General features: G+C 62.2%; 54 protein-coding genes and 1 pseudogene (1 of these 55 only partly in view). 21 read left to right on the plus strand and 34 right to left on the minus strand.

The window, feature by feature from the left end; translation table 11 throughout:
- Positions 1-473, plus strand: partial view of an MFS transporter gene (locus EH165_RS07775; RefSeq protein WP_124798966.1) — the 3' portion only. 829 nt of this gene lie to the left of the window's left edge; 473 of the gene's 1,302 nt are visible here — the last part of the coding sequence; the start codon falls outside the window, past its left edge; the stop codon is at positions 471-473.
- Positions 474-493: 20 nt separating this feature from the next.
- Here the strand turns inward: EH165_RS07775 and EH165_RS07780 are convergent, their stop codons facing one another.
- Together EH165_RS07780 and EH165_RS15775 are read right to left on the minus strand one after the other, a co-directional pair.
- Positions 494-2,173: a deoxyguanosinetriphosphate triphosphohydrolase family protein gene (locus tag EH165_RS07780; protein WP_239020476.1), complete on the minus strand. Its 1,680-nt coding sequence runs from the start codon at positions 2,171-2,173 to the stop codon at positions 494-496.
- A gap of 10 nt (positions 2,174-2,183) precedes the next feature.
- Positions 2,184-2,516 (minus strand): metal-sulfur cluster assembly factor, encoded by a 333-nt coding sequence (locus EH165_RS15775; protein ID WP_206426211.1) that lies wholly within the window; start codon positions 2,514-2,516, stop codon positions 2,184-2,186.
- 111 nt (positions 2,517-2,627) lie between these two features.
- Here EH165_RS15775 and EH165_RS16495 point away from each other — a divergent pair, with 111 nt between their 5' ends.
- Positions 2,628-2,756 carry a hypothetical protein gene (locus EH165_RS16495; RefSeq protein WP_277870486.1) on the plus strand — a complete coding sequence of 43 codons (129 nt, stop codon included), beginning with the start codon at positions 2,628-2,630 and terminating at the stop codon, positions 2,754-2,756.
- On the opposite strand, the gene sufU is transcribed toward EH165_RS16495, so the two are convergent.
- From sufU to EH165_RS07815, 6 genes are read right to left on the minus strand one after another with little or no spacing between them, the layout of a single operon-like run.
- Positions 2,750-3,271: a Fe-S cluster assembly sulfur transfer protein SufU gene (gene sufU, locus EH165_RS07790; RefSeq protein WP_124798968.1), complete on the minus strand. Its 522-nt coding sequence runs from the start codon at positions 3,269-3,271 to the stop codon at positions 2,750-2,752. The two genes, EH165_RS16495 and sufU, sit on opposite strands and share 7 nt — an antisense overlap.
- Positions 3,272-3,273: 2 nt before the next feature.
- The gene (locus EH165_RS07795; RefSeq protein ID WP_124800390.1) at positions 3,274-4,560 is read right to left on the minus strand and encodes a cysteine desulfurase; all 1,287 of its coding nucleotides are present in this window, start codon (positions 4,558-4,560) and stop codon (positions 3,274-3,276) included.
- Positions 4,561-4,598: 38 nt separating this feature from the next.
- On the minus strand, positions 4,599-5,378 hold the full coding sequence (gene sufC / locus EH165_RS07800) for a Fe-S cluster assembly ATPase SufC (protein WP_124798969.1): 780 nt from the start codon (positions 5,376-5,378) through the stop codon (positions 4,599-4,601).
- Between the two features lie 34 nt (positions 5,379-5,412).
- Positions 5,413-6,630, minus strand: a complete 1,218-nt coding sequence (gene sufD / locus EH165_RS07805; protein ID WP_239020478.1) for a Fe-S cluster assembly protein SufD — start codon at positions 6,628-6,630, stop codon at positions 5,413-5,415.
- Between the two features lie 2 nt (positions 6,631-6,632).
- A complete protein-coding gene (sufB, locus tag EH165_RS07810; protein WP_124798970.1) occupies positions 6,633-8,078 on the minus strand; it encodes a Fe-S cluster assembly protein SufB in 1,446 nt (481 codons plus the stop codon).
- Positions 8,075-8,851, minus strand: coding sequence for a helix-turn-helix transcriptional regulator (locus tag EH165_RS07815; protein WP_206425858.1), 777 nt, complete (start codon positions 8,849-8,851; stop codon positions 8,075-8,077). The genes sufB and EH165_RS07815 overlap by 4 nt, the downstream gene beginning before the upstream one ends.
- A 217-nt stretch (positions 8,852-9,068) precedes the next feature.
- Between EH165_RS07815 and mptB the strand changes: the two genes are divergently transcribed.
- The 4 genes from mptB to EH165_RS07835 all read left to right on the plus strand — a co-directional run bounded on the left by mptB (position 9,069) and on the right by EH165_RS07835 (position 13,582).
- A complete protein-coding gene (gene mptB, locus EH165_RS07820) occupies positions 9,069-10,691 on the plus strand; it encodes a polyprenol phosphomannose-dependent alpha 1,6 mannosyltransferase MptB (RefSeq protein WP_124798971.1) in 1,623 nt (540 codons plus the stop codon).
- Between the two features lie 83 nt (positions 10,692-10,774).
- Positions 10,775-11,728 (plus strand): ABC transporter ATP-binding protein, encoded by a 954-nt coding sequence (locus EH165_RS07825; protein ID WP_124798972.1) that lies wholly within the window; start codon positions 10,775-10,777, stop codon positions 11,726-11,728.
- Positions 11,725-12,507, plus strand: a complete 783-nt coding sequence (locus EH165_RS07830; RefSeq protein WP_206425859.1) for an ABC transporter permease — start codon at positions 11,725-11,727, stop codon at positions 12,505-12,507. Before EH165_RS07825 ends, EH165_RS07830 begins: the two co-directional genes overlap by 4 nt.
- A 55-nt stretch (positions 12,508-12,562) precedes the next feature.
- The gene (locus EH165_RS07835; RefSeq protein WP_164479158.1) at positions 12,563-13,582 is read left to right on the plus strand and encodes a COX15/CtaA family protein; all 1,020 of its coding nucleotides are present in this window, start codon (positions 12,563-12,565) and stop codon (positions 13,580-13,582) included.
- On the opposite strand, the gene EH165_RS07840 is transcribed toward EH165_RS07835, so the two are convergent.
- Together EH165_RS07840 and EH165_RS07845 are read right to left on the minus strand one after the other, a co-directional pair.
- Positions 13,579-13,938 carry a hypothetical protein gene (locus EH165_RS07840; RefSeq protein ID WP_124798974.1) on the minus strand — a complete coding sequence of 120 codons (360 nt, stop codon included), beginning with the start codon at positions 13,936-13,938 and terminating at the stop codon, positions 13,579-13,581. The genes EH165_RS07835 and EH165_RS07840 overlap by 4 nt on opposite strands.
- A gap of 24 nt (positions 13,939-13,962) precedes the next feature.
- Positions 13,963-14,904 (minus strand): heme o synthase, encoded by a 942-nt coding sequence (locus tag EH165_RS07845; RefSeq protein WP_124800393.1) that lies wholly within the window; start codon positions 14,902-14,904, stop codon positions 13,963-13,965.
- Positions 14,905-15,244: 340 nt separating this feature from the next.
- Between EH165_RS07845 and tkt the strand changes: the two genes are divergently transcribed.
- The 9 genes from tkt (at position 15,245) to EH165_RS07890 (ending at position 25,615) form a co-directional block, all read left to right on the plus strand.
- On the plus strand, positions 15,245-17,353 hold the full coding sequence (gene tkt / locus EH165_RS07850; RefSeq protein ID WP_124798975.1) for a transketolase: 2,109 nt from the start codon (positions 15,245-15,247) through the stop codon (positions 17,351-17,353).
- A 140-nt stretch (positions 17,354-17,493) separates the two neighbouring features.
- Positions 17,494-18,606, plus strand: coding sequence for a transaldolase (tal, locus tag EH165_RS07855; RefSeq protein ID WP_124798976.1), 1,113 nt, complete (start codon positions 17,494-17,496; stop codon positions 18,604-18,606).
- A 113-nt stretch (positions 18,607-18,719) separates the two neighbouring features.
- The gene (zwf, locus tag EH165_RS07860; protein WP_124798977.1) at positions 18,720-20,249 is read left to right on the plus strand and encodes a glucose-6-phosphate dehydrogenase; all 1,530 of its coding nucleotides are present in this window, start codon (positions 18,720-18,722) and stop codon (positions 20,247-20,249) included.
- A 55-nt stretch (positions 20,250-20,304) separates the two neighbouring features.
- A complete protein-coding gene (gene opcA / locus EH165_RS07865; RefSeq protein ID WP_124798978.1) occupies positions 20,305-21,525 on the plus strand; it encodes a glucose-6-phosphate dehydrogenase assembly protein OpcA in 1,221 nt (406 codons plus the stop codon).
- Positions 21,525-22,277: a 6-phosphogluconolactonase gene (gene pgl, locus EH165_RS07870; RefSeq protein ID WP_124800394.1), complete on the plus strand. Its 753-nt coding sequence runs from the start codon at positions 21,525-21,527 to the stop codon at positions 22,275-22,277. The genes opcA and pgl overlap by 1 nt, the downstream gene beginning before the upstream one ends.
- A 123-nt stretch (positions 22,278-22,400) precedes the next feature.
- Entirely contained in the window at positions 22,401-23,387 is a 987-nt protein-coding gene (locus EH165_RS07875; protein ID WP_124798979.1) for a malate dehydrogenase, read from the plus strand.
- Positions 23,388-23,475: 88 nt separating this feature from the next.
- A complete protein-coding gene (locus EH165_RS07880; RefSeq protein WP_124798980.1) occupies positions 23,476-24,738 on the plus strand; it encodes an SLC13 family permease in 1,263 nt (420 codons plus the stop codon).
- Positions 24,739-24,752: 14 nt separating this feature from the next.
- Entirely contained in the window at positions 24,753-25,190 is a 438-nt protein-coding gene (locus EH165_RS07885; protein WP_124798981.1) for an NUDIX domain-containing protein, read from the plus strand.
- Entirely contained in the window at positions 25,187-25,615 is a 429-nt protein-coding gene (locus EH165_RS07890) for a hypothetical protein (protein ID WP_124798982.1), read from the plus strand. The genes EH165_RS07885 and EH165_RS07890 overlap by 4 nt, the downstream gene beginning before the upstream one ends.
- A 9-nt stretch (positions 25,616-25,624) precedes the next feature.
- Here the strand turns inward: EH165_RS07890 and EH165_RS07895 are convergent, their stop codons facing one another.
- Positions 25,625-28,132, minus strand: a complete 2,508-nt coding sequence (locus EH165_RS07895) for a DNA translocase FtsK (protein ID WP_239020480.1) — start codon at positions 28,130-28,132, stop codon at positions 25,625-25,627.
- Between EH165_RS07895 and EH165_RS16155 the strand changes: the two genes are divergently transcribed.
- Positions 28,125-28,349, plus strand: coding sequence for a hypothetical protein (locus EH165_RS16155; protein ID WP_239020481.1), 225 nt, complete (start codon positions 28,125-28,127; stop codon positions 28,347-28,349). The two genes, EH165_RS07895 and EH165_RS16155, sit on opposite strands and share 8 nt — an antisense overlap.
- Positions 28,350-28,431: 82 nt before the next feature.
- Here EH165_RS16155 and EH165_RS07900 read toward each other — a convergent pair whose 3' ends face one another.
- From EH165_RS07900 to EH165_RS07920, 5 genes are all read right to left on the minus strand, one after another.
- Positions 28,432-28,758 (minus strand): DUF952 domain-containing protein, encoded by a 327-nt coding sequence (locus EH165_RS07900; RefSeq protein ID WP_239020482.1) that lies wholly within the window; start codon positions 28,756-28,758, stop codon positions 28,432-28,434.
- An 11-nt stretch (positions 28,759-28,769) separates the two neighbouring features.
- Complete coding sequence (locus tag EH165_RS07905) at positions 28,770-30,509, minus strand: ribonuclease J (protein ID WP_164479159.1); 1,740 nt, start codon at positions 30,507-30,509, stop codon at positions 28,770-28,772.
- A complete protein-coding gene (gene dapA / locus EH165_RS07910) occupies positions 30,506-31,429 on the minus strand; it encodes a 4-hydroxy-tetrahydrodipicolinate synthase (RefSeq protein ID WP_124798985.1) in 924 nt (307 codons plus the stop codon). The genes EH165_RS07905 and dapA overlap by 4 nt, the downstream gene beginning before the upstream one ends.
- 157 nt (positions 31,430-31,586) lie before the next feature.
- Entirely contained in the window at positions 31,587-32,234 is a 648-nt protein-coding gene (locus tag EH165_RS07915) for a TIGR03085 family metal-binding protein (protein ID WP_124798986.1), read from the minus strand.
- 15 nt (positions 32,235-32,249) lie between these two features.
- Positions 32,250-32,807: a ferritin gene (locus EH165_RS07920; protein WP_124798987.1), complete on the minus strand. Its 558-nt coding sequence runs from the start codon at positions 32,805-32,807 to the stop codon at positions 32,250-32,252.
- 154 nt (positions 32,808-32,961) lie between these two features.
- Between EH165_RS07920 and EH165_RS07925 the strand changes: the two genes are divergently transcribed.
- Both EH165_RS07925 and EH165_RS07930 read left to right on the plus strand, forming a co-directional pair.
- A complete protein-coding gene (locus EH165_RS07925; RefSeq protein WP_124798988.1) occupies positions 32,962-33,483 on the plus strand; it encodes a toxin-antitoxin system HicB family antitoxin in 522 nt (173 codons plus the stop codon).
- A 7-nt stretch (positions 33,484-33,490) separates the two neighbouring features.
- A complete protein-coding gene (locus tag EH165_RS07930; protein ID WP_124798989.1) occupies positions 33,491-34,441 on the plus strand; it encodes a DUF4097 family beta strand repeat-containing protein in 951 nt (316 codons plus the stop codon).
- A 21-nt stretch (positions 34,442-34,462) separates the two neighbouring features.
- On the opposite strand, the gene EH165_RS07935 is transcribed toward EH165_RS07930, so the two are convergent.
- A complete protein-coding gene (locus tag EH165_RS07935) occupies positions 34,463-35,875 on the minus strand; it encodes a gamma-glutamyltransferase (RefSeq protein WP_206425860.1) in 1,413 nt (470 codons plus the stop codon).
- Positions 35,876-36,068: 193 nt separating this feature from the next.
- On the opposite strand from EH165_RS07935, the gene EH165_RS07940 reads away from it, so the two are divergent.
- Positions 36,069-36,605: a GNAT family N-acetyltransferase gene (locus EH165_RS07940; protein WP_124798990.1), complete on the plus strand. Its 537-nt coding sequence runs from the start codon at positions 36,069-36,071 to the stop codon at positions 36,603-36,605.
- A gap of 32 nt (positions 36,606-36,637) precedes the next feature.
- Here EH165_RS07940 and EH165_RS07945 read toward each other — a convergent pair whose 3' ends face one another.
- The 15 genes from EH165_RS07945 to rimP all read right to left on the minus strand — a co-directional run bounded on the left by EH165_RS07945 (position 36,638) and on the right by rimP (position 52,712).
- Positions 36,638-37,090, minus strand: coding sequence for a tetratricopeptide repeat protein (locus EH165_RS07945; RefSeq protein ID WP_124798991.1), 453 nt, complete (start codon positions 37,088-37,090; stop codon positions 36,638-36,640).
- Between the two features lie 25 nt (positions 37,091-37,115).
- A complete protein-coding gene (gene dapB, locus EH165_RS07950; protein WP_124798992.1) occupies positions 37,116-37,874 on the minus strand; it encodes a 4-hydroxy-tetrahydrodipicolinate reductase in 759 nt (252 codons plus the stop codon).
- A gap of 111 nt (positions 37,875-37,985) precedes the next feature.
- Complete coding sequence (locus EH165_RS07955; RefSeq protein WP_124798993.1) at positions 37,986-39,323, minus strand: M16 family metallopeptidase; 1,338 nt, start codon at positions 39,321-39,323, stop codon at positions 37,986-37,988.
- A gap of 22 nt (positions 39,324-39,345) precedes the next feature.
- On the minus strand, positions 39,346-41,556 hold the full coding sequence (locus EH165_RS07960) for a polyribonucleotide nucleotidyltransferase (RefSeq protein WP_124798994.1): 2,211 nt from the start codon (positions 41,554-41,556) through the stop codon (positions 39,346-39,348).
- Between the two features lie 373 nt (positions 41,557-41,929).
- Positions 41,930-42,199, minus strand: coding sequence for a 30S ribosomal protein S15 (gene rpsO / locus EH165_RS07965; RefSeq protein WP_124798995.1), 270 nt, complete (start codon positions 42,197-42,199; stop codon positions 41,930-41,932).
- A 166-nt stretch (positions 42,200-42,365) separates the two neighbouring features.
- Positions 42,366-43,301, minus strand: coding sequence for a bifunctional riboflavin kinase/FAD synthetase (locus EH165_RS07970; protein ID WP_124798996.1), 936 nt, complete (start codon positions 43,299-43,301; stop codon positions 42,366-42,368).
- Positions 43,302-43,340: 39 nt separating this feature from the next.
- Complete coding sequence (locus tag EH165_RS16160; protein WP_422392108.1) at positions 43,341-43,823, minus strand: hypothetical protein; 483 nt, start codon at positions 43,821-43,823, stop codon at positions 43,341-43,343.
- Positions 43,721-44,338, minus strand: coding sequence for a tRNA pseudouridine(55) synthase TruB (gene truB, locus EH165_RS16165; protein ID WP_239020484.1), 618 nt, complete (start codon positions 44,336-44,338; stop codon positions 43,721-43,723). Before truB ends, EH165_RS16160 begins: the two co-directional genes overlap by 103 nt.
- A 6-nt stretch (positions 44,339-44,344) precedes the next feature.
- On the minus strand, positions 44,345-45,769 hold the full coding sequence (locus EH165_RS07980) for an MFS transporter (protein ID WP_206425861.1): 1,425 nt from the start codon (positions 45,767-45,769) through the stop codon (positions 44,345-44,347).
- A gap of 2 nt (positions 45,770-45,771) precedes the next feature.
- On the minus strand, positions 45,772-46,794 hold the full coding sequence (locus EH165_RS07985) for a DHH family phosphoesterase (RefSeq protein ID WP_164479160.1): 1,023 nt from the start codon (positions 46,792-46,794) through the stop codon (positions 45,772-45,774).
- A 21-nt stretch (positions 46,795-46,815) separates the two neighbouring features.
- Positions 46,816-47,403, minus strand: coding sequence for a 30S ribosome-binding factor RbfA (gene rbfA, locus EH165_RS07990; protein WP_124798998.1), 588 nt, complete (start codon positions 47,401-47,403; stop codon positions 46,816-46,818).
- An 84-nt stretch (positions 47,404-47,487) separates the two neighbouring features.
- Positions 47,488-50,334, minus strand: coding sequence for a translation initiation factor IF-2 (infB, locus tag EH165_RS07995; RefSeq protein WP_124798999.1), 2,847 nt, complete (start codon positions 50,332-50,334; stop codon positions 47,488-47,490).
- 87 nt (positions 50,335-50,421) lie between these two features.
- Complete coding sequence (locus tag EH165_RS16500) at positions 50,422-50,814, minus strand: YlxR family protein (protein ID WP_124799000.1); 393 nt, start codon at positions 50,812-50,814, stop codon at positions 50,422-50,424.
- 96 nt (positions 50,815-50,910) lie between these two features.
- Entirely contained in the window at positions 50,911-51,927 is a 1,017-nt protein-coding gene (gene nusA, locus EH165_RS08005; protein WP_124799001.1) for a transcription termination factor NusA, read from the minus strand.
- Positions 51,924-52,712 (minus strand): ribosome maturation factor RimP, encoded by a 789-nt coding sequence (gene rimP, locus EH165_RS08010; RefSeq protein ID WP_124799002.1) that lies wholly within the window; start codon positions 52,710-52,712, stop codon positions 51,924-51,926. Before rimP ends, nusA begins: the two co-directional genes overlap by 4 nt.
- A 172-nt stretch (positions 52,713-52,884) precedes the next feature.
- Here rimP and EH165_RS08015 point away from each other — a divergent pair, with 172 nt between their 5' ends.
- Together EH165_RS08015 and EH165_RS08020 are read left to right on the plus strand one after the other, a co-directional pair.
- Complete coding sequence (locus tag EH165_RS08015; RefSeq protein WP_124799003.1) at positions 52,885-53,490, plus strand: hypothetical protein; 606 nt, start codon at positions 52,885-52,887, stop codon at positions 53,488-53,490.
- Positions 53,487-54,053, plus strand: a complete 567-nt coding sequence (locus tag EH165_RS08020) for a ferritin-like domain-containing protein (RefSeq protein ID WP_124799004.1) — start codon at positions 53,487-53,489, stop codon at positions 54,051-54,053. The genes EH165_RS08015 and EH165_RS08020 overlap by 4 nt, the downstream gene beginning before the upstream one ends.
- A gap of 85 nt (positions 54,054-54,138) precedes the next feature.
- Here the strand turns inward: EH165_RS08020 and EH165_RS08025 are convergent.
- Together EH165_RS08025 and EH165_RS08030 are read right to left on the minus strand one after the other, a co-directional pair.
- Positions 54,139-55,916: pseudogene (locus EH165_RS08025) on the minus strand (proline--tRNA ligase).
- Positions 55,917-56,302: 386 nt separating this feature from the next.
- Positions 56,303-57,490, minus strand: coding sequence for a hypothetical protein (locus EH165_RS08030; RefSeq protein WP_124799005.1), 1,188 nt, complete (start codon positions 57,488-57,490; stop codon positions 56,303-56,305).
- Positions 57,491-57,671: the final 181 nt, after the last annotated feature.

Consider the following 57,671-nt stretch of genomic DNA (forward strand, 5'->3'; position numbering starts at 1 on the left):
CTGAGGCGATCGGCTCCATGATCGCTACCGTGACGAGCGGGTGGACCTCCAGGGTGTACCGGCACGGCCGAGCGGTCACCTGCGCGGCGATCGGGTGGGGCGCTTTCATCGGACTCGCCGGGTTAATGCCCAACGCGTGGTTGGTAATCGCCTGCCTGGCGGTGGCCGGCGGCTTCGACATGATCAGCGCAATTTTCCGCGGCGTCATTTGGCATCAAACAATTCCGGACGAGATGCGCGGCCGCTTAGCCGGTATCGAAATGCTGTCGTACTCGATCGGGCCTCTGGGGGGACAGCTGCGCTCGGGCGTCGTTGCGGACCTCACAACTGTGCGCGCCTCTATCGTTTCCGGCGGGATTTTATGTGTTGTGGGAGTATCTGCCACTGCCTCCGTTTTGAAGGAGTTCTGGAGCTACGATGCGCGCACCGACGAGCACGCAGTCCGCCAGCGCGCCCTGAGTGCGACTATCTGACGTGCAATGATGTCGGATTCTCAGAGTCCGCTGCCCGCGTCCCAGAGCTGGGATGAGGACCCGGTGACGAATGCTGCGGTGGCGACAGCGCGGTCGTCTGTCAACGACGCGACGTAGTCGATGATCCCGCGGCCCCGACCAAGGCGCAGAATGTCGTCTTCGGCGCGGAAGTCTTCACCGTTGGGCCCGCGCAGCAACTCGGGCGCCTCGAGTCGAAGGCGCCGGTAATCCTGTGTCGCCAACTCCACCAGATCCACCAATCGGCGCGGCGCGCGGTGGGCGTCGTCACTGTCGGCGAGCCAGGAATCGAGGGCGCTCACCAGCGTCGTGAGGATTTGTCCCTGCCCGCGCTGGTACATCGCCAAGTCCGGTCGGTCAAGGACGAACCGCTGGTGCACAAACTTCAGCACTCCCACCTCGTGCCATGCTTGCGCCCCCAACGCCACATGCGCCGACCGAACGTGCGGCCGCCGGACCACCTGCACCGAATCCTGGAAATGCGCGATCCAGCTGTTGGTGAAGACGCCGATGGCACGTTCGGAATCGATAGAGCCGTCGTACGGGACCGCCAACAGCCCATCGATCAGGTCGATACCGACGCGCTCGACCGCTTGCGCAAAGGCATCGTCATCGAAGATCCAGGCATCCTTGGCTCGCAGGCGTCTGCGCAGTAACTCGAGCGAATGACCGCGCCGGCGTTCCTTGGCCCGCAGCGTCGACAAGTCCATCGTGGTCAGCCCAGCGCGATCCTGCATCCAAGTTCGAAACTCCGCGGCAACCGATGCGTGCTGCAAGATCCCGGTCCGATGGAAGTCGTCCAGATCATGCAGCGAGTACGCGATGTCGTCAGCGACGTCCATCACGGCGCACTCGGGCGTTTGCTGCCAAGGGTCAATCTCGGGGTAGGCCTGTCTGACGTGGGCCATCTCCCCCGCGTCAACCAAGTAGCTGCTGTACTTAACCGACCCGGGAGCCTCCGCGTTGCCGCCAGCGCCCCTGGGAGGTATCGGCGCGTCATAGGGGTGCGGGTTCGGTGCGCCGACCCTGCACCACGGATATTTCAGCACCGCGGCCCGGACCGCAGCTGTCAGGTTCAACCCAGAGCCGCTCGTGCCGTGGACGCCGAGTTCGGTGAGAATGCGAAAAGTTTGCGCGTTGCCTTCGAAGCCGTCCACGAGGCCGAACCTGGAGCGCGCCACTCGGTCCAACATCCGTTCGCCCAAATGACCAAACGGCGGATGACCCAAGTCGTGGGCGCTGGCTGCCGCCTGCACGACCACGGGATCACACCCGCCGAGCGCATTGATGAGCTCGATTCCCGGTCCAATGTTGACGCCAATGGCGATGGCCCGGGCTACCGCCGTCACCTTGATGGTGTGCGTCAAACGATTGTGGACTACCTGGCCAGCGGCGCCCTGGGAAATAACCTGAGTCACGGCTGCCAGGCGAGAAAAATAGGGAGAGAAACGGATACGTTCCAAGTCGTCGCGGAACGCTCCATCCGATGCACCGCGGAGGGGATGATCCGCATTTGCAGGCGTCAACGCGGCTTGGACCGGCGGAGCGAATTTCTCGTCGACCGACGACATGGTCGCCAACCCGAACGCCAGCCTGTCCTCATCGAGTACCGGAACTGGGCCTGCCAGCCGGTACACGGCCTCGGGGCTCCGTCGCTCGAGCCTCGGATCACGATGCACCATGTGGGCCGGGTTAGATATTGAAGCCCAGGGCGCGAAGCTGTTCGCGACCATCGTCTGTGATCTTTTCCGGTCCCCACGGCGGAAGCCATACCCAGTTGATTTTGTACTCATCGACTAATGCCGCGGCGTCGCCGGAGCCGAGGGCCGCCGCGATCTGGTCTTCGATCATTTCAGTCAGGGGACACGCGGCGCTGGTGAGTGTCATGTCGATGGTGAGCATCTTGCCCGTCATCTGGAGGTCGTAGACCAGACCGAGGTCGACGATGTTGATCCCTAATTCTGGGTCGACCACATCGCGCAATGCCTCTTCGAGGTCATCGAGCACCTCGTCGGAAATGTCCATGGTCTTAGTCGCTACGCCGCCTAATTCGACATCCAGCGAGCCTGCGCTGCGCGCGTGACGATCCGCTGCAGGCACGTCTGCTACAGCGGGTGCGGCCTGCAAATCTCCCGCATGATCATGACCCGCATGATCATGACCGGTGTGATCGTGACCCGCGTGATCATGACCCGCATGATCGTGACCCGCATGATCATGGCCCGCGTGATCCGAGGCGGACTGTATTTCCGTGTCGCTCATTGAGATGCCTTTCCCGCACTGTAATTTTCTATTGATTCTGTTCCACCCCAGGCGGGGTCCGTCACCACTGCGCCGCTGGCAACCTGCGCGGCTGCATCCTTGAACGCCATCCAGCCGAGCAGCGCACACTTGACCCTTGCCGGGAATCTGGACACGCCAGCAAAGGCGATTCCATCACCCAAAACATCCTCGTTGCCAGCAATTCTCCCCCGGCTACCGACCATGGTGCTGAATTCGCTGAGTAGGTCGAATGCTGACGCCAAATCTTTGCCGATAACCAGGTCCGTCATCACCGAGGTGGAGGCCGAAGAAATGGAGCAGCCGATACCGTCATAGGAGATATCGACAACTATTGCACCCAGGCCCTCGCCGTCGAGAGTGATCCGTAGCGTGATTTCGTCGCCGCAGGTGGGATTGACATGGTGAACCTGGGCGTCGAAGGGAACGCGCAAACCTTGGTGGTGCGGGTTGCGATGGTGGTCCAAGATGATTTCTTGATAAAGCTGCTCCATCTGCATTGCTACTTCACCGCCCCAAAAAACTTCTGGGCCCTACGGACGGCAGCGGCTAAGGTAGCAACCTCGTCGAGGGTGTTGTAAAGCGCAAATGAGGCTCGAACGGTAGCCGCAATTCCAAACCTGCGGTGCAGGGGCCAGGCGCAGTGGTGTCCCACCCGGATGGCGACGCCCTCATCATCCATGATTTGGCCGACATCATGCGCGTGCACACCATCTACAACGAAAGACACTGCGCCGCCGCGGTTTTCAGTCGTCAGGGGGCCGATAATGCGCACGCCATCGATCTCCGAAAGCTGCTCGAGAGCTGCAGCTGTCAACTTCTCCTCATAAGCAGCCACGGCCTCCATACCGAGCGTCGACAAATAATCTACGGCTGCGCCGAGTCCCACTGCCTGACTTGTCATGGGGACGCCCGCCTCGAACCGTGCGGGCGGCGGCGCGTAGGTCGCATGGTCGATAAAAACCTCTTCGATCATCGAACCACCGGTCAGGAACGGAGGCATCTGCGAGAGCAGATCGAACCGACCGTAGAGCCCGCCGACACCAGAGGGCCCCAACATTTTGTGACCGGAGAAGGCAGCAAAATCAACACCGAGTTCGCCAAAATTTACCGGCATGTGCGGCACTGACTGGCACGCATCCAGAACGGTCAGTGCCCCCACCCGGCGAGCAGCTGCGACGAGCGGAGCCACCGGGTTGACCGTGCCCAACACGTTGGACTGGTGGGTAAAGCTGACCACCTTGGTGCGCTGCGTGATGACGGCGTCGATATCGGATAGATCGAGACGAAAGTCCGCGCCAACCTTGAAATACTTGAGCACCGCGCCGGTGCGCCGACACAGCTCTTGCCACGGGATCAGATTTGCATGGTGTTCCATCTCGGTCACCACGACCTCGTCGCCAGCCCGCACTGTGAATCTGGAATCGGGCAAGAAAGAGGCATTACTCAACGAGTACGCCACCAGATTGATGCTTTCGGTGGCGTTCTTCGTGAAGATCAACTCATCCGGATTCGACACTCCGACAAAGGCGGCGATCCGTTCCCGCGCGGATTCGTACTCGTCGGTGGCTTCCTCTGCCAGCTGGTGCGCGCCGCGATGGACCGCAGCATTGTGCGTGGTGAGGAATTCCTGTTCAGCATCGATCACTGGCACCGGTCGCTGCGAAGTCGCGCCAGAGTCCAGATACACCAACGGCTTCCCACCCCGGACAGTTCGTTCCAGGATTGGGAAGTCGGCTCGGATCGCGTCGATCACGGTTGCAAGGTCGGCCACCGGTTCGGCGGTCACAGGTTCGGCTCCCACGATTTCAGCGGTAAAACCGGCGCTCACGCCGTCGCACCGGCTCCGGTGAAGCGCTCGTAACCGTTGGCTTCCAGTTCGTCTGCCAGTTCCGGGCCACCGGATTCGACGATCCGACCAGCGGCAAAGACGTGCACAAAATCGGGGCTGATGTATCTCAAGATCCGGGTGTAGTGGGTGATGAGTAAGACGCCGACTCCCTCGCCCGTCTGCGTGGAGGCGCTCTTGTAGCGATTCACGCCTTCGGACACGACTCGCAGCGCGTCGACATCGAGACCGGAATCCGTTTCATCCAGGACCGCGATCTTGGGCGCGAGCAAGCCGAGCTGCAGGATCTCATGACGCTTCTTTTCGCCACCGGAGAAACCCTCGTTCACGTTGCGCTCGCCGAAGGCGGGGTCGATATCCAGCTCGGACATCGCGCCCTTCATCTCCTTCACCCATTTGCGGATGGGCGGTGCTTCCCCGCGAACTGCTGTGACGGCGGTGCGGAGGAAGTTGGACATCGAGACGCCGGGCACCTCTACCGGGTATTGCATGGCCAGGAACAATCCGGCACGCGCCCGCTCGTCGACCGACAGTTCAAGCATGTCAACACCGTCCATGGTGACGCTTCCGGAGGTCACCTGGTACTTCGGGTGGCCAGCCAGCGCGTACGCCAACGTCGACTTGCCAGAGCCGTTGGGCCCCATGATGGCGTGCGTCTCCCCGGCGTTGATGGTCAGGTTTACGCCACGAAGGATCTCCTTGGGCTCGTCTTCGGTGACCACCGACACGTGCAGGTCGCGTATTTCCAGTGTTGCCATAATTTAGAACTCCAAGTGGTTTTAAAGGGAAGGGTTAGATGCCGGTAATCGCGAGCTCGCGCTCCACCACATCGTTGGCGTGCTCGACGACGGATTCGATCCCGATTTTGCTTAAGACTTCGCCAAAGAATCCACGCACCACCAACCTGCGGGCGACGGACTCCGGAATGCCCCGGGACAGGAAATAGAACAACTGCTCGTCGTCAAAGCGACCGGTGGCACTGGCATGCCCGGCGCCGGCAATTTCGCCGGTCTCGATCTCCAGGTTGGGCACCGAGTCCGCGCGACTGCCCTCGGTTAACAGCAGGTTGCGGTTGGTCTCGTAGGTGTCAGTGCCAAAGCCGGTGGCGCGGATCAAAACGTCACCGACCCACACCGTGTGGGCACCCTTGCCCTGCAGCGCCCCCTTGTAAAGGGCACGCGACTTGCAGTTGGCAACTTCGTGGTCCATCAGCAGGCGGTGTTCCAAGTGCTGCCCCGCATCGGCGAAGTAGAGACCGAGCAACTCGGCGTCGCCGCCCGTGCCGGCATAAGTCGCCGAAGCGACGATGCGCACCAAATCGCCACCGAAGGTCAGCGCGGCGTGCTTTACCGTGGCATCCCGGCCCACCAAAATACGGTGGTGGCTCAGGTGCACAGTGTCGGCGGCCCAATCGTGTTGGGACGCGTACAGCAGCGTGGCGCCATCACCGACGATGATTTCCACGTTTTCGGCTAGCGTGGCGCTTCCCACGTAGTCCACGACGACCTGGGCGCGTGCGTGGTGCCCCACCCTAATCACCAGATGGGTGGCAATGGCGTTCTCGACCGAAAGACCTCGCACCGTAACCCGCACAGGCTCGGTGAGCTCGGTGTTTGCCGGAACATCGACGAGGAACACTTCGGACGAGCAAGCCCAAGCACGGGCCGAGACTCGGTCGACCGGTTGATATCCGGTCAGTCCCTTCATCGATTCGGCTGCCGCGCCGCCGAGGGAAACGGTACCAACTACCTCCGGAGCATCAATCTCAATTTCGAAGTCGGTGCCAGCAACACCTGTGAGGGGGGTCTCGTCGTGAATACCGCGCAGACGACGCAGTGGCGTAAATCGCCACTCTTCTTCTTTTCCGGTGGGAACCGGGTGGTCGGCGGGGTCTATGGAACCCACGCGGCCGGTGTGGCTGCCGATGCCGACATCGCGGCCCCCCACATGGGAATGTTCTACCAACCCATGGTCGGCGACAGGCTTCAGTTCTGTAACAGGTGCAGACACGATCAGCCCACGGACCCTTCCATTTGCAGTTCGATCAGACGGTTCAGTTCCAGTGCGTACTCCATCGGGAGCTCGCGCGCGATCGGCTCGACGAAGCCGCGGACGATCATCGCCATCGCCTCTTCCTCGGCCATCCCGCGGGACATCAGATAGAACAACTGCTCTTCACTGACCTTCGAGACCTTGGCCTCGTGTCCCATGGTCACGTCGTCCTCGCGGACGTCGATGTAGGGGTAGGTGTCCGAGCGCGAGATGCTGTCCACCAGAAGTGCGTCGCATTCGACGGACGACTTGCTGTGGTGCGCGCCGGGATTAACCCGGACCAGACCACGGTAGGAGGCGCGGCCACCCCCACGGGCCACCGACTTGGAAATGATGGTCGAGGAGGTGTGGGGAGCCATATGCAGCATCTTTGCGCCGGTGTCCTGGTGCTGGCCGGGGCCCGCGAACGCGATCGACAGCACTTCACCCTTGGCATGCTCGCCCATCAGCCACACCGCCGGGTACTTCATGGTGACCTTGGAACCGATGTTGCCGTCAACCCACTCCATGGTGGCGCCCGCTTCGGCCTTCGCACGCTTGGTGACCAGGTTGTAGACGTTGTTGGACCAGTTCTGGATCGTGGTGTAGCGGCAGCGGCCGCCCTTTTTCACGATGATCTCGACGACCGCGGAGTGCAGCGAATCAGACTTGTAGATCGGCGCGGTGCAACCCTCGACGTAGTGCACGTAGGCGCCTTCGTCGACGATAATCAGCGTGCGCTCGAACTGGCCCATGTTTTCGGTGTTGATCCGGAAGTAGGCCTGCAGCGGAATGTCCACGTGGACCCCCGGTGGAACGTACACAAAGGATCCGCCGGACCAGACTGCCGCGTTGAGGGCGGAGAACTTGTTGTCCCCTGCCGGGATGACGCTGCCGAAGTACTCCTGGAAGATCTCCGGGTGCTCCTTGAGTGCGGTGTCGGTATCGAGGAAGATGACGCCTTGGGCTGAAAGGTCTTCTCGGATCGAGTGGTAGACGACTTCGGATTCGTACTGCGCGGCCACGCCAGAAACTAAACGCTGCTTTTCCGCTTCCGGAATACCGAGCTTGTCGTAGGTGTTCTTGATGTCCTCGGGCAGGTCGTCCCACGTCGCGGCTTGCTTTTCGCTGGAGCGGACGAAGTACTTGATCTCATCGAAATGGATGCCGGACAGGTCACTGCCCCACGTCGGCATCGGCAGTTTCTCGAAAAGAGCCAAACCCTTGAGACGCTTTTCCGTCATCCATTCTGGTTCGCTCTTCTTTCCTGAGATGTCGCGTACGACCTCAGCGTTGATGCCGCGACGGGCGGAGGCGCCGGCGGCATCCGAATCGGACCATCCGAAGGCGTAGTTGCCCAAGGAATCAATGGTCTCCTCCTGTGTCAGGCGCGCAGGGGTGACTGCGATTTCGGGAGCGGTCGTCATAAGGAACTTCCTTCCGTACGCGTGGCATCAGAGTTCCGATGCGTTGCGGTGTGGGTGACTTCTTCGAGGGGAACGGGTGGTGCTGATAAGGGCAAAGACACACTGGGGGGAACAAAAATAGTGCAGAAAGAGTCGCCGCGGGCGATGGTTGCCAGCCGCTGGGTGTTGGTACCGAGAGCCTGCGAGAAAACGTGCATTTCCTCTTCGCAGAGCTGCGGGAATTGAGTAGCCACATGAGCCACGGGGCAATGGTGTTGGCACAGCTGATCGCCGATCCCCACCTGCTCGGTGGAGGCCATATAACCAGAGTCGGTGAGCGCCGATGCCAGGACGGCAAGCTTGGCTGGCATCGAGTCGGCCGCGACGATGTCATCGCGACGAGTGGCGATCACCTTTTCAGCCCGCTGTCGCGCAAACGACTTGACGGCGTCAGGGCCGCCGTTCACAGCTAGGAATGCCAGCGCCTCAACGGCGATGTCGTCATAAGCGTGCGGCAGTTTTTCGCGACCGGACCCTGTCAGCAGATAGACCCTGGCAGGACGACCGCGGCCGCGCGTCGAACTCATAGATTCCATCCTCGACGTGATCGAGCCTTCGTCTACGAGCGCGTCGAGGTGGCGGCGAATACCTGCTGCGGAGAGGCGAAGCTTTTCGGCAACGACGACCGCCGTGGTGGGTCCTTCTGCGATGAGCAGTTGGACCACTGCCTGCCGGGTGCTGCCGTCGGCGGCAGGGGTGTGTCCCATCCGCGTCGTAGCTCCAGCGATATTCACAACACCAGTGTGTCCTTTTTCTTCCCCGGATTCAAAGGGGGCTGATCGGCAGTGTCGCCGCGTGCGTTTTGCTGGTGCAGGGTGCCCTTACGGTATCCAGGGTTTTTTAGGGTGTTCGGTTTCATAAGGCCTGCTGGAGGGAGGTCGTCACAGAGCTGACCCTTACTGGCCTACACCACAAAATTAATTTAGCTCTCGAGCCGCTTAGACTCCGATCGTGAGCACAGGCCCCGTCGGTAATGACACCTCAGCGCCGCACCCTGGCTCTGCACACATCGGTGCAGCGACCCTCTTGACGCACCCTGGCTTAAATGTCGCCGAGCGCAATCAGCTCCGCACCCTTCGTCGCGTGGGCACAGCGGGCGCGGTCCTGATGGCCGTGGCAGCTACTTCGTCGTACGGGGCGGCCAACCCGATCCCGAATCCCGTGGACGGGCTGCGAATAGTAGGACTGCTTTCACGAATCGGGCCCGCAAGCCTGGCAATCTCCTACACCGGCATCGCGATGGTGGTGGTGTCCTGGTTTCTTCTCGGCCGACTCGCCACACCCGGCCGGCAACGCCGCCTCACTCGTACCCAGATCTCGCACACCCTCGCCATGTGGGCCGTACCGTTCCTGGTGTCGCCGCCATTGTTCTCGCGTGACGTGTATTCCTATCTCGCCGTGGGCCAGATGATGAATGCAGGACTCAACCCCTATGACGCCGGACCGTATGACGCACTCGGCGACCAGGACCGCTTCGCCCACCAGGTGGATGTGCGCTGGCAGCACACGACAACGCCGTATGGTCCGGTGTTCCTGCTCATCACCCGAGGAATCGTCGCCGTGACCGGGCCGCATTTGGTGCTCTCGGTGCTGGTCCAGCGACTCTTCGAACTGTTAGGCGTTGCTCTCATTGTGTGGGCCCTGCCGCGGTTGGCTCGCCGCTGCGGGCTCGACCCTGTATCGGCACTGTGGCTCGGCGCGCTCAACCCGCTTGTCCTGTTTCACCTCATTGCGGGCGGTCACAATGAGGCGTTGATGATTGGTTTGATGATGGCCGGTCTGGTGATCGCCTTCGACCACTCCGTCGTACTGGGCACCATCTGCCTCACGCTGGCGGTGGGGGTCAAGGCGACAGCCGGGCTAGCGCTGGCATTTCTCATCATTGCGCTCGCGCGACGAGCCGGTGGCACGTGGCGTGACCTCATCAAAGAAGGCTTGCGCGTATCAGCGGTGGCGATCGCTACCTTTGCTGTTCTCACGATCGCTGCGGGGGTCGGCGTGGGATGGCTGGCAGCTTTGAACACCCCCGGCCTGGTCCGGTCGTTCCTTTCTTTGACGACGGTCCTAGGGGTGGCCGCGGGGACAATGGGCACACTTTTGGGTGTCGGTGACCATACCGGTGGGGTGCTTTCCGTCCTCAACCCGATCGGCACCGTCATTGGCGGATGCATCGCGCTCTTGGTGTTGTGGCGGTGCTGGCGTCATCGGCTCGAGCCGATCCACGGGCTTGGGGTGGCAATCGGGATTTTCGTTCTTCTATCTCCCGTCGTACAGCCCTGGTACTTGCTCTGGGCAGCCGTCCCGTTGGCTGCGTCCACCGCGGACCCTCGGTACCGGAAGGTGACCGTGGCGATTACCGTCGTTCTGTCGCTGATCATCATGCCCAGTGGCGCCATAATCTCGCCGCTGGTGATAGTTCAAGCTGTGGCCTTCGCCGCATTGGTTCAAGGTTTGATCTACCTGCGCCTTCGACGATTGGGGCTACTTCCGGTCAGCGATCGCGACCGCAGACTCACCGACCTGCTCTTACGGGCTCGCAAGCTGCACCCCAGCACTTCCGGGACCGGAAATTGATGGGGAACCGCTAGCTCCGCGGCTCGCCTGTCCCCCATCCGTTCGCCCGGGTCGGTGGCCAGTTCCGCCTAAACTCGGTAGTTGTGACTTCCGCACCACCGAGGCAGGACCCGGCCAGCGCCGCGCCCGCCCTTGAGATAACCGGCCTCGTGAGGCGTTTCGGTGATTTTGTTGCGGTGGACGGTATTGACCTCACCCTCCCGCGCGGCAAAATTTTGGCGCTACTCGGACCGAACGGCGCGGGAAAAACCACCACCGTTGAAATCTGTGAAGGTTTTGCGCGCCCAGACGCCGGCCACGTCCGTGTTTTGGGTTTGGATCCGTGGCGGGATTCCGCTGCCCTACGCCCGCGAATGGGAGTCATGCTGCAAGCTGGCGGCGCCCACGCCTCAGCGAAGGTCGGCGAAATGCTGGCGTTGATCGCGGCGTGCAGCGCCAATCCGCTTAGTCCTAAGTGGCTCCTCAAGACGCTCGGGCTGTCGGAGGTGACGAACACTGCGGTTCGGCGCCTCTCCGGCGGTCAGGCCCAGCGATTGAGTTTAGCCATGGCGTTAGTTGGCCGACCCGAAATCCTGTTCCTCGACGAGCCCACTGCCGGCATGGACCCGCAAGCCCGTCACCTTGTCTGGGACCTGCTCAAAGCCGCCCGTCAGGACGGCGTTGCCGTCTTACTCACCACCCACCTACTCGATGAGGCGGAACTTCTCGCCGACCATGTTGTCATCGTCGACAACGGTCGGGTGGTGGCCAGCGGTTCGCTTGCAGAGTTGATCGGCGGCGAGAGTGACCATCTGGCCTTCTCCGCGATCAGCGGTCTCAACCTCGATCTGGTGTTGACGGCGCTACCCCATGGCTACTCCGCTGCAGAAAGGGAGCCCGGCCATTACCGGATCTACGGCGACATCACCCCCACCGCCATGGCCACGGTAACTGCCTGGTGCGCCCAGGTAGGCGTTCTCGTCACCGATCTGCGCGTCGGTCAGCGCAGCCTCGACGATGTCTACCTCGAATTAACCGGCAGAAAGATCCGCGCGTGAGTAGCGACCACCTGTTTCCACCCGGAACCTTTGCGCCCGCAGCAGCGAGGTCCTCCCTCGGGTCGATGTTGCGTGCCCACACGTTTTTTGAACTCAGACTCCTCGTGCGCAACGGCGAGCAACTGCTGCTGGCGCTGGTGATCCCCCTTGCGGCCTTGATCGGTTTGACCTACTTCACCGGCATCGAACTTCAGGAACCGCGGATTGCTTCTGTCACCCCGGGCATCTGGACCCTTGCCGTGATGTCCACCGCATTTACCTCCCTGGCTATTTCCACCGCCTTTGATCGGCGCTACGGCACCGCAAAAAGGCTTGCAGCATCGGGGGTTCAGAGGTGGCTGCTCCTCGCGGGTAAATCCTGCGCCATCGGCATCGTGATCGTGTTTCAGCTGGTTTTGCTCTCGCTGGTCGCCGTTATCCTCGGCTGGAAGCCGCAAGGGACCGTGGTCTGGGCGCTGCCACTGCTGGTGCTGGGAGCCGCGGCTTTCACCGGTCTTGGCATCCTACTCGGCGGTACCTTGCGCGCAGAAGCAGTTCTGGCCTTAGCCAACCTGATCTGGCTGTCAATGATCGCCATTGGCGGTGTGGTGATTCCCCTGACCTCTGCGCCGCGCTGGCTCGATGTAGTCGGCCAGCTCACTCCCGGCGGCGCCTTGTCGTCATCGCTACGCGATGTTCTCCAGCACGGCCAATCGCCCTCGGCCTCGGCTGTTCTGGTTCTGGCAGCGTGGACAGTCCTTGCCTGGGGCGCCGCCGTACGCTGGTTCTCATGGCAGTAAACATTTATTTGCTGCTGCCTTTCTCGCCCATCTCCGACCACGTTTGCTGAGCCCCATGACCTCCCTCGCGTCAAAGAATTCGCCCACCACCACCGCATGGTTCCTGCGCGCGCCATCGATGCGTTTACAACGCGGTTTTGCTCTTGCAGCAGTGATATCCAATGCACTGATTGCCGTGACGGGTGCGGTGGTTCGCGTTACCGGATCCGGCCTTGGCTGCCCCACTTGGCCCGAGTGCCATCCCGGGTCGCTAGTGCCCGTTCAGCGGTCTCAGCAATCCGCGTTGCATCAAGCGATTGAGTTCGGCAACCGCACTCTGACCGGGGTGGTGCTGATTGCGTCATTGGGCACCTTGGTGCTGCTGTGGCGTGCACGGCCGCAACGACGTTCCGTGGTCAAGATTGCTCTGCTTCTGCCTCTGGGGGTACTTTTCCAAGCCCTCTGGGGCGGTCTCACGGTGCTCACCGGTTTGGTCTGGTGGACGGTGGCGCCGCACATGCTGGTCTCACTGGTCATCGTTTTCGTAGCGACCTGGATCTACCAGCGACTCGGCGAAGGCGACGGGCCGGTTCGTTACACAGTGCCGAAACCACTGGTCACGCTGGTGTGGGCAACATGCGCCGTACTGCTTGCGCTGAGTGTGATGGGAACCCTCGTCACCGCAGCCGGACCGCATGCCGGCGACGAGAAAACTGCGCGTTTAGACCTGCCAGTTCCCATGTTGGCGCAGATACACGCCGACCTCATGTTCTTGTACCTCGGTTTGCTGATCGCGTTGGGCGTGGGCCTTCTCGCTGTCTCGGCATCCCCGGCGCTACGGAGACGACTCTGGTGGCTGGTTGGCATCACGATGTCGCAGGGGCTTATTGGGATCGTTCAGTACCTCACAGGAGTTCCCGAGATCTTAGTGGTGTTCCACGTGGGAGGTGCCACATTATTGGTCGCTGCCGCGGGACGGCTGGCTTTCGGCACCCGAGCACGAGCTGCCGCCCTAGGGGAACATCCAGCTCAAGACCCTGCTCGCCGATCTCAGGCAGGTTCTGCGAACACTCAGGCGGTTAAGCAGTCCGCCTAGCGGCCTGTTCCAGCCATCCTCGTCCGGTCCTGCACAGAAGGTGCGACCAGCTCCGCGGTGCTCCGATCCCACTCTCCAACAGTGAGCTGGGGAATCTGTGCGCAAACCTCGCGGGCGTCAGCCACCGATGCCACGATCGCATCTCCATAGACGCCGTCCACCGCGACGATGACGATGCGAACGCCGCTTCGTCCCATGGATTCCACGACGGCGGTCGCTTCAGCTCCGTGCCGGGCAACGAGTGAACTCAAGTGCTTAATGGCCTGATTCCGCAGTCGCTCGGCATCGATATTCATCGTCCATTTCGGAACCCGAGCAAACACCGCGTCGAGCCAGGTGCCAAGCGTCGGGCTCATCTTCATGCGGTCCTCGTCATTCGGTCACCACTGGGGCCAGCCAAATACCTGGAGCCCGATGGCAGCATCGACGGCCCAGGCAATTGATACCAACATCAAGTACACGTTCGACATATGAAAAAGCGTCATGGGCTTGGCATCCGCGCCGGTCAAGACCCTGCTGTGAAGGCGATGGGCGAGGGCGAGGAACCAGACGCCGGCAGGGACAGCCACAGCGGCATAGATCCATGACGAGGCGGGCAGCAGCAGCAGGGAACACGCCACCATTCCCCAGCTGTACAGCACGATCTGCCGCACCACTTCGGTCTGGGGAGCTACTACCGGCAACATGGGCACGCCCGCGGCTGCGTAGTCGTCTTTGTATCTCATCGCCAGCGCCCAGGTGTGGGGAGGCGTCCAGAAGAAGATGACACCGAAAAACACCCATGCGGGCCAACCGATGGAGCCGGTGATAGCGGACCAACCGATTAACACCGGCATACAACCGGCCAAGCCACCCCAAACAATGTTCTGACTGGTACGGCGTTTGAGCCACATCGAGTACACGAAAACGTAGAAGAGGATTGCCACCACGGCCAAAACTGCCGCGAACAGATTTGCAGTGACCCACAAGAACGCGCTGGCGAAGATTCCAAGTACGATGCCGAAAATTAGGGCGTTGCGAGTGGGGACCATGTGGCGGGCCAACGGACGGGTGCGGGTGCGCCGCATTTTGGCGTCAATGTCGGCGTCCACCACCATGTTGAGCGCGTTTGCGCTGCCCGCGGCGAGAGTTCCGCCAACGAGGGTAGCCAGCGCCAGTCCCAGCGAGGGAACCTGACGCTCAGCGGCAATCATCGACGGAATGGTGGTGATGAGCAGCAGTTCGATGATGCGCGGTTTAGTGAGCGCAACGTAAGCGCCGACCCGCTCCCGGAGGTTGGTGGCCGCTCCGTCAACGATCACGGGCGCCTTTTCGCCTCCCACTGGATCAGCGGTCTTGGCGGCGGACGAATCAGCCGACGATGCCGAGCGCACCTGGCAGCTCCCTTGCGAGTAAGCAATTCTTGGTATCGAGATGGGGTGGCTGCGAGCACTCAACTCTGCGACACACTCCCCCTGCCAACTCTAGTCCGCGCAGGCTGCGGGAGCGGTGCGGGCCTCGCCACACCTGTGTCGTCGGTAGCGCTGTCTGCGATGCAGATCACGCGCGTTAGGCTACTTCCGTATCGATTCACCTGTGTTCAGCACGCCACCCCCGGGTACCAAGTAACCGCGGGAGCAGCAACGAGAAGCCCTAAGAGATCTTAAGGAGAGTCAAAGCCTGATGAGTGCCCATTACAGCAGCGCCGAAATCACCGAACTCACCACCGCGAAGCATCCCAGCGGCTGGACTGATGTTGACACGAAAGCTGTTGACACCGTTCGTGTGTTGGCCGCCGACGCAGTTCAAAAGGTCGGCAATGGTCACCCCGGCACCGCGATGTCACTGGCTCCCTTGGCGTACACGCTCTATCAAAAGGTGATGCGCCACGACCCCGCAGACGAGCAATGGATTGGTCGGGACCGGTTCGTTCTTTCCTGCGGCCACTCCAGTCTGACCCAGTACATCCAGCTCTACCTGGGCGGCTTCGGCTTGGAACTCGATGATTTGAAAGCACTCCGCACCTGGGGGTCGTTGACCCCGGGTCACCCCGAACACCGGCACACACGCGGCGTCGAGCTCACCACCGGCCCACTCGGTCAAGGCCTCGCCTCCGCTGTGGGAATGGCGATGGCTGCTCGTCGCGAGCGTGGCCTCTTCGATCCGGCTGCTGCCCCGGGCGAGTCGCCCTTCGACCATTTCATCTACGTCATCGCCTCCGACGGCGACATTGAGGAAGGCGTCACGTCCGAAGCGTCCTCCATCGCTGGCCGTCAGCAGTTGGGAAATTTGGTCGTCTTTTATGACGCCAATCAGATCTCCATCGAAGACGACGTCAATATCGCACTCTCCGAGGATGTAGCCGCGCGCTACGCCGCCTACGGCTGGCACACCCAAATCGTCAATGGTGGCGAGAACGTCACTGGCATCTTGGAAGCTATCGACAACGCGAAAGCTGTCACAGACAAGCCCTCCTTCATCGAGGTCCGCACCGTCATCGGCTTCCCGTCTCCCGGTAAGCAGAACACCGGCAAGATTCACGGCAGTGCCCTCGGGCCTGACGAAGTGGCCGCTACCAAAGTGGTTCTTGGTTTCGACCCGGAAAAGTCCTTCGATATCGACGACGCGGTGATCGCTCACACCCGCGAACTCGTTGGTCGCGGCGAAGAGGCAAAAGCCCAGTGGCAGAAGACGTTCGACTCCTGGGCTGCAGCTAACCCGGCCAACAAGGCGCTGTTCGATCGCTTGGAGACCCGCGAACTACCCGCAGGCTGGGAAGCAGCGCTGCCGACTTGGGACGTAGACCCGAAGGGCGTCGCCACCCGCGCCGCCTCGGGTGCGGTCCTCACGGCCTTGGCCGATATTCTCCCCGAGTTGTGGGGCGGCAGCGCCGATCTAGCCGAGTCGAACAACACGACCATGAAGGGCGCCGATTCGTTCGGACCCGTTGCCGCAGCTACCGGCGAGTGGAAGGCCACCCCCTACGGCCGCACCTTGCACTTTGGTATTCGCGAACACGCAATGGGCGCCATCCTCACCGGCATCGCTGTGCACGGACCAACGCGACCGTACGGCGGCACCTTCATGGTGTTTTCCGACTACATGCGCGGCGCCGTGCGGTTGGCGGCCGTCATGCAAGCTCCGGTCACCTACGTGTGGACCCACGACTCGATCGGCCTCGGCGAAGACGGCCCCACCCACCAGCCGGTAGAGCACCTCGCCGCATTGCGAGCGATCCCCGGCCTGGCGATTCTGCGACCAGCAGATGCCAACGAGACCGCGTTTGCGTGGAAAGCCATTCTGGAAAAGCATGTTGATGCAGCTGGCGGCCCTGTCGGCATCGCGTTGACACGGCAGAACGTACCCGTGCTCGCCGGGACATCGGCAGCGGGCGTGGCAAAGGGGGCGTACGTCCTCGAGAAGGCCGAAGGCGAACTTCAGGTCATCTTGATGGCCTCCGGTTCGGAGGTGCAACTCGCTGTCGAGGCCCGCGCCACACTGGAGGCCGCAGGCGTGGGCACCCGCGTGGTCTCCGTACCGTGCATGGACTTCTTCGCAGATCAGGATGTTGCCTACCGTAACGAAATTTTGCCGCCAACGGTCCGCGCTCGGGTGTCGGTCGAAGCTGGGATTTCGCAGCCTTGGTACCGCTGGATCGGCGACGCCGGAAAGCACATCGGCATCGAGCACTTCGGAGCATCCGCCGATGCTGCCACCCTGTTCCGCGAGTTTGGCATCACTGCCGATGCTGTAGTCGCAGCGGCCAAGCAGTCCATCATCGACGCTTCCTAGGATTTCTGCGCCCGTGGTGCGTCGAGCAGAATCGGCGCACCCGGGAGCGCTTTTTCACCCCCGTCAAAATCGGGGTATCCATTTCATGGCCGGTACACAGCACCACGGAGACCGGCCTCCACGAGGAGAAGAAGGTTTCCATGAGTAACGACCGCCTTGCCGATCTGACAGCAGCCGGAGTGTCGCTGTGGCTCGATGATCTGTCCCGCAACCGCATCAAGTCTGGTGACTTGGAAAACCTGATTGCCACCAAGCACATCAGCGGAGTCACCACCAACCCCACTATCTTCGCTGGCGCGCTTTCCAAGGGCGAGGCTTATGCCGAGCAGGTCGCCGTGCTAGCCAAGTCTGGCGCCACCGTGGACGAGGCTGTTCGGGCACTGACCACCGATGACGTCCGGGACGCCGCCGATATTTTCGCTGGTGTTTTTGCGGCCACCGACGGGGTTGACGGGCGCGTCTCCATCGAGGTGGAGCCAGGCCTGGCAAACGACACCGAAGCCACCACCAAGCAGGCACGCGAGCTGTCCGACACCGTCGACCGGCCGAACCTCTTGGTGAAGATCCCGGCCACCGTCCAGGGTTTGAGTTCCATCACTGCGACGCTTGCCGAAGGCATCAGCGTGAACGTGACATTAATTTTCTCGCTGGACCGGTACGCCGCTGTGATCGAGGCCTTTATCGAAGGCATCAAGCAGGCCCAAGCCGCAGGCAAGGACGTCAGCAAGATCCATTCCGTGGCCTCATTCTTCGTCTCCCGCGTTGACAGCGAAATAGACAAGCGTCTGGATGCGATCGGGACCGAAGACGCCAAGTCGCTCAAGGGCAAGGCAGCTATCGCTAATGCTCGGTTGGCCTACGAACTCTTCGAGAAGCGCTTTGCGGCAGCAGATTGGGCGCCGTTCGCCGCCGAGGGCGCTCACGCACAACGGCCCCTGTGGGCTTCGACCGGCGTGAAGGATCCCGCCTATGACGACACCCAATATGTTGTCGAGCTTGTAGCACCGGGCACGGTCAACACCGCCCCGGAGAAGACAATCGACGCCGTCGCCGACCACGGGGTCGTCCGCGGTGACACCATCGACGGTAGCTACGACGCCGCACGGCAGGTTTTCGCTGATCTGGGCGCCGTCGGCATCGACCTCGATGACGTTTACGAGATTTTGGAAACCGAAGGCGTTTCCAAGTTCATCGTTTCCTGGGGCGAACTGCTGGAAACCGTCAAGACGGCATTGGCTGCCGCCAAGGCCTGATGCGCTGCTGAAGCGGAGCGGTCGGCGCCCCGATGTCCTCGACCTCTCTGCTTCTCTCATCCCCCGCCCTGACCGGGCGGGTAAATCTTGCGAACAGGAAAGACCCACCACTCATGCCGGTCACGACGAATCCGCTACGCGATCCACGGGACAAACGTCTCCCCCGCATCGCCGGCCCCTCCGGCATTGTCATTTTTGGCGTCACCGGGGACCTTTCCCGCAAGAAACTGATGCCTGCCATCTACGACCTCGCCAACCGCGGGTTGCTACCGCCCGGATTCTCTCTCGTTGGTTTTGCGCGCCGCGACTGGGCTAACGAGGACTTCGGCACCGTAGTGCACGATGCGGTGAAACAGTATGCGCGGACGCCATTCTCGGAGGAAGTCTGGCGGCACCTGGCCGAGGGCTTCCGTTTTGTCCAGGGCACCTTCGATGATGACGGCGCCTTCGACACGCTGGCTGCGACACTCAAGGAGCTGGACGACACTCGTGGCACCGGCGGCAACCATGCCTTCTACTTCTCCATCCCGCCGAGCTCATTCCCGGTGGTGTGCAAGCAACTTGCCCGCTCCGGACTCGCTGCCCATACTCCGGATCAGTGGCGCCGAGTCGTCATCGAGAAGCCATTCGGGCACGACTTAGCCAGTGCGCAGGATCTCAACACGGTGGTGAACTCGGTGTTCCCACCGGAGTCCGTATTCCGCATCGACCATTACCTTGGCAAGGAGACCGTCCAGAACCTGCTGGCGCTTCGTTTTGCCAACCAACTATTCGAGCCGATCTGGAATGCCCACTACGTCGACCATGTGCAGATCACCATGGCCGAGGACATCGGTATTGGTGGGCGGGCGGGATATTACGACGGCATTGGGGCCGCCCGCGATGTCATCCAGAATCACCTGATTCAACTTCTCGCTTTGACCGCGATGGAGGAGCCGGTCTCGTTCGAGCCCAAAGACCTTCGCGCAGAGAAGACGAAAGTCCTTTCTCAGGTGCAACTCCCGAAAGATTTGCTGGCCTCTACTGCCCGTGGGCAATACACCGGCGGTTGGCAGGGCGGTGCTAAAGTGGTCGGATATTTGGAGGAGGACGGTATTTCGCCATCGTCGACCACCGAAACCTTCGCGGCTGTCAAGCTTCTCGTGGATACTCGCAGATGGGCCGGGGTCCCGTTTTACCTGCGTACTGGCAAACGGCTGGGACGTCGGGTCAGCGAGATCGCGATGGTCTTCAAACGCGCGCCGCACCTGCCGTTTTCCCATACCGACACCGAAGAACTGGGCGCCAACGCGATCGTCATCCGCGTCCAACCCGACGAGGGCGTCACTATCCGCTTCGGTTCCAAAGTGCCGGGGCCGAGCATGGAAGTCCGCGACGTGAGCATGGACTTCTCCTACGGACAGTCATTTACCGAGGCTTCTCCCGAGGCCTACGAGCGGTTGATTCTCGACGTGCTGCTCGGCGAGCCATCCTTGTTCCCGCAGGATGAAGAAGTCGAATTGTCCTGGAAAATCCTGGATCCGATCGAAAAGGCATGGAGCCGCAAGGGAACCCAGCCCGACTCCTACCAGTCCGGTACCTGGGGCCCCGCCTCTGCGGATGCCATGATGGCCCGCGATGGCCGCGTCTGGCGTCGACCGTGATGATGCCGCGGAGTTTTCTTCTCGCTATTACTGCTCGCGATAAAGGAGCGACCTCATGATCATCGACCTGCCTTCCACCACCACCTCAGCAATCAACAAGTCGCTAGTAAGCCTTCGTGAGCAAGGCGGCGCGGTCACGACCGGGCGAGTGTTGACGATGGTGATCGTCACCGACGAGGGGGCTTCCGAAGAAGCCATTGCTGCGGCCAACGAAGCGTCCTTTGAGCATCCCTGTCGCGTGATCGTGATCGCGAAAGGAAATAGGCGGGGCATCGCACGGCTGGATGCACAAATTCGCGTGGGCGGTGATGCGGGCGCGAGCGAAGTCATTGTGTTGCGCCTCTTCGGGGAGCTGACCGGACACGGCGCTTCGGCCACCGTCCCGCTGCTGCTGCCCGATGCTCCAGTCGTGGTGTGGTGGCCGGGTTCGGCGCCCGCTATCCCCGCGCAGGACCCGATCGGCCAGCTCGCCGCCCGCCGGATCACGGACGCAGCTTCCGCCGCTCGTCCGCTGGCCGCGATGAACAGCAGAGCCGCCTCCTACACTCCGGGTGACACTGATCTGGCCTGGACTCGTTTGACGACCTGGCGCGGCCTCCTGGCTGCGTCGCTGGATCAGCCGCCGCACGAACCGATCTTGTCGGTCACGGTCGCTGGCGCCTCGGATTCACCTTCTACCGATCTACTGGCCGGCTGGCTGGCGCTGAGGCTGAAGGTGCCAGTGAAGCGTGTCAAGGCGAAGGCGGGCGCCGGGATGCAAAGTGTGGTGCTGAACCGTAAGTCGGGTCCACTCAGCCTGTCTCGCGACGATAGCGACACCGCTACTCTCGGGGCTCCGGGCCAGCCGGACCGCCACCTCTCGCTGCCGCGTCGCAGTTTGCGAGATTGCATCGCGGAAGAACTACGGCGTCTTGACGCCGACGAGGTTTACGAAGAAGTGCTGAAGAAGGGGCTCACGAAAGTCAACGGACCGCAGCCCCCAGCGCGGGTCATCAAGCCCCGCCCGTCGGCGGCCGACTTTGTCGCTCGCCGCACGGATCTGGCAGAAGCAAAGGACCGCAAGCGCGAAACAACGGCCCTCGGCTCCATCGCGCGCGCAACACGAGGCGGTCCAGCCCGACGAAAGGCGGACGCGCCCGAGGACGCTGCGCCCTCCAAGACGGCGGTTCCCCAGAGGAAGCCACCCCGAGCCGCAGCACCCCAAGCCGCAGCTTCGAAGGCTGCCAGTACACCCAAGAGGGCTGCGCGTAAGCCTGCCGCTCAGTCTGGCGCGTGATGGTCAGCCCACAATTAGTGCTGCACGCGAACGCGTCCCAATTGGCGGCGGCTGCGGCGGCTCGCTTGGTGACGAAACTGGTAGACCTGCAATCCTTCGGGCGGATCCCGTCCGTGGTGTTGACCGGCGGCACTATCGGCATCGAGATGCTCGCAAGCATCAACGCCTCCCCCGCCCGAGACGCGATCGACTGGAGCCGAGTCGACTTCTATTGGGGTGACGAACGTTTCGTGCCTGCTGACTCGCCGGACAGAAACGAAAAGCAAGCTCGACAAGCGCTGCTCGACCATGTCCCGGTCAACCCAGATCGGGTGCACGCCATGGCCTCGTCAGATGGCAAATACGGTGACGATCTCGACGCCGCTGCGGCTGCATACAGCGACCTGGTCGACCACTGCAACGGGTTCGACATCACCATGCTGGGGCTAGGGCCCGATGGCCACGTTGCATCGGTCTTCCCCAAGAATCCGGGCGTCTACGAGACGCGGCCAGCATTCGGGGTGCGGAACTCTCCGAAGCCGCCGCCGCTACGGATCTCCCTATCCCTGCCGACGATTCGTACCTCCGATGAGGTGTGGATCATCACAGCTGGATCATCCAAAGCAGATGCGGTTGCGTTGGCATTGGGTGGGGCTGGCGAGATCGCCATTCCCGCAGCTGGGGCGACCGGGATCAAACGGACGCTCTGGATGCTTGACCGTGAGGCTGCTGTGAGGTTGCCCTCGTCGGTATTGCGAGCCCCTGTCTCCTGACATGCTTATTGACCAGCGGCCGCGCTGAAGCGGTCGCTGTTGCTACCGGCGGGGAACGACCCCGTCGCGAATTGCTCCGGAACTGGTTGCCAGAATTCCGAAGTCCCTCAAGGAGGAGGATCCATGACGAAGGCTCCGGTCAAAGTCACTGTCACCGGCGCGGCCGGCCAGATCGGCTACGCATTGCTGTTTCGCATCGCATCCGGGCAAATGCTGGGGCTCGACACACCGGTCAAACTCAGCCTGTTGGAAATCACCCCGGCGTTGCGCGCTGCCGAGGGCACTGCGATGGAACTTACCGACTGCGCCTTCCCACTCCTGGAGAGCATCGAGATCACCGATGACGCCACCAGGGCGTTCGACGGCACGAGCGTCGCGCTGCTCGTCGGCGCCCGTCCCCGTGGCCCAGGTATGGAGCGCGGCGACCTGCTGTCGGCCAACGGCGGCATTTTCAAGCCACAGGGCGCTGCCCTGAATAATGGTGCGGCTGAGGATATTCGAGTGCTGGTGGTTGGCAATCCTGCCAATTCCAACGCACTTATCGCGCAACAGAACGCGCCGGATATCCCGGCAAACCGCTTCTCGGCCATGATGCGCTTGGATCACAACCGCGCATTAGCTCAGGCGGCCCAGAAGCTCGGAGTCTCCGTATCCGACATCTCGAACATGACCATCTGGGGTAACCACTCCGCGACCCAATACCCGGATCTTGTGCACGCACAGTTCGGCGGTCGCTCGATTGCCGAGCAGGTTGAGCGCGACTGGTTGGAGGGCACTTTCATCCCCACGGTGGCCAAGCGCGGCGCGGCAATTATCGAAGCTCGCGGAGCTTCTTCCGCCGCTTCCGCAGCCAACGCCGCCATCGATCACGTCCACTCGTGGGTGCATGGCACGGCCGAGGGCGACTGGACCTCCGCCGGTGTGGTGTCCGACGGATCGTACGGGATCCCCGAAGGCCTAATTTCCGGGTTCCCCGTCACCTCCACGGGCGGCGACTGGGAGATTGTCTCCGACCTGGAGATCGACGATTTCTCCCGCGCTCGCATCGATGCCTCTGTTGCCGAACTGGTCGAGGAGCGCGACGCAATCCGCGAACTGGGCCTGATCTGACGTCGCGATAGCGCGGAACTGCGGCGCTGGAGCACACCATTGGCGGTGTACTCCAGCGACGTAGTTCTTTTTCATACAGGAGGCAGCATTGTCGCCGGCGGTTATGTCCGTGGTGGGCGTGGCGTTGTTGTTGGCTGTACTGGGCTTTGCGTTTTGGCGGCCGCGCGGCCTACCAGAAGTTGTCCTCGCAGCCCCCGCGGCTGGCGCTACCGTGTTGCTAGGTATTGCCAGTCCCCAGCAAGCGTGGGAATCGGTGCACCAACTGGGCCCGACGTTGATCTTTCTCGGGGCGACACTGCTGATCGCGCACCTGCTCGATCGCGATGGTGTCTTCGAATGGCTCGGTGGAATCCTCGGGGTGCGCAGCGCCGGGCGCCCTGCGCGACTGCTCTTGCGCGTATTCATTGCCGCTGCTGTCACTACCGCGGTGCTCAGCTTGGATGCGACCGTCGTGCTGTTGACTCCCGCTATCTTGGTGACGGTGAAGCGGCTCCGGTTCGCCGCCGCGCCGCCCCTCTACGCCAGCGCGCATCTTGCCAATTCCGCTTCCCTCCTGCTTCCGGTGTCGAACCTCACCAACCTGTTGGCCTACCAAGCTGTCGGCTTGTCTTTCGCCGGCTTTACGTCGTTGATGGCGCTGCCGTGGGTGGGGGCGGTGCTCGTGGAGTACGCCGTATTCCGTCTATATTTTCGACAGCAACTGGTTGCTTTGCCCGCGGCCCAACAGGTTTCGGCCGATACACTTCGCGCTGCGCCGCGCACCTGCCTGGCTATCCTTGCCGCCATCCTCGCTGGGTTCGGCCTCTCTCCACTGGCGGGAGTGGAATCGGTCTGGGTGGCCGTTGCTGGCGCCAGCGTGCTGGCCGTTCGCGCGTTGCTTCGCCGCGAAACACACCCGCGCGCGTTGCTGCGTGAGATCAACGTGCCGTTCATCGCATTCGTCGCGTGCCTAGCGATCGTGGTCGCGGGCGCCACCTCCCACGGCATTGAGAGCGCACTAGCCGCTTTGCTGCCGTCGGGAACATCGTGGTGGTCGCTGGTAATGATCGCCGGACTCGCAGCTGCGCTGTCGAATGTGGTAAATAATCTCCCCGCAACGCTTCTCCTGGTCGCCGCTCTCGGGCACCCTGCGGCTCCGGCCGCGGTACTAGCCGTTCTGATTGGCGTGAACATTGGCCCGAATCTCACGTACACGGGCTCGCTGGCGACGTTGCTGTGGCGCCGGGTTTTAGTGTCTAAGGACGCTATGCCCTCGCTCAAGACGTTTACCCTGCTGGGGGTCGCCACCGCGCCCGCGGCCATCATCGTTGCCGTCACGGGGTTGTGGGTCGCCCTCACCTACTGGGGCTGAGAGAATAGGAACCGATGAAAAACACGCTCAGAGCCAGGTCCCCTCGGCACGCCGTTCCACATCGAGTGGCGGGTGTTGTGTTCCGCGGCGACAAGGTGCTGCTGGCAAAATCCGCCCCATCGCTTCAGGATGAGCACAGTTGGCACTTGCCGGGTGGAGTACCCGATCCCGCAGAGGACTGCGCCCAAGCACTGGGCCGGCTCGTCCAGCAAAATACCGGCCAGCAGGTGAGTGTCGGCCCCGAAGTGCACCACACGATAGAGGTCGTGGATACGCAACGCGTGCAGGAGTTCACCTTTGGTTGTCTGCTGCAGGCTTGGGCGCCCCTGCGGCTCGCCGAACCCGGCCATCAACTAGCGTGGCTCCCGGTGGACGACATCCCCGGATCAGTTTCGGGTGCTACCCGCAACGCGATCGCGTCCTGGCGGGACCATCCGGAGAGGACCATATGACGGAACCCGGCAGCGCATACTTCAGTTCGCTGAGTATCAGCTTCGATGCTCCCGGCGAGGGACGCCTTGACGCCGCGCCCGAGTGGCTCACCGCGGCAGACACCGACCGCAGCGATGTCGGGCTGGCATCGATCAGGACGCGGATCGTCGACCCTGTCGTATCCAGCTTGCTCTCGCCGCAGGAGTTGCAGGGACTTCTCGTATACCGGGATGGACGAGAAGTCTGGGTCCACCTGGAATCTCGCGATGACTCTGTTTCAATATTCCTGCACAGCGCGGACTTGCAGCCCGAATACGCTGAGGCAGCGGCAATGGCTCAGCACCTTGCCAGCCAACTCGAGGACTGGGTGTGCGAAACCAGCTTCGGATGGGGCCAGCAGCGGATCGCTCGGTACACCCTGCCCGAACAGCCCGGTGGCCAGTGAGCTGAGAAGCTAGTCGATCAGGTCGGGGACACCCTCGTCGGCTTCGGTGCCACCGCGCAACATGAACATGATCGAGTCCAGCTCGTCCGGCCGGACGAGTACCTCGCGCGCCTTAGACCCCTCCGACGGTCCGACAATGCCTCGGTTCTCCATCAGGTCCATCAGGCGACCGGCTTTGGCAAATCCCAATCGCAGCTTGCGCTGCAGCATTGATGTTGAGCCCAGCTGAGAGGTGATTACCTGTTCCACCGCGAGAATCAGAATTTCCAGGTCGTCGCCGATGTCCGGGTCCACCGCTTTGGACGCATCCTGTTTCACCTTGGTGACGCCGTCGGTGTAGTCCGGGGCGGCCTGTTGTTTGGTGAACTCGACTACCTCGGCGATTTCCTCATCCGAAACGTAGGCGCCCTGGATTCGAGCTGCCCGACCCGCACCCATCGGCAGGTATAGCGCATCGCCCATGCCGATCAACTTCTCGGCGCCAGGCTGATCAAGGATGACCCGAGAGTCCGTCAGCGACGACGTCGCAAACGCCAGCCGTGACGGAACGTTGGTTTTGATCAGGCCCGTCACCACATCCACCGAGGGCCGCTGCGTCGCGAGTACCAAGTGGATTCCCGCCGCACGCGCCTTTTGGGTAATCCGGACGATGGCCTCCTCAACATCCCGTGGAGCCGTCATCATCAGGTCGGCGAGCTCGTCGATGATGCCGAGGATGTAGGGGTAGGGCCGGTAGACCCGTTCCGAGCCGGGCGGCGCAGTTATTTCGCCATTACGCACCTTGCGGTTGAAGTCGTCGACGTGCCGCACCCCGTGCGCGAGCATGTCCTGATAGCGCTGCTCCATCTCCTCCACCAGCCACGCCAAGGCTGCAGCAGCCTTCTTAGGCTGGGTGATGATGGGCGTGATCAGGTGCGGGATGCCTTCGTATGGCGTCAATTCGACCATCTTCGGGTCGATCAGGATCATCCTGACCTCGGCCGGGGACGCCCGTTGCAGCAACGACACCAGCATGGAGTTCACGAATGACGACTTGCCGGAGCCCGTGGCACCCGCGACGAGAAGGTGCGGGGTTTTGGCCAGATTCGCCGTCACAAAGCCGCCCTCGACGTCCTTGCCGAGGCCAATGACGAGCGGATGGTGATCCTTGCGCGCGTTGGGGTCGGCCAAGACGTCTCCCAAGCGCACCATCTCGCGGTCCGTGTTGGGGACCTCGATACCGACCGCGGATTTACCAGGGATGGGTGCGAGAAGCCGCACCGATTCCGACGCCACCGCGTACGCGATGTTGCGGGCCAGGTTGGTGATCTTTTCGACCTTGACGCCGGGACCAAGCTCCACCTCGTACCGGGTAACGGTCGGGCCTCGGAGATAGCCGGTGACCCGCGCATCGACGCTGAATTGTTCGAATACGGTCGTCAACCGTTCGATCATTTGATCGTTAGCAGCCGACTGTGTCTTCGGCGGAGCGCCGAGCTTCAAGATCGTCGACGGTGGGAGTCGATAGTCCCCTTCAACGACGCGATCGAGCGAGAGCTGAACGGCTTCGGCGGCTGTGTCCTCCGCCTGCATCGCGGAAGCCGGAATGGCCATCGCAGGGGCCGGGATAGCTGCACGGGGCCGCACTTTGGGCAACACCAGCGTCGGGGTTTCGGGGTCGTCGTGTTGGTAGGGCTCTGAATCAGATTCCGGCTCGTAAGCAGCAATGGCAGCCTGCCGGGTACGGGCTGCTCGGCCGATTCGCTCTGTTGGTAGTGGCGCGTAGGACGGAGTTCCTCGTCCCGCATATCCTTCCTCGTCGAATCCGTCGACAGGCTCAAACTCGTCGGAATCCTGCGGCCGCTGGTCTCGATCGACGCTGTCGCTATTTTCTTCGGGCCGATGACGGTAGCCCCGCATCCAGTCGTAGGCATCCAAGAAACGGCCTGGCACCTCTTTGACGGGCGTCGCCGTGACGACCAGGAGGCCAAAGATACTGAGCAACACCAGTACCAAGATCGCGGGAACGACGGTGAGTCCGGCGTAGAGCGGCTGTCCGATCAGCCAGCCTAGGACGCCGCCGGCAGTCTTTCGCAGTGCGGCGGCCGGGGGCACCGGATCTTCAGCGTTGATCAGCGCGATGACATGACAAAAGCCAACAGTGCTGATGCCGATAGCGGCCCATCCGATGACGCGCCGGGCAAGGTGCTCACGGTGTGCAACAGTTCGCATCAGCACCACGGCAAGTACCAGCAGCATCACTGGGAAAGCGACAGCAGCGGCGCCGATCCAGACGCGGACAGCGTCATCGACGAGGCGACCGACCGGGCCAGCTCCGCCCCACCACGTTCCAAGCGCTGTGATGATGGCCACTGCCACGAGCCCTAGAGCGAGGCCATCGCGTCGGTGAGCGGGGTCGAGGTCGCGAGCCGCTCCTGCGCCCCGCCCTAGGCCGCGGGCCAAGCCACCGAGACCGCGAGCAATCAAGCGCCAGATAGCGGCGCAAGCGCGCCCGAGCGCTCGCACGGTGGTGAGCACGGGCGATGGGCCGGTGCGGACAGGTGTTGGCCGACGGCTGGCGGTGGTCCGTCCGGTAGATGCACGAGGGCTGGCCTTTGCTCCGGCGCCAGCAGTCGATCGGCGTGGCGCGGTAGAAGAAGTGCCTCCCGAGCTCGCCCGAGTGCGGGGTTTGGCTGCTGCGGGGGTCCGCGGGCGTGCGGGTGTGGTGCTCTTTCCGGCCATGGCCGAAGCCTAATCCCACCAGTACCACTGGTCTCGTAAGCCACACCGTCACAGGGCAAACCGTGACAGGGCAAACCAAGATACGGGCCCACAGTTCAGAGCTGAGCGCCCCCATCGGCGTTGATCGCCAACTGGCGCACTTCCACTACTGCAGCCAGCGGAAGCGGACCATAAAGGTGCGGGAACAATTCGGTGCCACCAGAGGTGTTCTCGGCAACCACCGGCAGATCCAGCAGGTCGGGGTCCACCGTCAGCAACACCACGGGCTCGGTAACCCTCGCCCAGTACCGCTGCAGCACCCCTGGCAATTGGTGGGAGTAGCTGAAGTGGAGATAGCCTTCGGATTCCAAGGTCATCCCGCGGCCCGAAATGGCATGGCGCCCTAGGGCTTCGGACTGTTTCCAGTCCGAAGCCAACGTCACGTGGTAGATCATCAGACGGTGATGATGGTCGGGATGATCATCGGGCGACGACGATAGGTGTCGCCCACCCAGCGGCCCACTATGCGGCGCACCGCCTGAGCGATGCGATGCGGGTCAACGATTCCGTCGTTTTCGCTCCGCGCGAGTTCCATCTCGACTAGCGGCACCACGGCGTCGAGCGCGTTGGGGTCGTCTGAGAATCCGCGCCCGGAAACGGTGGGCGGAGATACTGCCCGGCCGGTCGTAGCATCGATCGCTACGGTGACGGAGATAAAGCCGCCCTCGCCAAGCACGAGTCGATCCGAAAGTGTGGCGTCTCCGACATCGCCGACCGAGTTTCCATCAACGTAGACGTGGCCGACCTCGATCATTCCGACCACCGACGCCTTGCCCTTTATCAGGTCGACGACAACCCCGTCGGGCGCCATCAGGATCCGGTCCTTCGGAACACCCGTCAGCGCGGCGAGCGCGGCGTTGGCGCGCAGGTGCCGCCATTCGCCGTGTACCGGAATCACGTTCTTGGGCTTCACAGCGTTGTACAGGTACAGCAGTTCGCCGGCCGACGCGTGTCCGGAGACGTGGACCTTCGCCATGCCCTGATGAACTACCTGTACGCCGATGCGCGCCAATTCGTTGACGACGGTGAAGACCGAGGTCTCGTTGCCGGGGATCATCGACGAGGCGAGAATGACGGTGTCGCCTGCCACCAGGTTGACCTGGCGGTGATCGCCGCGAGCCATCCGGGACAGCGCCGACAGCGGCTCCCCCTGCGAACCTGTGGAGATCAACACCACCTTGTCCGGTGCGAGGTCCAAAATCTTGTCCATCGACCGGATCAGGCCATCAGGCACCGTCAGAAAGCCGAGTTCCTGGGCGATTTGCATGTTGCGGACCATCGACCGGCCCACGAACGCGATCTTGCGACCGTGCCGCTGCGCCGCGTCCACCACCTGCTGGATCCGGTGAACGTGGGAGGCGAAGGATGCGACAATGACACGCTGCTTTGCCGAGGCGATGAAGCGGTCCAAGACGGGGCCGATTTCGCGCTCGGGCGCAACGAAACCTGGGACCTCAGCGTTGGTGGAGTCGACCATGAAGAGGTCGACACCTTCTTCGCCGAAACGGGAGAAACCGCCCAGGTCAGTCAGCCGGCCGTCGAGTGGCAACTGGTCGAGTTTGATGTCGCCGGTATGCAGCACAGTGCCAGCTGGGGTGCGGATTCCCACAGCCAGCGCATCCGGGATGGAGTGATTGACCGCGAAGAACTCCAGGTCGAAGGCTCCAACGGACAGCAAATCGCCTTCGCGGACCGTCTGTAGCTTCGGGTTGATCCGGTGTTCCTTGCACTTCGCGGCGATTAACGCATTGGAGAACGTCGCGCCGAGCACGGGGAGGTCACGGCGTAGGCGCAGCAAAAACGGCAGCGCCCCGATGTGGTCCTCGTGGCCGTGCGTAATAACGACCGCTTCAATATCCTGAACCCGGTCTTCGATGTAGCTGAAGTCCGGCAGGATCAGGTCGACGCCGGGTTCGGTCGCCTCCGGAAACAGCACGCCACAGTCCACGATCAGGAGCTTGCCCCGGTATTCGTAGACCGTCATGTTGCGGCCGATCTCGCCAATCCCACCCAGCGCCACGATCCGCAGTGCATCCTTAGCGAGCTTCGGCGGTGTCACCAATTTCGGTTTGACCGGAGCGCTCGGCGCGTTCTGGTAGTTATTTCCTCGTGCGTTGTTGCTCGACGAGCTCATACAGATTTTCCGATCTTTGCCAGGTCACTGGCGATGAGTTCGATCTGGCCTTGGGTGGCCGGGATCTGGGGCAGTCGGGGGTCCCCGACATCCATCCCCTGCAGCCTCAGGGCTGCCTTTGCAAAAACTAATCCGGCGCCGCCGCCGCAGCGGCCCATCGCCTGGTGTCCGGGCATCATCGCGTTATGCCACGTGCGTGCCGAGGTGAAGTCGCCCGCATTCGCCGCATCCACCATTGCTCTGATGTTGTTTCCGAGTACATGGGCCAAAATGCTGACTACGCCCACCGCTCCGACGCTCATCCACGGCACGGTGAGGTTGTCGTCTCCGGAGTAATAACTCAAGTCGGACTGCGTGATCACCTGAGAACCTGCGTATAGGTCGCCCTTGGCGTCTTTGACGGCGGTAATTCGGGGGTGCTCACTGAGCCGCAACAGGGTATCGACCTCGATCGCGACGACCGAACGCGGCGGGATGTCGTAGAGCATTACGGGAAGTTCGGTCGAGTCAGCGATGGCGCTGAAGTGCGCGATCAGCCCAGCCTGCTGTGGGCGGGAGTAGTAGGGGGTCACGAGCAGCAGTCCATGTGCGCCCGCGGCTGCAGCCTGCTGCGCGAGCGTCAGGGAGTGCGCGGTGTCGTAGGTGCTTGCGCCAGCAACAATGGTGGCCCTATCGCCCACCGCCTCTACGACCGCTCTGATCACCGCCACCTTTTCGGCGTCGGTAGTGGTCGGGCACTCGCCGGTGGTCCCGTTGAGAACCAGACCGTCGTTGCCATGGTCCACCAGGTACGTGGCCAATTCGGCAGCGGCAGCGAGATCAAGGGTGCCATCGGAGTCAAACGGAGTGACCATCGCCGTCAACGTGGTGCCAAAAGGATGACCGGGGCGGCCTGCGGGACCCGCGTGCAGGGTTGTCATAGCCCCTTACGCTACCGGGATTGGCTCAGGCTAAAAACCGCCGCGCCGTGCCCAGCAAACACTGGTTCGGTAACGAGCGCCCGCTGCAAACTTTTGCGGCATGGGTGCCAACGGCGCCAGAATCTACCGGCCTCCAGCTGCCGACAACTGCGGGCCATCAGCTCTTTGCAAGGGATTTCGCTAGCGTGGCCAGAGCATCCGGATCGCCCTCGAGTCGCACGTGGCATTCCGTGCGGCGGCCACTCGCCCACAACAGCAACTCCACCGGCGCGCCGTGCAACACCACATGCGGTTCTCCAGAGTGCAGTGTCAGCGGCCTGCCGTCCGGTAGTCGCCCGGTGATGCCCACTCCATGATTGCGAAAGCCCCAGCTAAACGGGGGCGAGGTCAACATTTTGACGATGACGGCCGTGGTCGCCTCGTCGAACTCCCTCGGCTGCCAGTTCTTCGCACCGCGGAGAACATCCTCGTGGTGGATAAGATATTCACCGGAGTTCATCGCCTTATCCACGGCGTCGATCCTGATCGGACTGAGGCCTTTGGGTCCCGTTCGAAACATCTCTACTTGTTCGGTCCACGGCAGCGTGGCGTATCCGCGCGACACTCGGGCCGTCCAGAACGCAAATGGCTTCACAAACATCCCGATTGCCGCGTCGGGTCGACGCTCTCGCATTAAAAGATGCAGAAGCAGATCAGAAGTTTGCCAACCTGCGTTCAGCGTCGGCTGGTCCGGACCCACCTTGTCGAACAGGTCGGCTAGGAGTGCACGTTCTGACTGGGCCAAGTTCACAGAAGAAGTGTTCATACCTTCGAGGGTAGGTTACAGCGCTCCGCCCGCGGCCGAGGGCGCGTCCGCATCGGGTACGGAAGCATTGAGCGACTCCCGGGCGAGATAGGTCTCTACGTCAAACCAGTCGTCGCCAGCGCGCTGCGCGATCGTCAAAAGTGTTGTGATGGAGGCGATTTCCTCCACCTGTTCCTTCAGGAACCACAGCATGAACTGCTCGCCCAGGTAGTCGAATTCTGCTCGGGCCGCGCCGAAGAGTGCCTTAATCTGCTCGGTTACGGCATGCTCCTGGGAGAGCGCCAACTGGATCGGCTCAACGATGTTCGCAAATTCGTTGATTACCTCGCCCACTGACGGAATCACGACGGGCATGTCGCGGTCGAGCATCCACTGCACCAGCATCATCGCGTGGTTGCGCTCTTCCACCGACTGGGCATAGAAATGGCTTGCCAGCTCCGGCAGGTCGTGCGAGTCGAACCAGACTGCAATAGCGATGTACTGCTGACTCGCCGTGAACTCGTTGCGAACTTGATCACTCAGGAGGTGGTAAAACTTGCCGGCTGTGGGAGAGGTATCGGAAGCATGGGTCATGACAGTGACAGTATCGGCCGCCGAAGGGCATGGCCACCCAATCAGCTCACCCAGGGTGTACCAGCGCCGACGGCGTCACACATGACGTCACTCCGAATGCAAATGGCGCAAAAACACTCTTGCACGACGTCATTAGTGATGTCATAGTGGTGTCATGGACCTCTCCCAATACACACAAGCCCTGCGCGACGACCTACTCTCCGCCGCCGCCGCAGGTGATGAAACTACCCGGCACAGCGCCGTCATTCTGGCGGCAGCCATCGAACCAGCTGCCCGTCTTGCCATTCTCAATGCCCTCGCAGATTTCGCCGGCGAGGTCACCGCACAGCTCGCGGACACCTCGGTAGAAGTACGCCTGCAGGGACGGGACGTCCGAGTTGCCGTCGAGCGTCGTCCCTCCGCTGACGAAACACCCAAGCATGAAGAAGCCTCGACGGATCCCCTTGACTTCTCGCGGGCATTCGCCGAAGCGGGAGGCGATCTCTCCCGCACCACCGTCCGGATGTTCCAAGAACTCAAGCTCCAGGCGGAGCGGGCCGCCAACGACCAGGGCCTCTCGCTCAACTCATTTATCTCGCGAGCAGTAGCCGACTCGATCAAGGGTCCGCAACGTTCGAAAGACACCGGTCGGACCGGGAAATCGGGCTCTTCCTTCACTGGTTTTATTCAAGGATGAGTGCCCGATGGTCAACCCGGTAGTGAAATCATTCCTCACCCCCGCTCCCATCTTCTGCGAGATCCGGAACGCTGCAGGCGACATCACGATTAATCTCGCCGAGGTTTCCATGACGACAGTGGAGATCATTCTTGTCGGCCCGAGTGTTCAAGGACTCGGCTTCTTGGAAGACATGGTGAAGACCATGAGCCGCTGGGGCGGCCGAGCGGCCCCGAGTTCCCCGTTCGCCCCGAATTCCGGAAACGACACCGATCCCGCAGAAAGAGCGACGGTGGTGTTCCACGAAGCTAGTAACGCTGATTCCCGTGCTGGTAGCGCCGAGGCTGCTCCCGCGACGCAACTTGGCGTTCTGGTGGTAGACACCGCTGCCGCACGCTCCATCGGGCATCAGGCCTTCAGCGTCAGGGTCACCGCACCCATGAACTCCAGCATTCGAGTGCACAGCGAATCTGCAGACGTCAGCATCTCAGGACGTGCGGATCTTCTCCAGGCACGCAGCACTTCTGGGCGGATCGACGCTGATCAGGTAGCCGGGAACGCCGTCATCCAGACGACCTCAGGCGGGGTTTCGGTGCAGCGACTAGGCGCCGATCTCGATCTGCGGAGCGTGTCTGGAAAGCTGCGAGTGGGCTTCGTGGGCGGCAACACCACCGTTGTCACCACCAGCGGGGATGTGAAATTCGACAGGGCCGAGGGTGACATAACGGTGCGCAGCGTCTCCGGAGACGTCATCTTTTCGCAGGTATGCGGCGGCCGGAGCGAGATTGTTGGCGTATCGAGTGAAATCTCTATCGGAGTTCGCAGCGGCACTCGGGCGCAGGTGGACCTGATCAGCTCCAACGGCGCCGTGAACAGCGACTTTGACCTCTCCGATCTTCTTGATGATGCGGAGATTTCTATTCAGGCGCGGACCCACTCCGGCAACATCCGGCTGAGCTCCAGCGCGAACGTGGCATGACTGCACGTTGGTGGCGCGACTTCACAGCAAAAGTGCGAGTCCGCCCCGGCGCGGGTCGGCACTGGGGCCGGTGACGCTAGCGGCGGATACCCCACCAAAGTAGGGTTTCGCCCCATCCCAATGCCGCACGTCGTAGGCGGCAGCAGCGAGGGCTTCGGCGACCCCGGGCGCGAACCCGGGCTCGAGGTGCACCGTGGAACCGCCGACGGCCAGTCGCGGTCGGGCGATCGCTTGGGGCAACTCCATGCCTTCAACCAGTACAGAGCCCAAAACCTGCAACAGGGCGGCGCGGATCCGGCTACCGCCGGCCGCGCCCCCCGCGAATACCAACTCTCCGCGTGCGTTGGTAGCAACCAGTGGCGACATCATCGATCCCATCCGCTCTCCAGGAACGAGCGCTCCACGGAGCAGCTCTCCCTCGCCGAGCATCGAATTGCCGTGTACGCCCGCTACCCAGATGCCCGATCCGAGACCCAGCGAATGTGTTGCGGCGCAGGCATTCCCATCCCTATCGACTGCGACCACCGAGGTGGTGTCGCTGCGGACAGCCTGCCCTTGTAATGCAGCTACCAGGGCGAGTGCTCGGCTAGCGTCATCGGCGCGGAGGGCTTCCTTGTCGAGTCTGGCCAACGTGCCGGCAACATCGTCAAGATCATTTCCCCGCAGGTGGAGGGTGGCGTCCCCAAAGTCGACGGTTCGCGGCTTCCGGGTCTGTGATGTGTAGCTGGCCATATCTAACAGCGAAAGCGCTCCCCCGTCCTCCCGTACGGCGGCGACGAAAGCATGCCCAAACGCGCCTGTCATCAGGCCTTGTGCGCCGGACTCCAGCAGGATGTCCAGCGTTGCAGCCAAGCCAATATGCATCAGTTGATCGTCGGCGGATAGCAATGTTGTGCTTCCATCCGGCGCTGCCACCACGTACGCGTCCGCGCCCGCACCTAGCACCATGGCGGCCGCCACATCCCGCAGCAGGTCCGCGTGCGCGGCAACAAAACTCGAACCAGTCAGAGCGAGATCGCGGGCGGGCATCACCACCTGCGCCCACGGCAACCGGCCATGCGCCCGGTGCAGTGCTTCCACCCCGACCGGGGTGCCGGGAACTGCGACGGTGGCGCCGCCCACGTCATAAGGGACCGCTACCCCACCGAAACTAACCGAGATACCCCGCCCAGCAGCAGGTGTGGACCCGTCGAGACCAGGGACGGCAACAAAAAAATCGTGGCACGTGACCTCGCCAGAATGCGCGTCGAAATGCGTGGCGAATCCGCCCCCACCCAGGCCGGTGAAGATCGTCTCCGATACGCATCCCGCAAGGATCATCGCGGCCACCGAATCACCGGCGCTGCCGCCGGCGGCCAACACAGCCCGGCCGATCCGGGCGGTGTCGGGATGGCCTGCGGCGACCCCTGCCGGCATCCGATTGTGCGTGCTCATTCCCTGCGTGCTCATTCCCTGCGTGCTCACCGACCGAGAGTATCGCCTCACCGGCAGTCGCTGTCTCCGATCAGCCCCCACCGCCACCGTGATCGGCTCACCTGAGCCCACCGGTGCATCTACCGTCACGGGCTTGGCCCTAAGCTGCCAGTCAGCACCGCAACGAACCTTCAATGAAAGCGAGACGCTCCCGATGGCGCAAGCAGAGGTCAGGCCGGCCATCGCCGGCGACGGGCTCGCCATTGCGAGTATTCAGTTGGAGATCTGGCAGGCCGCGTTCGCGCATCTGTTACCTGCTCAGACTCTCGAACTGCCGCCAGCCACCCTCGCCAGCGCGTGGACGCAAGCGCTCAGCGCGGACCGCAGCGCAGTTCAGGTCGCCGCCGAAGGCAGGCAGATGACGGGATTTGTCCATGCCCTGCTGGCCTCCTCCGACGACGACCCTCTGGGCATCACGGCGCCCGTGGGCGAAATACGGGTCCTGTACGTACGCCCAGCGTGGGCCAGACGCGGGCACGGCGGGCGTCTCGTCGCTGCCGCAGCGGGGTACTTACGCGCTCTTGGCGCCAGCGACGGCCAGTGGTGGGTACCGGAGACCGATGCTGCCACCGCGAGCTTTGTCGGTTCCATCGGGTGGCAGCAGTCCGGCGAGGCAAGAATTCTCGACACTGGCAAGACGCAGATGCGTGAGGTTCTGTGGGTGGGGAGCTTGGACCTCGCCGTTGGTTAAGAAGTAGGAAACTCAGCGTTCTCGCGCTGCGGCTACGAAGTCTCCTTGGCGTAGCGCAGTTCGATGGCTTTCCGCATCGAACCGCGCGCCCGTTTGCGGTCTCCAGCCACGTCATAGGCGTCCGCTAGCCTGAACCAACTGCGCCAGTCATCTGGGGCGGCCTCAGCCTCATGGCGGAACACGTCAAAACGCTCTGCGGCAGCCTTTTTGTCGATCCGCCCGGATGGCGTGGTCGGGAGGTCCGACGCTTCCGGCAAACCGCCCTGCGCCGCCAACTCGCGGCCCATATGTTGCGTGCGCCACCCAAATCGCAATTCGAAAGCGAGGAGAACGGCGCCGACAATGGGGAGCAACACTGCCGCAACCGCGAGACCCCATCCGACAACCGTTCCTTCGCGGATAAAGATTAGTGCTTTGTCGCCGATCAACACGAAGTACAAGATGAGTACCACGGTCAACACACCAACGGTGATCTTGGCCTTCAAAGCTGGCTCCCCGAGGCAATCACGATCAGTCCAGACCGAGCAGCGGTTCGAGGCCCACCGACAGGCCGGGGCGCGACGAGACCGCACGGATCGCCAGCAGTACCCCCATCATGAAGGAACTGCGGTGCAGCGAATCGTGGCGAACAGTCAGTGTTTCGCCTTCGCTCCCGAAGATGACCTCCTGATGAGCCACCAAACCCGGCAGACGGACGGAATGCACGTGCACGCCGTTGACGACAGCCCCACGGGCGCCACCCGTATCGGTCACCGTGGCATCGGGGATAGCGCCGAGGCCAGCGGCCGTGCGGGCCTCACCAATTTCCCGTGCGGTCGCGTTGGCAGTGCCCGAAGGTGCATCGACCTTGCCCGCGTGGTGCATTTCGATGATCTCAACGGAAGAGAAAAAGCGCGCAGCCTCGCGAGCCATGCGGCCCATCAGCACGGCGCCGATCGCGAAGTTAGGCACGATGAGAACGTTGACGTCCGGCTTGTGCTCAAGCCAGCCCCGGATGGTGTCGAGGCGTTCGTCGGTAATCCCGGACGTTCCCACGACAATGTGAATGCCTTGATCGATAGCAAATCGGATGTTTTCCATCACCACACCCGGATTGGTGAAATCAACCACCACCTGCGAGCCAGCATCAGCAAGAGAGAACATCCAGTCTCCGCCATTGACGGTGGCGACCAAATCGAGATCGCCTGCCGCATCCACCGCTGCGCACGTTTCCGCGCCCATCCGACCGCGGGCGCCAATGACGCCAACCCGCAGGATCTCCTCCGTCATACCGACCACCGTTCTTGTCGCTCAGCGACATAATCCCCACGCTTGTGGTTCATCTTTCTCACGCTTAACCAAGCGCGCTGCCGCGGCCTCCCGCGACAGCAAAAGGCACCGCTAGCGCTTCACCATCGAGGTCAGCACCTTGGGCAAATTCTTCGTTTTTGCATAGGGGCCCACCACCGCAGCAGAGATCGGAGCAATCAGTACCTCGTTCAGCACGGCGAGAATGTCGTCCTGGCTAACTGCCCGAATGGCATCAATCTCGTCCTGCACGCTCCGATAACCGTTGCGCACCAGGATGTTCTTACCGATTCGGCTCATCCGCGACTCGTTGTCCTCAAGGCCGAGGATCATCGAACCCACCATCTGGCCCTTGGCCCGGGCCAGCTCTTCGACCGATAGCCCACCGCGCGCGCGATTGAGTTCGGCCTGGATGACGGTCACTACCTCGGCCAGGTTTTCCGGCTGACAGCCGGCGTAGATCGAGAACGATCCAGCGTCTGCGTATGCGGACGAGCTCGAGTAACAGGAATAGGCCAGACCGCGTTCCTCGCGGATGGCGCGGAACAATCGCGAGCTCATCCCGCCGCCGAGCGCCGTGTTGAAGACTCCGAGCGCATACCGCCGCGGGTCATGCCGGGACAACGCCGGCGATCCCACGCACAGGTGCGCCTGCTCCGTGTCCCGGTCTATCAGTGCGAGCGAGCCCGTCCCCGAGAGCCGTCCCGGGTTCTTAGTGCGTGGCACCGCGGGCAGGCTTTCGGGTTCGAGAAAGTTCTTGAAAGCCCTCTTCACCCAGCGCACCACGTCGGCGTGCACCACTCCGCCCGCGACCGAGACCACCATTTTCGACGGTGTGTACCGGCGGTGGTAGTAGCTGTTGATCTGTCGCCGCGTCATCGATTCGATAGTCTCGATGGTGCCGATGACCGGCTCGGCAAGCGCTGAGCCAGCAAACACCGAGCTCGCAAAGAGGTCGTTGAGTACATCTTCGGGATCGTCATCGCGCATCGCGATTTCTTCCAGGATCACCTGCCGCTCGGTATCCACATCGGCAGGGGTAATAGTGGCATCGAGAACCACGTCACACACCAAGTCGACCGCCATCTGCGCCTCGTCAGCGAGAACGTGCGCAAAGTAGCAGGTGTACTCGTGGGAGGTGAAGGCGTTGAGCTCGCCGCCCACCGCGTCGATGGCCACCGAAATGTCGGCGCCGCTGCGAGACTTTGTACCCTTGAACAGCAAATGCTCGAGATAATGCGACGCCCCGGCCAACGCTGGGTTCTCGTCGATTGATCCAACGCCCACCCAGATGCCGACCGAGGCGCTACGGGAGCCGGGGACGCTCTCAGTGATCACCCGTAAACCACCGGGAATCTCTGAAAGCGTCACCGTCCCGCCGTCAGCAGAACGTTCCAGTACACGGGCGCGCCGGTAACCAGTCGATGTCATCTGCTGTTTATTCGTATCTTTTTCAGTTGGCCGAAACGTCTTCGGCAGGCGCGGCGTTGTCGGCCGATGCATCAACGGGCACCAACGAGATTTTGCCGCGGGCGTCGATCTCTGCGATCTCCACCTGCATCTTGTCGCCGACGTTGACGACGTCCTCGACCTTGGAGATCCGCTTCCCGCTGCCGAGCTTGGAGATGTGAACCAGACCGTCGCGGCCCGGCATCAACGACACGAAGGCACCGAAGGTGGTGGTCTTCACAACAGTGCCGAGGAAGCGTTCGCCGACCTTGGGCAGCTGCGGGTTTGCGATCGAATTAATGATGTCGATCGCTGCCTGAGCGCTCTCGCCCGAGGCTGCCGACACGTACACGGTGCCGTCATCTTCGATGGCAATATCGGCACCGGTCTGCTCGGTGATCGAGTTGATCATCTTGCCCTTCGGCCCGATGAGCTCGCCGATCTTGTCGACCGGGATCTTCACCGAGGTGATCCGCGGCGCGTACTGGCTCATCTCGTCGGGCTCGTCGATGGCTTCGCTCATGACGTCGAGAATTGCGAGACGGGCATCCTTGGCCTGCGCCAAGGCGCGAGCCAGGACATCAGACGGGATACCGTCCAGCTTGGTGTCCAGCTGCAACGCCGTGACGAACTGGCGGGTACCTGCGACCTTGAAGTCCATATCGCCGAACGCGTCTTCGGCGCCGAGGATGTCGGTCAGTGCGACATAGCGGGTCTCGCCATTGACGGTGTCGGAAACCAGACCCATCGCGATACCAGCGACCGGCGCCTTGAGCGGCACACCAGCGTTGAGCAACGACATGGTCGAGGCGCAGACCGAACCCATGGACGTGGAACCGTTGGAGCTCAATGCTTCTGAGACCTGGCGGATCGCGTAGGGGAACTCCTGCTTGGAGGGCAGGACAGGAACCAGCGCGCGCTCGGCAAGTGCGCCGTGGCCAATTTCGCGACGCTTCGGGGAACCGACGCGGCCGGTTTCGCCGGTGGAGTACGGCGGGAAGTTGTAGTTGTGCATGTAGCGCTTGCGCGTCTCCGGCGACAAGGTATCCAGCTGCTGTTCCATCCGCAGCATATTCAACGTGGTGACACCAAGAATCTGGGTCTCGCCGCGCTCGAACAACGCCGAACCATGGACGCGTGGCAGGTAGCCAACTTCGGCAGACAGGGTCCGGATGTCGGACAACCCGCGGCCGTCGATGCGAACCTGCTCGGTAAGGATGCGCTGGCGAACAGCCTTCTTGTTGACGCTGCGGAATGCGGCGCCCAGCTCACCTTCGCGGCCGGCAAACTGCTCACCCAGCGCTGCGATGACGGAAACCTTGATCTCGTCGAGCGTGGATTCGCGGTCCTGCTTGTCGGCGATCTTCATTGCGTCGCTGACCTTGTCGTACGCAACTCCGGCGACGGCGTCATAAGCATCGCTCTGGTAGGGCGGGAAGAGCTTGAAGTCGCCGGTGGGCTTGGCGGACTTCGAAGCCAGCTCCTGCTGGGTCTCACACAGGATGCGCAGGAACGGCTTTGCCGCTTCCAGGCCCTGGGCGACGATCTCTTCGGTGGGCGCCGTGGCGCCACCGCCGATGAGTTCGATGGTGCGCTCGGTGGCTTCGGCTTCGACCATCATGATCGCGACGTCGTCGCCCACGATGCGGCCGGCGACGACCATGTCGAAGACCGCGTCAGCCAACTGGCTGTGGGTCGGGAATGCCACCCATTGGCTCCCGATCAACGCGACGCGGACGCCGGCGATCGGGCCGGAGAACGGCAGACCGGCAATCTGGGTGGAGGCGGAGGCCGCGTTGATCGCCAGCACGTCATACAGGACCTCGGGGTTGAGGGCCATCACCGTGATAACAACCTGGATCTCGTTGCGGAGGCCGTCAGCGAACGACGGACGCAGCGGCCGGTCGATCAGCCGGCAGGTGAGGATTGCGTCTTCGGACGGGCGTCCTTCACGGCGGAAGAACGACCCCGGGATGCGGCCCGCGGCGTACATCCGCTCTTCGACGTCGATCGTCAGCGGGAAGAAGTCGAACTGATCCTTCGGGTGCTTACCGGCGCTGGTGGCCGACAGCAGCATGGTGTCCTCATCGAGGTAAGCGGCAACGGAGCCTGCGGCCTGCTGGGCGAGGTGCCCGGTTTCAAAGCGGATGGTGCGGGTGCCGAACGAACCATTGTCAATGACTGCGGTTGCGCTGTGGGCGGTGATGTCTGACATGTATCTCCTCGATACGACAACTGCCAGCTCCTGAAGCCACGTAATCCTAGGCAGTGATTCAGAGAAAACATCTGCCGAAAAGCTGTGCCGATCATCGATCGAAGCCGCCGGAACTTCCCGCAAGGCCCAGTGCGAATTCAGTGGCCTGCTGGTTTCCGGTAGCCACTACCGAGGACCGGCCGACATGGCCTCCCGGTGGGGGCCAATCGGATGTCTGTGGTTCGGAGCGGCAACTTCGCCGCCGTGTGCGACGAAGTGGTGATGCGATTTACCAGTGGCCGCGATGGGCGCAGCCCTTGGTCAAGCTGTGCTGGATGCTAGCGGTCAGCTATATTGCCTTCCGCTAGCGTCCGGCGTGCGGGAAAGCGCAGGATTAGCGGCGCAGTCCGAGTCGCTCGATCAACGAGCGGTAACGCATGATGTCCACGCCCTGCAAGTAACGCAGCAGGCTGCGTCGCTTACCGACCAGAATCAGCAGACCACGACGTGTGTGGTGATCGTGCTTGTGCTCCTTGAGGTGCTCCGTCAGTCCGGAGATCCTCTTGGTGAGCATGGCGACCTGGGCTTCGGGTGAACCGGTGTCGGTGTCGTGGACGCCGTACTCGGTCAGGATTTCTTTCTTCTGTTCGCTAGAAAGCGGCACAGTTTTCTCCTTGGAACTCTTGTACCGTGATGGCCCGCACCGAACAGGTGAGTCGGGGGGTAGACGGTATCGGCAACCACGGACTGCAGCCGAACCCGTAGCTAGTCTAACAGCGCACTCTGGTTCGACAGCTATGCGGCCCGCGCGAGCCGCCTGTTCCCGTGGCCTAAACGGGGCTGGTCCCGAGAATTTCGTGGGTCCGAGCGATATCGCGGTCAATTTCGGCCATCATGAGGTCCACCGAGTCGAACTTCCACATGCCCCGGAGCCGTTCGACGAAGTCGAGTCCGATTCGTCGGCCGTAGAAGTTCGCTCCGTCGCGAAGGACAAACGCCTCCACCCGACGCTCATGGCCTTCGAAGGTGGGGTTGGTCCCGATGGACACGGCCGCCGGCGAACGTCGGCTGCCCAGGTTGAACCATGCTGCGTACACACCGTCGGCGGGGATTGCAGCATGCGGGGCGGCGTCAAGGTTCGCGGTGGGAATACCCAGGCCGGTTCCGCGGCCGTCACCGTGCACGACCACACCCTCGAGACGATGCTCGCGCCCCAGTGCAAGCGCAGCGGGCCGCATATCCCCGGCGGCGACACAGGCGCGAACGAAGGTAGAAGAAACCCGGAGGCTGCCATCGCCGACCAGCGGCACCCCTTCGGCAACAAATCCCCAGCGTGCGCCCAAGTCTATGAGCGTGGACAGCTCCCCAGCACCCTTGTGGCCGAACCGGAAATCCTCCCCGACAACAACGCCAGCCACATGCAGCCTGGCGACCATTATCTCGTGGATAAAGCTGGTCGCCGAAGTTGATGCCAGCGCCAAGTCAAAAGGCAGAACGCAAAACACATCTGCGCCCAATTCCTCGACGAGTTCGGCCCGGCGACGCAAACTTGTCAGCTCGGCCGGGTGGCTTCCAGGCCGCAGCACCTCGGAGGGATGCGGATCGAACGTAATCACTACCGACGGCAAGCCCATTTCCTTGGCTCTCGCCACCGCGGTCCTGATGATCAGCTGGTGCCCCCGGTGAACGCCGTCGAAAACTCCGATGGTTGCCACGCAGCGGCCCCACCCGGTGGGGATGCTGTCCAGCCCGCGCCAACGTTGCACCTGCTGCTCCTTCGTCGTTGAGACCTGCACTCACACCTTCTAGTGTGCCTGCCACACCATGACCGCTTTTGCCGATCCGTGTTCTTCGGCCATGAGCGCAAGAAACCTTTCGCCGCTCTGATCCAACACCGCGTACGTACCGGGCAGCCCGACGGCGCCTAACGCTCGCCCGTAACCGATATCGGTCTCCTCCTCGGGGGCGGCGAGTCGCACGTCGAAACTAGCCCGAGCGACCTGCGCAGGCCCGATGATGCGATCGTTCACCAAGTCGCGGAGCGCTGGGTCGACCGGGACGCGCGGTGCCCGAACTTCTCGCACCGCCGGGGGCGTGGAATGTTTCGCCGGCGGCGGGTCAGCGCCATAAATATCTGCCGCGGCGGCTACGTTGAACGCCCCGATGCGGGTGCGCCGCAGCGCGGTCAAATGCCCTCCGACCCCCAAGCTCTCGCCGAGGTCACGGGCCAGCGCGCGGACGTAGGTTCCGGTGGAGCAATCCACTCGGACATCGATATCGAGCGCCACCGGCTGTCCATCTGTCTCGATGCGCCTGGGCTCCCCAGCATCACAAATTCCGAGACAGTGACAGGCCGCTCGGCCAGCGTCACCTCCGCGCCTGATCGCACCAATTCGTAGGCCCGTCTCCCGTCCACCTTGATGGCCGACACGGAGCTGGGTCGTTGTGCGATGTCGCCAGTGAGCGGACCGATCGCAGCCTCGATATCGGCCACCGTAATCGCCGACGCGTCAACGTGAGCGAGGATCTTCCCCTGTGCATCCTCGGTGCTGGTCTGCTGGCCCAACCGGATTGTCGCGACGTACGACTTGTCTTTCAGCGCCAGATGCCCCAGTAGTTTGGTGGCCCGTTCCACCCCAAGAATTAGCAGCCCGGACGCCATCGGGTCGAGCGTGCCGGCGTGCCCAATCTTCTTGGTGCCCAACACATATCGAGCCCGAGCCACCACATCGTGGGACGTCGGCCCGATGGGCTTGTCCACCAGGAGCAAGCCGGGCACTGGGGTGTTTTGGTTGGCAGACACGAGGTATTACTGTGCCACGTCCGGGGCCGAGCTATCGCCCGAGGCCTCGGCAACTGCGGTTGCTTCCTGCACCAAATCGAAACGGTGACGACGCATGGCGAACGGCATGGGCTTGCCTGCTGCCTGCGCCGCGAACACTGCTGCGCGCACACGAATCCACCACACGGTGAGCCGGAAAAGACCCCACGCGGTCAGCAGCGCGACGGCGCTGAACGCCCAACGAAACGCGGTGGCGGAGGGCTGGGCTGCACCGGGCTCGACAATGTCCAGGATAAGACCGACAGCCAGAACCTCGATCACAATCGCAATAAACCCGCCCGTGTTGACCAGCCCTGTTGCCGTAGAGATTCGGTGCCGCGGGTTGTAGTCCCTGGCCAACATGAACGCCACCATGGAGGCAGGTCCACCGCAGGCCAAAGCAAGGATCACGACGACCAGCACGGGAACTGGCGGGTGGCCACCGGGCCACAAGATGAGGGTGAGCCAGCTGACGAGGCAGGTAATCGTCACGCCAAAGGCGAGCGGAGTCCGGATGGACGGCCGGCGACCGATCAGTGTTCCCACCGTCAACGATCCGATCAACTGCCCGACAACAAGGACCAACACCAACGATGACGAAGTGCTCGATGACAGACCCAAACCCTGGCTCAGGTAGGGAAACCCCCACAGAACACCGAACGTGGTAGGTCCGCTCATCGTTGAAAAGTGGACCCAGAATCCCAGGCGTCCACCGGGTTCTCGCCAGGCACGCCTCACCTCGAGCAGCACCCTGCGGCGCTGTTCCGGCACCCCCACTGAGCCACGCCCTGCTGCCTGGGCCGTCACTACGGCGTTCGCGCCCTGATACGGCGCCGCGGCTGCAGGCTTGAGCAACAGCGCTGCGTAGGCCACCGACAGCCCGCCCGCCACGAGGAACGTCGGGGTCCAGCCGTAATCGCGCAATAACGCCGTCATGGGCAGGGTCGCTATCACGTTGCCGGTGACGCCAAAAAGGCCCGTCAACGCGGTGAGCATGGAGTACCTCTTCGCCGGAAACCAGCCGGCAGCCAGGCGCAGCACGCTCAGGTAGGCCAACGCGTCGCCGCAACCTAAGACCCCCCGCGCCAACAGGGCCAGTGGATAGTTAGGAACGAGCGCAAAACAGATCTGCGCTATTCCCAACGTCAAAGTAGAGGCAAGAAGCACTCGTCGGGGACCAAATCTGTCCACCAGGACTCCCGCCGGAACCTGCATCAACGCATACAGCGCGAGTTGGAGCGTGACGAAAGTAGCAAGTTGGGCGGGCGATATTGCAAAGCGCTGCTGCGCTTGGGGACCGGCAACGCCCAGTGACGTGCGGTGGAAAACCGCTAGGAGGTACACCCCTGCTCCTACGGCCCAGACAAGAAACGACCGAGATCCCATCGCGGGAGTGGTCGCGGTGCGTGTCACAGTCAGCGAGCCGGCTCTACCGATTGCAAAACGCTCATCAACTCAGCGAGCAAGCTCTCAACGTTCCCCGAGAAGCTGTATCCCGCTGACCGCGGATGGCCGCCGCCGCCCAGCTCTGTTGCGGCGCGACCCACATCGAAAGTGGTTTTTGCCCGCAACGACACCTGCCACATCAGTGGCGCAGTTTCTTTGAAGACCGCAGCAATCTCCGCTTCACCGGTGGTCCGAACGATGTCGATGATGGAATCAAGGTCTTCCATTCGCAAACCGTCTGAGTCGGCTTCGGAAACTTTGACCCAGACCATTCCCGCGCCGTGCGCCACCTCCGGCAGCAATGTCGCACTCTTCAACGCGCACGAGAGCATCGCCAACCACCGGAATGGGTGCGTGTCCATGATGGGCCGCATCAAGGACTGCGGTTCGGTGCCCGCGGCAATGAGCCGGGCGGCCAGCAGGTGGCTTGGCGCTGTGGCGAACCTAAAGTTCGCAGTGTCGGTAGCTAAGCCCGCGTAGAGGTTTGCCGCGATGTCTGCGGTGATTTCCGCTTGCATCTCATCGAGTACCTCGACTACCAACATAACGTTGGCGGCCGCGCTTGGGTCGATGAGTTGAATCTGCCCGAATCCGGGATTCGAGGCGTGATGATCAATACAAATGCTTACCGGGGCGGCATCAAAAAGATCAATCAGGTGACCTAATCGTTGCCGGGCACCCACGTCAACGCTCACCACGAGCTGTGCATCCACCGGCAGATCCGACGGGGTCACGATCAACTCTTGGCCGGGCAATGTGCGCAGCGACAGGGGGATTTCCGCAGGGCGGTCAAAAGATACCCAGACTTTCGTGCCTCTAGACCGCAGATGCAGGCCCAGCGCCAGCGCACTGCCTAACGCGTCCGCATCGGGGTTGCTGTGTGCCAGCAATACGACCGATTCGGCGGTCCGGAGGGCGGCTGCCACTGCACTGACCGCACTGTGAACTACCGGACTTCCCTCGGCTTCAGGCGTCAGCGCAGCGGTGGTCATTGTGGTCTCCATAGGCCGAACTCAGCGGACTCGGGCCGCGATGTCGTCATAGGCGCCTGATGGTCCTCTGTGGTCTGTTCCGTCATCAGAATCGACCATGCTGCGCTGTTCGGCATCGCTTTCTTTCGCACCCTCGGTGTAGTCATCAGGCAACACGCCATCGTCGCCCTCGTCATCAGGGTCGCCGGAGACTCTGGGTACCTTATACGGGTCTGCGTCGCCGGCGTAGGCCGCCGAAGCAGCTTGAGCAGCGACAGCAGCGTCCGCAGCACGGGCCGCGCTGAGCAGATCATCCATCTGGCGCGCCGTATCCGGCACGCGGTCAAGAATGAATGCAAGGGTGGGGGTGAATTTGATTCCAGTCTGCTTGCCGACCGCACTCCGAAGAACGCCAGTGGCGCTGTGAAGTGCAGCAGCGGTCGATTCGACGTCGAGTTCATTGCCGTACACCGTGTAATAGACAACGGCTTCGCGCAGGTCCGGCGTCACAGTCGCGGCGGTGACGGTGATCATCGCTAGCCTTGGGTCCTTGACGCCGTGGCCGAGTTCGGTAGCCACAATAGCGGCGATTCTCTTGGCCAGTCGCCTAGCGCGTGCAGCATCAGCCATGGCTGAGGTCCCTCCTCGGTAGTGATAAAAAGCCGGTGCGGGCCAGCAGTAGATCTGTGGCCCGCACCCACTTCGGTACTGGAACTAGACGCGCGGCTTCTCGCGAATTTCGTAGGTCTCGATGGTGTCCTCGACCTCGATGTTGTTCCAGGTACCCAATCCGATACCGCACTCGAAGCCCTCTCGGACCTCTACTGCGTCGTCTTTGAACCTCTTCAACGAATCAATCTTCAAATCGTCGTTAATGACGACGCCGTTGCGCAACAGACGAGCCTTGGCGTTGCGGCGGATTTCACCATTGCGGACGATGCTACCTGCGATGTTGCCGTACTTGGAGCTGCGGAAAACCTCGCGGATCTCAGCCGAACCCATGGCAACTTCTTCGAACTCTGGCTTCAGCAGACCCTTCAGGGCCGCCTCAATCTCATCGATGGCTTGGTAGATCACCGTGTAGTACCGGATGTCCACACCTTCGCGGTCGGCCAGCTCCTGGACGCCACGAACAGGCTTGACGTTGAAACCAACAACAATCGCCGAGGTGGTCGCAGCCAGGTTGATGTCGTCCTGGGTGATTCCACCGACGCCGCGGTGGACCACCCGAAGGTTGACCTCGTCGCCGACCACAATCTTCATAAGCGAATCTTCCAGGGCCTCAACGGTTCCGGAATTGTCGCCCTTGATGATCAGCGTCAGGTTTTCGATCTTGTTCTCCGCCAACGCGGTGCCCAAATCTTCCAACGTGATGCGACGACGGTTTGCCACCTGTGCCTTACGAGCACGGGCTTGCCGCCGCTCGGCGATCTGGCGAGCAACGCGATCCTCTTCAACAGCGAGGAACGAGTCACCGGCACCAGGTACCGAGGTCAGGCCAAGGACCTGAACCGGACGAGACGGCAAGGCTTCGTACACGTTCTCACCGTGGTCGCCGAGCATGGCACGAACACGACCGTAGGCGTTACCCGCCACAATCGAGTCACCCACGCGCAGCGTTCCGCGCTGTACCAGGACGGTCGCGACGGAGCCGCGGCCACGGTCAAGGTGGGCCTCAATAGCAACACCCTGGGCTGGCATATTCGGGTTGGCTCGCAGATCCAAAGCAGCATCTGCGGTGAGCAGGACCGCAGCAAGCAGACCGTCAATATTGATTCGTTGACGCGCAGACACCTCGACAAACATCGTGTCCCCGCCGTACTCCTCGGCGACCAAACCATATTCGGTCAGCTGCTGGCGGATCTTGTCCGCATTCGCGCCTTCCTTATCGATCTTGTTGATGGCGACCACGATCGGCACATCGGCAGCCTTCGCGTGGTTGATGGCCTCTACTGTTTGCGGCATCACGCCGTCGTCAGCTGCGACCACCAGCACCACGATGTCGGTCGACTTAGACCCACGGGCACGCATAGCGGTGAACGCCTCGTGACCGGGGGTATCGATGAAGGTAATCAGCCGCTCATTGCCGCCAAGCTCGGTAGCCACCTGGTAGGCACCGATGTGCTGGGTGATCCCGCCGGCTTCCTTATCCATAATGTTGGTGTGCCTAATGGCGTCCAACAACCGGGTCTTTCCGTGGTCGACGTGACCCATGACGGTCACCACCGGTGGACGAATCTGGAGGTCGTCTTCGCCACCGTCGTTCTCGCCATAGGCAAGATCGAACGTGTCGAGCAGCTCGCGATCCTCTTCGTCCGGTGAGACGATTTCGATCTCGTAGCCCATCTCGCCGCCGAGCAACTCCAACAAATCGTCGGACACCGACTGCGTGGCTGTCACCATCTCGCCGAGGTGGAACAGCGCCTGCACCATCGAGGCCGGGTTGGCATCGATCTTGTCCGCGAAATCAGCAAGGGATGATCCCCGGACCAACCGAATGGTGCTGCCGTTGCCACGGGGAAGCGTGACGCCGCCCACCGACGGTGCCTGCATGTTGTCGAATTCCTGCCGGCGCTGCTTCTTAGATTTGCGTCCCTTACGCGAAGGGCCACCTTGGCGACCAAAGGCGCCAGCTGCTCCACCGCGGCCACGTGCGCCCCCGGCTCCACCGCCGGGACGACCGCCGCCGCCGGTGCTCGGCGCGCCAGTACCTGGGGCGCCGCCGGTGTTGCCGCGATATCCGCCAGCAGCGGGAGCGCCACCTGGTGCACCGCGGTAGCCGCCAGCGCCGGGCGCGCCACCGGGGCGCGGGGCCCCGGTTCCGGGACGCCCGCCGGGTGCACCGGGGCGAGGTCCGCCCGGTCCAGCGGGGGCTCCGGGGCGGACTGATGGAGCAGCGCCAGGCGCTCCGCCCGGGCGGGCTTGCGGAGGACGGGGTGCGCCGGGCACTCCGCCAGGTCGGGTCGGGGCTGGCCGACCGCTGCCCACGCCGAACGGGTTGTTGCCAACACGGGGCGGGCGTGGTGCGCCGGGAACGCCGCCGAGGCCACGGGCCGCAGCGCCGTCGCCGCTTGCAGCGGCTGGAGCCACCGGCTCGCGGAACTCAGGATTCGATACCGGAACAACCGGAACTGCCGGTGTTGGCACCGGAGCCGTTACCGGAGCGGGTGCCGCAGCCGCAACAGCCGCGGGCACTGCTGGCGCTGCGGGCTTGGGAGCTGCTGGTCGCGGGCCTGGAGCTGCTGGTTTGGCAGCGGCTGCTACCGGAGCTACTGCAGCGTCGCTAGCTGCAACAGGAGCGGATTTTGTGGGTTCCGCAGTCGGCTGGGTTGCCACGGATGCCGGTGCTGCCGCTGCGGTCGTCGCTGCTGGAGCTGCCGACTTGGCAGGAGCGGTTTCGGCAACAGGGAATGCATCGCGCAGTTTCCGAACTACGGGTGCTTCCACTGTCGAAGAGGCGCTCTTGACGAACTCCCCCAGCTCGCTCAATTTGGTCAAAATCTCTTTGCTGGTCGTTCCGAGCTCTTTTGCGAGCTCATGCACTCGGGCCTTGCCTACCACTGCTCTCCTTATGGGTGAGGCCGGGCGGCATAGCTCGCCGAGCCTCTAGTTGTGCTGGTTGGTTCTCATCGGTGCTTCACAGCGTGCTCACGATGGGTCGGACCTGCTTCCTTCTTCGTCAGCGGCGCCGCGGGATGCGGTGTCGTCTGCCTGTTCCGGGTCGACCTCGACGAGGTAGTTCCGGACACTTCTGGTGAAATCCTCGCCTATGGAAAGGACGTGTTCTAGCCGTAGGGCCCGCACAAATGCCCTCCGCTTGACCGCTGCGTCGAAACAGTGACGCCGCGGATGGACGGAAGAACCTCTGCCATACAGAACCTTCCCAAGGTCGGGTACAAGTACGCCGCCCTGGCAGACCACACGGAGTAACGATGTGGCGCTGTCACGCTTGCGACAGCCGACGCAGGTCCGTAGAGGACCCACATTCGACGCTTCGGAAGGTGCCGGCGCCGCGTCTGGAAATTCCGCTCGGGCCACCATCAGACTCTACCTCCCTCGACCGACACACCGACACCGCTTGATGCGGTGAGTTGCGTCGCGCCCCGGGTCGCTAGCCGGTTTCGCAGCTTTCGTCCGTCAGCGTTCGCTACCCTGCTCAGGTTCGGCATCTTCCGGGATCACCTCGGCGTCACTGCGGATATCGATGCGCCAGCCCGTGAGGCGTGCTGCCAGCCGCGCGTTTTGCCCTTCTTTGCCAATGGCGAGAGAAAGCTGAAAATCCGGAACCACTACTCGAGCCGCCCGAGCCGCTGCGTCTACCACCGTGATGGACAGTGCGCGGGCCGGGGACAGCGCATTTCCGACGAAAGTGGCGGGGTCGTCGTCGTAATCGATGATGTCGATTTTCTCGCCAGCAAGTTCGCTCATCACTGCCCGAACTCGTGCGCCCATCGGACCGATGCACGCACCCTTGGCGTTTACGCCAGCAACCGTGGCGCGCACCGCGATTTTGGAGCGATGCCCCGCCTCGCGCGCCACTTCCGTGATTTCTACTGTCCCATCGGCAATTTCGGGCACCTCAAGAGCGAAGAGCTTCCGCACGAGTGCCGGGTGCGTGCGGGACAGCGTAATTTGCGGTCCGCGGATTCCCCGAACCACCGACACCACAAAGCAACGCAGACGCTGGCCGTGGACATACGTTTCCCCCGGAGCCTGCTCAGCGGCCGGGATAACGCCTTCGACATCTCCGAGGCTTACGACAACCACGCCTTTGGCATTGACCCTGGAGTCGGCGGTAACAATTCCCGTGATCAGATCGTGTTCGCGGCCAGCAAAGTCGCCGAAGGTGCGTTCGTTTTCCACGTCCCGCAACCGCTGCAGGATTACCTGGCGCGCGGTTGTCGCGGCGATTCGGCCGAAGTCGGAAGGGGTGTCGTCCCATTCCTCGCTCAGGACACCGGAAGCCCCTACCTCGCGGGCGAGCACCCGAATATTTCCACTCTTCTGATCCACCTCGACGCGCGCATGGGAGTAGTGGCCATCGGTGTGGCGGTAGGCGGTGAGGAGCGCCGTTTCAAGAGTTTCGATCAGAGAATGGAAGGCAATTCCTTTTTCCCTTTCGACGGCGCGCAGGGCGCTGATATCAACGTTCATTTCGTTAATCCTTCGGTGTTTGCAGCTTCACCTGATGGTTCGTCACTGGGGGTTGTCACTCTCGTCGCCATGTCGTCTGAGGCGATGTCGTTCGGTGGTGCTTCAGCGAAGTCAGCGACAGCATCGAGGTCCGCTCCCGCGTCATCCTCAAAATCTGCTACCGAGTCAAATTCTTCAAAGTCGTCATCGGCGCCGTCACCACCGTCCGTTTCAGGCCCGCTGGCCAGATCGTCCAGGTCTACCGCTCGAGCCGCATCGACGAAGCCATCGGCGGCAAGGATTGCGGCGTGGGAGGCAGGCATCTTGTTGAACTCGATCTCGATCTTTGCGCTCCGGATGCGTGTCAGAGGAACAAACTGAGATTCCCAATCGACGAGCAATTCCAGTGAGGTGTTGCCTTCTGCGTCCGGGGCGACTCTTCGGATGCGCCCGATCAGGCCAGTGTCGTCAGTCAATGTGAGCTCGACGAGACGTCCGCGGGCCCGTCGATAGTGCCTCTCCTCGGTCAGGGGCCGGCTCGTCCCGGGGCTGGTGACTTCGAGCGTGTATGCCGCAGGCCCCATCGGGTTGTCGTCTACCAGGTCGAGAGCATCCAATTTCTCGGCTAAGGCGCGGCTGACGTCGGCGGCGGCGTCCAAACTGACTCCGTGATCGGAATCGATGACGATGCGCACGAGGCGCCTGCGTCCCGCGGCGATGACCACATGCTCCTCGAGGTCGTACCCGGCCTCGGCGGCGACAGTGCTGGCAAGCTCTGAAAGTCGTCCCTCGTCAGCGCGTCCCATACTTATCTCCTTGCCTGTGTGCAGTTGTCTTCCGGTCGTGGTGCCGGCGGGCAAGGGTTCGTTTCCCAGAACACACGCCCGGGGAAGATCTCTCGCCTTCGGTTCAAGACTTTAGCCTGTTTGGCTGGTACGGACGTACCTCTTGCGATCTCTGTGCGGCAAGGTGCGGCGCGTGAGGGCCAGCAAATCCGTCCGAAATGCGGGATACCGCAGTGATGCCTGGAATGATGACGGTGTGCAATCCCCCGCAAACTCGTCGTTAGGCCGTCGCGCATTCCTCAGTGGGCTGGCCGGCACCGCCATAATGACGGTGGCCGCCTGCAAGAATCCCCTGTCCAGCGCGCCCGTCACGCGCACGGTGACAACGGCCGCCCCTCCCCCGGTGGATCCCCTGGAAAGCCTGTTGGCGACAGCTCGGCTGCATCTGCAGCGCATCGAAGCGGGCCTGATAGCAGTTGCAGCCGACCCCGCGGCAGTGGCGAAGCTGACCCCAGTTCGATCCGACAGGGATGCTCACGTCAAGGCCCTGGAGGCGGAGGTGGCGAGAACGTCCAGCACTCCCACGAGCGCTGCCGAACCGCCCGCTGGTCCGGTTTCGCTCGGTAATTCCGCAACGATTGCGAGCGCTGACGTTCTCGCAATGGCGCTGGGCGACGCAGATTCCGCTCAGCTTCAATTCCGCGACGGAGTCGGGACGACGTCGCGCTACCGCGGGGCCCTTTTCGCTTCGATCTCAGCTTGCCTGGCCTCCCACCGATTGGTATTGCAACCCTCATGACGACACCCACCGCGAGCGAACCCTCAAATCCCACTGCCCCCGGCGCTGCTCAAGTCTCCGTTGCTGGTTCTGCCCCCGGAGGCGGAACCGAGGCCGCCGCAGTACCACAGCAGCAGTACGGTGCTATCGAAGCGGAAGCTATTGACGCGTTACAAAAGGCCCTTGCCAGCGAGCATGCCGCAATCTGGAGCTATGGCTTCATGATTGCCTTCAACAAGGACGACACCACGAAAATCGCGGCCTACCAGCTCAATCACACCGTGGCCAGAGATGGAGTAGCTGCCATGTTGTTGGGCGCTGGCGCGCAGCCGGTCCGCACCGAAGTTGAGTACCAGGTGCCTGTGACGGTGACCGACACTGGAACGGCCCGCCAGCTTGCCGTCGTCGTGGAACGTGATTGCACCAATACCTGGCGTTTCGTGGTGGGATCGACGGACAATCCGCTGGTCCGCGACTTCGCAGTATCGGCCTTGTCGGACTCCGCCGTCCGCCAGACGGCCTGGAAACTCTTCGACCCGGCAGTCAATCCTTTGGTGCCGTTCCCGGGGGATGAAACGGCTTAACATCGCCGCCAGGCAGCAAAAAGGGTGGCCAACCGGGGAATTCCGGCGGGCCACCCTTCTCGTTGCTAATGAGTGTTGGCGCTGATTAGCGTTGGCGCTGAACACCTTTGACTAATGCGGTGATGACCGAAACGACCCGGTCAACAGCCACCTCTTCCTTGACGCCGGTGGCTCGATCCTTCAGCTCCACCACGCCTTCGGCCAATCCGCGCCCGACCACGAGGATGGTGGGCACGCCGATCAGCTCCGAGTCTGCGAACTTCACGCCCGGTGATGCGACGCGGTCGTCCAGGAGTACCCGGACACCCGCGGCATCCAATTCGTGGGCGAAGCCTTCTGCTGCGGCAAACAATTCGGGCCACTTGCCGGCTACCACGATATGAACGTCGGCGGGGGCGATCTCGCGCGGCCAGACCAAACCCTTTTCATCGTGGTTAGCCTCGGCAACCGCAGCGACGGCACGGGAAACGCCGATGCCATACGACCCCATGGTGACCGTCACGAGTTTGCCGTTTTCGTCCAGAACCTTCAGACCCAGGGCTTCCGCGTATTTGCGTCCCAGCTGGAAGATGTGGCCCATTTCAATGCCCCGCGCTGTCTGCAGCACCCCACCGCTGGGCCCCGGGCTAGGGTCGCCGTCGCGGATTTCGGCGGCCTGGATCACTCCGTCGGCCGAGAAGTCTCGCTCCATCACCAGTCCGATGACGTGCTTGCCAGGCTGGTTGGCGCCGGTGACCCAGCTGGACCCAGGGACCACGACGGGATCGAGCAGGTAGCGGATCTTCGTGCTGCCTGTTTCACCCAAGGCGCCTGGGCCGATGTAGCCCTTGACCAACGCCGGGTTGGCCTTGAAGTCTTCTTCCGCAAACGGCTCCAGTTCGGCTGGTGCCACCTGCGCTTCTAACCTCTTGGGGTCCACCTCGCGGTCGCCGGGCAAGCCCACCGCAAGGGGCTCGCGCGTGCCGTCGGGGTGGCGCAGCATGACGATGACGTTCTTCAACGTGTCCGCGGCCGCCCAGGGGCGATCCGTCCGAGGGAATGCGAGGTTCAGGTGGTCCACCAGCGAAGCGATGGTTGGGGTCTCCGGCGTGTCCTCGACGTGAGCAGCGGGTGCATCGTCATACGGGATTGAAGGAGGTGCCTGCATGACGACGGCTTCCACATTGGCGGCGTAGTCACCGTTGGCGCTGCGCACGAAGGTGTCTTCACCCACCTCTGATTCGGCCAGGAACTCCTCGGACGCGCTGCCACCCATGGCGCCAGACATTGCCGAAACGATCACGTACTTGAAACCGAGCCGGTCGAAGGTCCGGATGTAGGCGTCGCGGTGTGCAAGGTATGACTGCGCCTGACCCTCATCAGTGATGTCGAAGGAGTAGGAATCCTTCATCACGAACTCGCGACCACGCAGCACTCCCGCCCGGGGCGGGCCTCGTCGCGATACTTGGTCTGAATTTGATAGAGGGAAAGCGGAAGTTGCTTGTACGACGAGAGGATGTCCTTACCCAGCAGAGTGAACATCTCCTCATGAGTGGGGCCCAGCAAGTAGTCGTTACCCTTGCGATCCTTTAAACGGAAGAGGTTGGCGCCGTATTCGGTCCAGCGACCGGTGGTTTCGTAGGGCTCACGCGGAAGCAGTGCGGGGAACAGGACTTCCTGGAACCCCGCGTTGTCCATCTCCTCGCGGACGATGTTCTCGATATTGCGCAAGACCCGCAGGCCCAGCGGAAGCCAGCTGTAGATGCCGGGGGCCGCGCGGCGCACGTAGCCGGCGCGAACCAGCAGCCGGTGACTTGGTACCTCTGCATCGGACGGATCCTCGCGCAACGTTCGGAGGAACAGCGTGGACATGCGGGTAATCACCGGGGGGCTCCTTGGGACTGAGGGGGCTGAGCTGCCTGCGCGCCCACTGCGGCGCGCTTGCCTCGTAAGACTAGTCGGCAGCCCGGGGTGGCCACTTCCGGTAAAACCACCCCCGCTGAACCCGACTCAACCCCACGGCAATCCTGTGGAAGCCTGCGGCGGCACGATCGGCAAGGATCGAAGACTCGCCGAGTGCAGCTGCTTACAGCCGATTGCACCGAAAGTTTCTCAGATTCTTCAGATCACGGGGTAAGTCAGGTAGTACGTAGCCTGGTCAACCCCCGGGCCATCGATCATTCTCGACGTGCGCCACCAGCATCGTCGTCCGAAGCTCCGCAGCGCCATGCCTGTGCTTGCTAAGTGGCCGCACCTAGCGTGTCTGTCGTTTATTGCCGGGTTTGGATGCCCAACGCGAAGGTCAGGTCGTAGAAGAGTTTGTTCGCCTGCCCTTCCCCTTTATCGGCGTGGAATACGTCGTGCAGGTCCTGTGCGATGGGTGTTAGGCCTGCTTCTTGCGCCCATTTCAGAGCCCGTTCGGCGGCTTGGTCTGCGGGCAGGTACATGTCGTTGATGTCCTCGTCGCACTCTTCTTGCAGCATCTGCGTTCCCGCTTCGTGATCTAAGCACGCACGCCAAAGGCCTGTTTGCTCGGAATAGGCGGAAACTAGAACGCATTCGCTGTCCCACACGAATCCAGACAGTGCTGGACTGCCTGTTTCTGCAACGAGATCAACCAGCACATCTGCTATTTCTCGTTCGATGTCCTCACCGTAGTACTGCCCCAATTGCCAACCACCGGGCAGCAAAGATGTCCCCTCGAGCCCTTCGTCGCGGCTCGTCAAGGCTTCGACCTCATCCAGGCTTTTGGCGGTTTTGCAGATCACGAGGGATCCGGTGAAACTGAACTCGAATTCCTCTTCATCGTCGGTCTCAGCGGGAACCGGAACAGCCGCAGCCGAAGGCGAAGATCCGTCCAACGATTCAAGGTGGGTCCAAATCCGAGGCCAAATTTCCAGTACAGGATTTTCTAGCTGAGCCTGTCGAAGCAATGGGTATGCCTCGTCGGACTGTCGTTGCTGCCGGATTATCAGGCCGAGAGCTGCCGGATGAGTCTTCCCGGGCAGCTGCCACACAGGCCGACGTAATTCCTCCTCAAAAAAAACTGGCTCCGCCAAACGGTCAAGTAGCGGAATACAGACCATCTTCAGCTTCTCTTCCATGCGCGCACCTAAAGTTGCGGCCATGGCAGCGTCAGAAGCATCAAAGACCCAATCGTAGTGATGGAATCTTTCTTGAAAGTCGCAAGGGCAGTCCAACTTCCACTCCCATAGGCCGCGACGTGAAGTGTAAGATTCCTGCTTAAAAAGCTCCAATAGTATTTTCGGCGCTGAAACCAATTCAATTCTGAATTCTACCGACGGAAGTACGGGGTAATTGAGTTTCTGGACGATAAAGTATTGCATACTGCCATCGGGCATTTCTCGGAGATAGTTCCTTCCTTGTTTCCTAAAACCACTGGTTTTCAGTAATGGCGTCATATATTGCTTGAGCCAAGCATCTACAGGATGAGCCATTTTATTTCTCCGTAAGAATCGAGATTATTGCATACATAAAATTATGATGATGCGGCAGGCTCTGCGAGCTACCCCACTGCAACTGGGGCTCTTAATAGCGCCCCCAACAAAGCCAACAATGCCCAACTAACGTCGCTGTCAGAGCTCTAGGTCGGACCAATATAAAATTGTTACTATTAAC

Source organism: Nakamurella antarctica, from assembly GCF_003860405.1.
Lineage (GTDB): Bacteria > Actinomycetota > Actinomycetes > Mycobacteriales > Nakamurellaceae > Nakamurella > Nakamurella antarctica.

Coding starts and splice junctions, on each gene's coding strand:
- EH165_RS07780 (WP_239020476.1), bottom strand. CDS start 2,173: ATGGTGCATCGTGATCCGAGGCTCGAGCGACGGAGCCCCGAGGCCGTG.
- EH165_RS15775 (WP_206426211.1), bottom strand. CDS start 2,516: ATGGACATTTCCGACGAGGTGCTCGATGACCTCGAAGAGGCATTGCGC.
- EH165_RS16495 (WP_277870486.1), top strand. CDS start 2,628: ATGATCATGACCCGCATGATCATGACCGGTGTGATCGTGACCCGCGTG.
- sufU (WP_124798968.1), bottom strand. CDS start 3,271: ATGCAGATGGAGCAGCTTTATCAAGAAATCATCTTGGACCACCATCGC.
- sufC (WP_124798969.1), bottom strand. CDS start 5,378: ATGGCAACACTGGAAATACGCGACCTGCACGTGTCGGTGGTCACCGAA.
- sufB (WP_124798970.1), bottom strand. CDS start 8,078: ATGACGACCGCTCCCGAAATCGCAGTCACCCCTGCGCGCCTGACACAG.
- EH165_RS07835 (WP_164479158.1), top strand. CDS start 12,563: ATGACCTCCCTCGCGTCAAAGAATTCGCCCACCACCACCGCATGGTTC.
- EH165_RS07840 (WP_124798974.1), bottom strand. CDS start 13,938: ATGAGCCCGACGCTTGGCACCTGGCTCGACGCGGTGTTTGCTCGGGTT.
- tkt (WP_124798975.1), top strand. CDS start 15,245: ATGAGTGCCCATTACAGCAGCGCCGAAATCACCGAACTCACCACCGCG.
- tal (WP_124798976.1), top strand. CDS start 17,494: ATGAGTAACGACCGCCTTGCCGATCTGACAGCAGCCGGAGTGTCGCTG.
- zwf (WP_124798977.1), top strand. CDS start 18,720: ATGCCGGTCACGACGAATCCGCTACGCGATCCACGGGACAAACGTCTC.
- opcA (WP_124798978.1), top strand. CDS start 20,305: ATGATCATCGACCTGCCTTCCACCACCACCTCAGCAATCAACAAGTCG.
- pgl (WP_124800394.1), top strand. CDS start 21,525: ATGGTCAGCCCACAATTAGTGCTGCACGCGAACGCGTCCCAATTGGCG.
- EH165_RS07875 (WP_124798979.1), top strand. CDS start 22,401: ATGACGAAGGCTCCGGTCAAAGTCACTGTCACCGGCGCGGCCGGCCAG.
- EH165_RS07885 (WP_124798981.1), top strand. CDS start 24,753: ATGAAAAACACGCTCAGAGCCAGGTCCCCTCGGCACGCCGTTCCACAT.
- EH165_RS07890 (WP_124798982.1), top strand. CDS start 25,187: ATGACGGAACCCGGCAGCGCATACTTCAGTTCGCTGAGTATCAGCTTC.
- EH165_RS07905 (WP_164479159.1), bottom strand. CDS start 30,509: ATGAGCTCGTCGAGCAACAACGCACGAGGAAATAACTACCAGAACGCG.
- dapA (WP_124798985.1), bottom strand. CDS start 31,429: ATGACAACCCTGCACGCGGGTCCCGCAGGCCGCCCCGGTCATCCTTTT.
- EH165_RS07915 (WP_124798986.1), bottom strand. CDS start 32,234: ATGAACACTTCTTCTGTGAACTTGGCCCAGTCAGAACGTGCACTCCTA.
- EH165_RS07920 (WP_124798987.1), bottom strand. CDS start 32,807: ATGACCCATGCTTCCGATACCTCTCCCACAGCCGGCAAGTTTTACCAC.
- EH165_RS07925 (WP_124798988.1), top strand. CDS start 32,962: ATGGACCTCTCCCAATACACACAAGCCCTGCGCGACGACCTACTCTCC.
- EH165_RS07930 (WP_124798989.1), top strand. CDS start 33,491: ATGGTCAACCCGGTAGTGAAATCATTCCTCACCCCCGCTCCCATCTTC.
- EH165_RS07935 (WP_206425860.1), bottom strand. CDS start 35,875: ATGAGCACGCACAATCGGATGCCGGCAGGGGTCGCCGCAGGCCATCCC.
- EH165_RS07940 (WP_124798990.1), top strand. CDS start 36,069: ATGGCGCAAGCAGAGGTCAGGCCGGCCATCGCCGGCGACGGGCTCGCC.
- dapB (WP_124798992.1), bottom strand. CDS start 37,874: ATGACGGAGGAGATCCTGCGGGTTGGCGTCATTGGCGCCCGCGGTCGG.
- EH165_RS07955 (WP_124798993.1), bottom strand. CDS start 39,323: ATGACATCGACTGGTTACCGGCGCGCCCGTGTACTGGAACGTTCTGCT.
- EH165_RS07960 (WP_124798994.1), bottom strand. CDS start 41,556: ATGTCAGACATCACCGCCCACAGCGCAACCGCAGTCATTGACAATGGT.
- EH165_RS07985 (WP_164479160.1), bottom strand. CDS start 46,794: ATGACCACCGCTGCGCTGACGCCTGAAGCCGAGGGAAGTCCGGTAGTT.
- rbfA (WP_124798998.1), bottom strand. CDS start 47,403: ATGGCTGATGCTGCACGCGCTAGGCGACTGGCCAAGAGAATCGCCGCT.
- EH165_RS16500 (WP_124799000.1), bottom strand. CDS start 50,814: ATGGTGGCCCGAGCGGAATTTCCAGACGCGGCGCCGGCACCTTCCGAA.
- nusA (WP_124799001.1), bottom strand. CDS start 51,927: ATGAACGTTGATATCAGCGCCCTGCGCGCCGTCGAAAGGGAAAAAGGA.
- rimP (WP_124799002.1), bottom strand. CDS start 52,712: ATGGGACGCGCTGACGAGGGACGACTTTCAGAGCTTGCCAGCACTGTC.
- EH165_RS08020 (WP_124799004.1), top strand. CDS start 53,487: ATGACGACACCCACCGCGAGCGAACCCTCAAATCCCACTGCCCCCGGC.
- EH165_RS08030 (WP_124799005.1), bottom strand. CDS start 57,490: ATGGCTCATCCTGTAGATGCTTGGCTCAAGCAATATATGACGCCATTA.